General features: G+C 64.2%; 44 protein-coding genes, 2 tRNA genes and 1 pseudogene (2 of these 47 running past the window's edge). 29 read left to right on the forward strand and 18 right to left on the reverse strand.

Annotated elements, in window-relative coordinates:
* The 4 genes from P7644_RS09870 to P7644_RS09885 form a co-directional block, all read left to right on the forward strand.
* A protein-coding gene (locus P7644_RS09870; protein WP_404303098.1) for a hypothetical protein crosses the window boundary here: on the forward strand, nt 1-877 show its end. It extends 1958 nt beyond the left edge of the window; only the last 877 of its 2835 coding nucleotides appear in the window; its start codon lies beyond the left edge, outside the window; it ends in the stop codon at nt 875-877.
* Between the two features lie 135 nt (nt 878-1012).
* Entirely contained in the window at nt 1013-3787 is a 2775-nt protein-coding gene (locus P7644_RS09875; protein WP_404303099.1) for a hypothetical protein, read from the forward strand.
* Nucleotides 3784-9780: a DEAD/DEAH box helicase gene (locus P7644_RS09880; protein WP_404303101.1), complete on the forward strand. Its 5997-nt coding sequence runs from the start codon at nt 3784-3786 to the stop codon at nt 9778-9780. The genes P7644_RS09875 and P7644_RS09880 overlap by 4 nt, the downstream gene beginning before the upstream one ends.
* 66 nt (nt 9781-9846) lie before the next feature.
* Nucleotides 9847-11055: a RecB family exonuclease gene (locus tag P7644_RS09885; protein ID WP_404298683.1), complete on the forward strand. Its 1209-nt coding sequence runs from the start codon at nt 9847-9849 to the stop codon at nt 11053-11055.
* 4 nt (nt 11056-11059) lie between these two features.
* Here the strand turns inward: P7644_RS09885 and P7644_RS09890 are convergent, their stop codons facing one another.
* The 5 genes and pseudogenes from P7644_RS09890 to P7644_RS09910 all read right to left on the reverse strand — a co-directional run bounded on the left by P7644_RS09890 (nt 11060) and on the right by P7644_RS09910 (nt 15993).
* Nucleotides 11060-11794 carry an HNH endonuclease gene (locus P7644_RS09890; RefSeq protein ID WP_404298685.1) on the reverse strand — a complete coding sequence of 245 codons (735 nt, stop codon included), beginning with the start codon at nt 11792-11794 and terminating at the stop codon, nt 11060-11062.
* 252 nt (nt 11795-12046) lie between these two features.
* A pseudogene (locus tag P7644_RS09895) lies at nt 12047-12681 on the reverse strand (transposase); the annotation flags it as partial.
* A gap of 389 nt (nt 12682-13070) precedes the next feature.
* A tRNA-Ser gene (locus tag P7644_RS09900) sits at nt 13071-13160 on the reverse strand.
* Nucleotides 13161-13243: 83 nt separating this feature from the next.
* On the reverse strand, nt 13244-14926 hold the full coding sequence (locus P7644_RS09905; RefSeq protein WP_404298687.1) for a thiamine pyrophosphate-binding protein: 1683 nt from the start codon (nt 14924-14926) through the stop codon (nt 13244-13246).
* 152 nt (nt 14927-15078) lie between these two features.
* Nucleotides 15079-15993: an amino acid ABC transporter substrate-binding protein gene (locus tag P7644_RS09910; protein WP_404298689.1), complete on the reverse strand. Its 915-nt coding sequence runs from the start codon at nt 15991-15993 to the stop codon at nt 15079-15081.
* Nucleotides 15994-16212: 219 nt separating this feature from the next.
* Here P7644_RS09910 and P7644_RS09915 point away from each other — a divergent pair, with 219 nt between their 5' ends.
* Nucleotides 16213-17106, forward strand: a complete 894-nt coding sequence (locus P7644_RS09915; RefSeq protein ID WP_404298691.1) for a LysR family transcriptional regulator — start codon at nt 16213-16215, stop codon at nt 17104-17106.
* 12 nt (nt 17107-17118) lie between these two features.
* Here P7644_RS09915 and P7644_RS09920 read toward each other — a convergent pair whose 3' ends face one another.
* Together P7644_RS09920 and P7644_RS09925 are read right to left on the reverse strand one after the other, a co-directional pair.
* Nucleotides 17119-18033: an SPFH domain-containing protein gene (locus tag P7644_RS09920; protein WP_404298693.1), complete on the reverse strand. Its 915-nt coding sequence runs from the start codon at nt 18031-18033 to the stop codon at nt 17119-17121.
* 32 nt (nt 18034-18065) lie between these two features.
* Nucleotides 18066-18497: an NfeD family protein gene (locus tag P7644_RS09925; RefSeq protein ID WP_404298695.1), complete on the reverse strand. Its 432-nt coding sequence runs from the start codon at nt 18495-18497 to the stop codon at nt 18066-18068.
* A 147-nt stretch (nt 18498-18644) separates the two neighbouring features.
* Here P7644_RS09925 and P7644_RS09930 point away from each other — a divergent pair, with 147 nt between their 5' ends.
* Nucleotides 18645-21017 (forward strand): Orn/Lys/Arg decarboxylase N-terminal domain-containing protein, encoded by a 2373-nt coding sequence (locus tag P7644_RS09930; protein ID WP_404298697.1) that lies wholly within the window; start codon nt 18645-18647, stop codon nt 21015-21017.
* 56 nt (nt 21018-21073) lie between these two features.
* Here P7644_RS09930 and P7644_RS09935 read toward each other — a convergent pair whose 3' ends face one another.
* Nucleotides 21074-22009, reverse strand: coding sequence for a DNA ligase (locus P7644_RS09935; protein ID WP_404303172.1), 936 nt, complete (start codon nt 22007-22009; stop codon nt 21074-21076).
* A gap of 157 nt (nt 22010-22166) precedes the next feature.
* On the opposite strand from P7644_RS09935, the gene P7644_RS09940 reads away from it, so the two are divergent.
* Complete coding sequence (locus P7644_RS09940) at nt 22167-22391, forward strand: YdcH family protein (protein WP_404298699.1); 225 nt, start codon at nt 22167-22169, stop codon at nt 22389-22391.
* Between the two features lie 134 nt (nt 22392-22525).
* Here P7644_RS09940 and fabI read toward each other — a convergent pair whose 3' ends face one another.
* Nucleotides 22526-23326, reverse strand: a complete 801-nt coding sequence (fabI, locus tag P7644_RS09945; protein WP_404298701.1) for an enoyl-ACP reductase FabI — start codon at nt 23324-23326, stop codon at nt 22526-22528.
* 58 nt (nt 23327-23384) lie between these two features.
* Here fabI and P7644_RS09950 point away from each other — a divergent pair, with 58 nt between their 5' ends.
* From P7644_RS09950 to P7644_RS10035, 18 genes are all read left to right on the forward strand, one after another.
* Nucleotides 23385-25199, forward strand: a complete 1815-nt coding sequence (locus P7644_RS09950; RefSeq protein ID WP_404298703.1) for an extracellular solute-binding protein — start codon at nt 23385-23387, stop codon at nt 25197-25199.
* Nucleotides 25200-25244: 45 nt separating this feature from the next.
* Complete coding sequence (locus P7644_RS09955; protein WP_404298705.1) at nt 25245-25712, forward strand: methyltransferase family protein; 468 nt, start codon at nt 25245-25247, stop codon at nt 25710-25712.
* 18 nt (nt 25713-25730) lie between these two features.
* Nucleotides 25731-26768, forward strand: coding sequence for a microcin C ABC transporter permease YejB (locus P7644_RS09960; protein WP_404298707.1), 1038 nt, complete (start codon nt 25731-25733; stop codon nt 26766-26768).
* Between the two features lie 8 nt (nt 26769-26776).
* On the forward strand, nt 26777-27832 hold the full coding sequence (locus tag P7644_RS09965) for an ABC transporter permease (RefSeq protein ID WP_404298709.1): 1056 nt from the start codon (nt 26777-26779) through the stop codon (nt 27830-27832).
* A 1-nt stretch (nt 27833) separates the two neighbouring features.
* On the forward strand, nt 27834-29471 hold the full coding sequence (locus P7644_RS09970; RefSeq protein ID WP_404298711.1) for an ABC transporter ATP-binding protein: 1638 nt from the start codon (nt 27834-27836) through the stop codon (nt 29469-29471).
* A 246-nt stretch (nt 29472-29717) separates the two neighbouring features.
* Complete coding sequence (gene thrS / locus P7644_RS09975) at nt 29718-31637, forward strand: threonine--tRNA ligase (RefSeq protein ID WP_404298713.1); 1920 nt, start codon at nt 29718-29720, stop codon at nt 31635-31637.
* A 78-nt stretch (nt 31638-31715) separates the two neighbouring features.
* A complete protein-coding gene (gene infC / locus P7644_RS09980; RefSeq protein ID WP_404298715.1) occupies nt 31716-32321 on the forward strand; it encodes a translation initiation factor IF-3 in 606 nt (201 codons plus the stop codon).
* Between the two features lie 173 nt (nt 32322-32494).
* Nucleotides 32495-32698, forward strand: a complete 204-nt coding sequence (gene rpmI / locus P7644_RS09985) for a 50S ribosomal protein L35 (RefSeq protein WP_312305291.1) — start codon at nt 32495-32497, stop codon at nt 32696-32698.
* A gap of 26 nt (nt 32699-32724) precedes the next feature.
* Nucleotides 32725-33084 carry a 50S ribosomal protein L20 gene (gene rplT / locus P7644_RS09990; protein ID WP_404298717.1) on the forward strand — a complete coding sequence of 120 codons (360 nt, stop codon included), beginning with the start codon at nt 32725-32727 and terminating at the stop codon, nt 33082-33084.
* Between the two features lie 101 nt (nt 33085-33185).
* A complete protein-coding gene (gene pheS / locus P7644_RS09995) occupies nt 33186-34238 on the forward strand; it encodes a phenylalanine--tRNA ligase subunit alpha (RefSeq protein WP_404298719.1) in 1053 nt (350 codons plus the stop codon).
* Nucleotides 34239-34358: 120 nt separating this feature from the next.
* Nucleotides 34359-36803 (forward strand): phenylalanine--tRNA ligase subunit beta, encoded by a 2445-nt coding sequence (gene pheT, locus P7644_RS10000; RefSeq protein WP_404298721.1) that lies wholly within the window; start codon nt 34359-34361, stop codon nt 36801-36803.
* Nucleotides 36800-37138: an integration host factor subunit alpha gene (locus tag P7644_RS10005; RefSeq protein ID WP_404298723.1), complete on the forward strand. Its 339-nt coding sequence runs from the start codon at nt 36800-36802 to the stop codon at nt 37136-37138. Before pheT ends, P7644_RS10005 begins: the two co-directional genes overlap by 4 nt.
* A 95-nt stretch (nt 37139-37233) precedes the next feature.
* Nucleotides 37234-37665 carry a MerR family transcriptional regulator gene (locus P7644_RS10010; RefSeq protein ID WP_404298725.1) on the forward strand — a complete coding sequence of 144 codons (432 nt, stop codon included), beginning with the start codon at nt 37234-37236 and terminating at the stop codon, nt 37663-37665.
* 33 nt (nt 37666-37698) lie between these two features.
* Nucleotides 37699-37775: transfer RNA gene (locus tag P7644_RS10015), tRNA-Pro, on the forward strand.
* Between the two features lie 225 nt (nt 37776-38000).
* Nucleotides 38001-39176 (forward strand): glutamine-hydrolyzing carbamoyl-phosphate synthase small subunit, encoded by a 1176-nt coding sequence (gene carA / locus P7644_RS10020; protein ID WP_404298727.1) that lies wholly within the window; start codon nt 38001-38003, stop codon nt 39174-39176.
* Nucleotides 39176-42427 carry a carbamoyl-phosphate synthase large subunit gene (gene carB / locus P7644_RS10025; protein WP_404298729.1) on the forward strand — a complete coding sequence of 1084 codons (3252 nt, stop codon included), beginning with the start codon at nt 39176-39178 and terminating at the stop codon, nt 42425-42427. The genes carA and carB overlap by 1 nt, the downstream gene beginning before the upstream one ends.
* 124 nt (nt 42428-42551) lie before the next feature.
* Complete coding sequence (gene greA / locus P7644_RS10030; RefSeq protein WP_404298731.1) at nt 42552-43028, forward strand: transcription elongation factor GreA; 477 nt, start codon at nt 42552-42554, stop codon at nt 43026-43028.
* A gap of 13 nt (nt 43029-43041) precedes the next feature.
* Nucleotides 43042-43449 carry a DUF4149 domain-containing protein gene (locus P7644_RS10035; protein WP_404298733.1) on the forward strand — a complete coding sequence of 136 codons (408 nt, stop codon included), beginning with the start codon at nt 43042-43044 and terminating at the stop codon, nt 43447-43449.
* 10 nt (nt 43450-43459) lie between these two features.
* Here P7644_RS10035 and P7644_RS10040 read toward each other — a convergent pair whose 3' ends face one another.
* Both P7644_RS10040 and P7644_RS10045 read right to left on the reverse strand, forming a co-directional pair.
* Complete coding sequence (locus P7644_RS10040) at nt 43460-44197, reverse strand: glycosyltransferase (protein WP_404298734.1); 738 nt, start codon at nt 44195-44197, stop codon at nt 43460-43462.
* A complete protein-coding gene (locus tag P7644_RS10045; RefSeq protein WP_404298736.1) occupies nt 44197-44670 on the reverse strand; it encodes a YhbY family RNA-binding protein in 474 nt (157 codons plus the stop codon). The genes P7644_RS10040 and P7644_RS10045 overlap by 1 nt, the downstream gene beginning before the upstream one ends.
* A gap of 20 nt (nt 44671-44690) precedes the next feature.
* Here P7644_RS10045 and P7644_RS10050 point away from each other — a divergent pair, with 20 nt between their 5' ends.
* The 4 genes from P7644_RS10050 to glmM all read left to right on the forward strand — a co-directional run bounded on the left by P7644_RS10050 (nt 44691) and on the right by glmM (nt 49658).
* On the forward strand, nt 44691-45353 hold the full coding sequence (locus P7644_RS10050) for an RlmE family RNA methyltransferase (RefSeq protein WP_404298738.1): 663 nt from the start codon (nt 44691-44693) through the stop codon (nt 45351-45353).
* 137 nt (nt 45354-45490) lie between these two features.
* Entirely contained in the window at nt 45491-47413 is a 1923-nt protein-coding gene (gene ftsH, locus P7644_RS10055) for an ATP-dependent zinc metalloprotease FtsH (RefSeq protein ID WP_404298740.1), read from the forward strand.
* A gap of 61 nt (nt 47414-47474) precedes the next feature.
* Nucleotides 47475-48308: a dihydropteroate synthase gene (gene folP / locus P7644_RS10060; protein WP_404298742.1), complete on the forward strand. Its 834-nt coding sequence runs from the start codon at nt 47475-47477 to the stop codon at nt 48306-48308.
* 15 nt (nt 48309-48323) lie between these two features.
* Nucleotides 48324-49658: a phosphoglucosamine mutase gene (gene glmM, locus P7644_RS10065; protein ID WP_404298744.1), complete on the forward strand. Its 1335-nt coding sequence runs from the start codon at nt 48324-48326 to the stop codon at nt 49656-49658.
* 145 nt (nt 49659-49803) lie between these two features.
* Here glmM and P7644_RS10070 read toward each other — a convergent pair whose 3' ends face one another.
* The 7 genes from P7644_RS10070 to dapE all read right to left on the reverse strand — a co-directional run.
* Complete coding sequence (locus P7644_RS10070) at nt 49804-51738, reverse strand: ABC-F family ATP-binding cassette domain-containing protein (protein WP_404298746.1); 1935 nt, start codon at nt 51736-51738, stop codon at nt 49804-49806.
* 47 nt (nt 51739-51785) lie between these two features.
* On the reverse strand, nt 51786-52772 hold the full coding sequence (locus tag P7644_RS10075; protein WP_404298748.1) for a Bug family tripartite tricarboxylate transporter substrate binding protein: 987 nt from the start codon (nt 52770-52772) through the stop codon (nt 51786-51788).
* 46 nt (nt 52773-52818) lie between these two features.
* Nucleotides 52819-54054 (reverse strand): acyl-CoA dehydrogenase family protein, encoded by a 1236-nt coding sequence (locus P7644_RS10080; protein ID WP_404298749.1) that lies wholly within the window; start codon nt 54052-54054, stop codon nt 52819-52821.
* 1 nt (nt 54055) lies between these two features.
* The gene (locus tag P7644_RS10085) at nt 54056-55636 is read right to left on the reverse strand and encodes an AMP-binding protein (protein WP_404298751.1); all 1581 of its coding nucleotides are present in this window, start codon (nt 55634-55636) and stop codon (nt 54056-54058) included.
* Between the two features lie 106 nt (nt 55637-55742).
* Nucleotides 55743-56738: a LysR family transcriptional regulator gene (locus P7644_RS10090; RefSeq protein ID WP_404298753.1), complete on the reverse strand. Its 996-nt coding sequence runs from the start codon at nt 56736-56738 to the stop codon at nt 55743-55745.
* A 1-nt stretch (nt 56739) separates the two neighbouring features.
* Nucleotides 56740-57660 (reverse strand): 50S ribosomal protein L3 N(5)-glutamine methyltransferase, encoded by a 921-nt coding sequence (prmB, locus tag P7644_RS10095; RefSeq protein ID WP_404298755.1) that lies wholly within the window; start codon nt 57658-57660, stop codon nt 56740-56742.
* Nucleotides 57657-57671: the 3' portion of a succinyl-diaminopimelate desuccinylase gene (gene dapE / locus P7644_RS10100; protein ID WP_404298757.1), read on the reverse strand. The gene runs 1161 nt beyond the window's last position; the window shows 15 of its 1176 coding nt (coding positions 1162-1176); the start codon falls outside the window, past its right edge; it ends in the stop codon at nt 57657-57659. The genes prmB and dapE overlap by 4 nt, the downstream gene beginning before the upstream one ends.

Genomic DNA, 57671 nt, shown 5'->3' on the forward strand with positions numbered 1-57671 from the left:
GCCCTGGGTAGTCAGGCGGCTCCTACTGGCGGGGTGTTGGCTACGATCTGTTGAAAGGCGAACTTCGCCGTTTCCTACACTGACCCTCGCAGACCGGATGATTTCTTGCAGAAGCGTGAATGGGCGATCGGTCGCGCGAATATCTGGCATGTTTCAAGAGGCTGAGCTCCGCGACTTGAAGCAGGCGCTCCATCCAACGGAGAGCATCAGCAGAATTGGATCCGATGAACTACAAGCCGTAATTGGTTGCCTTGAAGTTTCTTTCGACTCCATGCATCGGGCTCGTGAGATGGCGAACCGTCATGACCTCATCTGGATCGAGCAAGAGGCTCCGTGGAACCCGATGGCTGGCATGCTATTGCCGACTAGCGAGATTGGTTTTCGCGAAGTCATGCGACCTAATCTCTTGTTGGAAGAATGGGATTGCAAAGCGCGCCTTTGGCTCGAGGCTAGGGCTGTGACGGAGGAGCCTGCGCTCGGAGCTCTATTCAAGGCACAAGGCAATCAGAGAAACACCTTTTGGATTAAATCCAAAGACGGGTTCTTTGCTACCGACAGCAGTTCATGGGCTTGGCTCGTACACACACTGGAAATCGAAGGATCGCTTGGCAGACTTTCGGTGAACGGCGACGTGTCTTGGTCTGAAAGAATCATGTCCTTGCCGAGCACCCTGTGCAGATGGTGGTTACATCTGGGAGGGGGGTGCGTCGGCATCGACTCCCAAGGAGCCTTGGTGTTCATAGGAGGGAGTGCCAAGTCCATTTGGGAGGGTGTGGCAATTCGCACACCTGATCACCCGGCGATTCTCGCAGAGGCTTATCGTTGTTTTGAGCGGAGGGCGCTGGCACTGAGAATTCGTCGAAGGCGTCCGAGCTAGGGGCGGTCGTCGCGCATAGCGTCAAGATCGCGTCCGAGTTAGAGGGTCTTCGAATCGGAGTCAGCAGAAGTCACCAAAAAACAGGGGAGTGAGATGAACGGTACGAGAGGCGTTGCAAAGCAGAGGTTGAAGCTCATGTTCACCGATGGGCCTGATGACCACGAATTGCTTCGATGCATCAATGCAGTTAAGAAGAAGCTGGTGGCAGCTGGCGCCAAGGCTGATAACCTTCCCACGAAGGCTGAGCAGATCGTTGAGTTCGTGGCAGGACTGCGCCCTAACGCGATGGACGTCGTGCGGGAGTGGTTCAGGAGAAATTCCAGTCCCGCCGACCGCGCCCAGTTGACCGATGCGCTTGCGACGATTGAGTTGGGCGTATCCGCCTCGGAAGCAGCCAGCCTAGGCAAGGAGTTCTGGCGTGCTGTCCTCCTAGAGTTCGTTAAGGCGGACGTTGCCCCAGGAGTGAAGGACTTCCTCGGTGGTAAGCAGCCGGAGGCGGTCGTCGAGGCGGAAAGTTCAGCGTCGCCAGACACTATGCCAAGACTCACGACCTCTGAGGACGCCGACGCATGCTTGGCCATCGCTTCAGGCAATCAAACCGCCTATGCCGGCCGATTCCTGCCGACGCTTGTCAGCGGCATCATTTCTGCACTTTCGGGAGATCGTGCAGAGGCCGACAAGGTAGTGACGCTCTTCGAGGGTGATGCTGATCCTGTCATCAAGAGATTCTCCAATGTCGTCTCATCCATCGGCCAAAGGCGCATTCGCCCTGCGAATCCTGGGTTCCAGATGCGTGAGCGACGCAACTTCACCGACTTGGAGCTGGACGATCCGCAGGCGTATCCAGTTTTCGGGCACGTCAAGAGCGTCCTTGCGACAGGACAAATCTTCGTCAAAGTCACCGGATTGGTCATCGACGGCGACCTAGTACTCCTGTCGCCTGAACAGGCACGCGAGCTTTTTCCGATCCATGGCGACGTGACTGGATTTTTCAGCGTGGTCGGAGGCGGATGGAAAGCCTCTAGGGAAGGCATCTGGCGAGTCGAACATCGCAGCAGTGAAAAAAGTGCTCACTATGTGATCGTGGAGGAGTTGGCGCGAGCCTACGAGGTGGTGCAAGTACCTTTCAATTCCAATGATCCAGATGCGATCCGGGGCTGGTTAACCGCTAGCTACAAAGGGCGTGATGAGGTACTTCCGGTCTTCCAAACTTTGGATCGCCTGATTTTCAAACTGCCTGGGGATGCGAGCAATCCTGCCAAGTTCAACTTCGACACGCCTCTCGACTCCTACGCGTCGCACTCAGCGGCGCGCACTGCTGATGGACGGGTCGTGTCGATCGATCCATTCCCTGCGTCTAATCAACGGTTCGACTGTGCGCCTGCGACCACCTGGATAAAGCGCCTTCTGCGGGAGGGGGCTGCAGTTGGAGGTTTTCCGGTCCTCACGAAGGCGCAGGTTGGCGCACTTGTCGACTTTGTATCCAGCAAGGCGGATCCTTCTACAACGAGCTCCTACCGCCGCGCTCAAGCCAGCCTTGAAGCTTCTTTCGATACACGAGCAGAAATCGAAGAAGCCATCGGCTTGCTGCTCGAGATTCCGCGCGTGAAAGAGGCAATAGAGCATGAGAAGAAGGCGGCAGTGGAGGCGCTTAGACAAGACAAGGAGGGATTGGCAAGTGAAGTCGAGGACCTGCGCTCCAAGAAGCGCGAGCTCCTCGGTGAGATTGAGAAACAGCGAAAGTCTCACCAGACTGAATTGGAGCGACTCAAGAAGGCGGCGCATTCGCAGGAGTTGGATCTAGAGCGACGCATGAAGGCCGTCTTCGAGCGTGCCGGCAAGGATGGTGCCGAGACGCTTGCCCAGGTGTCTCTGATCCGAGCCTTGCTGTCGCCGGGCACGCCTACGGCTGTCCAGCATCTGTCGCAGACCGCGCCGCCAGCACCTGTGATCCCTGTCAGTGTTGCCATTCCAGAGACTAATCCTCTCTCGCTGACGACCGCGAGTGAACTGAAGCGTGCCATTAACCGCACAGCGGGGGCCACAGGGCTCAGCGACATGTTGTTGTCCAGTGTGGTTTCGGCATGCATCGCGACGAGTGTTGTCGGGCTCATAGGTGGCCGGCGCGGTCGAGTCACCACTGCACTAGCGGACACGTTGGCCGGGGGAGTTACTTGCGAGGTCTCGATCACCGGGGACATGTTTGGCATCGGTGACCTAATGAAGGCTCCAGCCGTCGTGTGTGCCTTGGGTTCGACCTCCGCTCTTTCGTTGGGCGACTTCCTCGACCTTCGGAGCGCGACTGGATGTGCTTCCGTCATCGAGCTCCTGGGGGTCAATCGAGCGCCTCCCGAAACACTACTTCCGGAGTTGCTTGCGCTGGGCCAGGCCCCTAAGCCTGGCATTGGCTGGATCGACAGGAAAGGCGAAATGAGGTGCACGCACTTTGTGGGGCCCACCGTCTTCCTACTTTCCTTTGTCGATGGTAAGTCGACGTTCCCGTTGCCAGCAACTCTCGCCAGCGCCATTCCGTTGATTCAAGTTGACCATGGCTGGTTGGGCGAGGGCATCGCGACTCATGCTCCGGTGAGACCCAGCATCGTAAAGACGGCGGGTTGGTGTGGCCTACCCGAAATCGGAGAGGCCTTGGCCGGAGTTCCCGCCGATTCCGCTGCGCCAGAGGGTGGCGAAGCACGTTTCGCTGAGGCCGCTTCATGTCTAGGTGTTGAAAGAAGCGATGCAATCGCGCATGGCTTGCTGGCGTTCCGGATTGGCCGGGAAGACCGATCCACGATTGAGGCACGCCTTCCGGCTGGCTCAGCCGATTTAGATGTGTACTTGAAGGCGTTCGAGTCAATCGAAATTGCGTCACTTGCTAACCAACTCTTTGAGCCGGAAATTGCAGCATGAGAAATCCCGTAGAAACCTTCGAGTCGATTCGAGATTTCTATATCACCTACCTCGAGACTGCATTCCGCATCGGGCATCCGCTGATCCAGACCGAGCGGCGCAAGCTGCTCGAGCAAGTCGGCACGTTGTGCGCAGAGCTCTACGTCGAACCAATGCCAAGATATCTGGACTACGGTCTGGATGTGGGGGACCTTCGTGGCGACGACGGAGGGCATACGTGGCTTCCAGGCTTTAATGCTTCGCAACGTGAAGCCTTCGTTGACATTTGCCTTGGCGGCCTGCTGCCCCGGCACGATGTTGATCCCCGGAAGGGTAAGTTCAAGCTGTATACGCATCAGCTGGAAATGCTTCGCAAGGGTGTCGTATCGGGAACTCCCGGGATAGTGACGTCGGGAACCGGCTCTGGCAAAACCGAGTCCTTCCTACTGCCCATTCTTGCCCAGATTGCCCACGAGGCCTGCTCTTGGCCCAAGCTTGGCGGCGCACCAGCATGGACGCCCTGGTGGCGGGGCGCGGGCGTCGAACCAAGCTTCATGCGAGATGCCCCCTTCGAGCACCCGGCTAGACCCAAGGCAGTTCGTGCACTCATCCTCTACCCCATGAATGCCTTAGTAGAGGATCAACTCGTTCGGATGCGGAAGGCGCTCGATTCCGACGAGGCGCGAGCCGCTATGGACGCCCACCTTGGGGGAAATCGAATCTATTTTGGTCGCTACACCGGTGCAACCAAGGTGACGGGTTGGTTGAAGCATCCGCGCACCAATAAGACTAGCCAAAAGATAGATAGCCTGCGTGAATACCTCAACGGGCTCGAAGCCACCTATGAAGCTGCGGTGGCACAGGGCATCGCTACGGGTGACGAATCTCTCCCGTTCAATTTCCCTCGAACGCCGGGCGCGGAGGTTGTCACGCGCTGGGACATGCAGCGCCACCCACCTGACATTCTCATTACAAACACCAGCATGTTATCTACCATGCTGGTGCGCGAAGTAGATGAGCCAATCTTCGCGCAAACGAAGAAGTGGCTGGAGAGCGATCCCGACGCTTATTTCTTTCTGGTCCTCGACGAGCTGCACTTGCAGCGCGGATCGGCAGGGACTGAGGTTAGCTATCTACTGCGGAACCTCCTCACGCAGCTGGGACTTTCTGATCCCAAGAACAGGCACAAGCTTCGAATCCTTGCCTCCAGCGCATCGCTCCCCGTCGACGGTCCGGCCGCCCGGCAGAGCATCGAATACCTTTGGGGCATGTTCGGCGACAGCGGCATGCCGGCTGGCGGAACAGAGGTAGATTGGGCTGGAAGCATCGTTGGCGGCACGATGGCGACGCGCGCAGCCAAGCCATTCAAGGGTGACTTGGCCAAGTTGTGTGAAGCCGTTCGCTCCCTGATCGACAAAAACCAGCCGGACACTGCGGCGTGTCTCGCCACTGACGCTTGGCGTGAGCTCGCTTCAGGACTTAACTGCCTATCGGGATCGGAGGACCTCGAGACAATGGTTCTGCATGCGGTGGCTTCAGCTGCGGAACTGTTGGAGGACGGCTGCGCGGAGCCTGGCAAATCGCCCCGCGCAACTTCGATGAGTGAGATCGGGCGACGCCTCTTCGGATCGCGGCCGCAGGCGCTCGAAGGGGTCAAGGCTCTGGCATGGGTCCGCTCATGCACTGATTCGTGGTCAACGCTGTTTGGCAGGCGACTTGATCCAGCGGTTTCGCTACCTCGCTTCCGAATGCATGCATTCCTGCGAGCCATCGAAGGGTTGTTCGTTGCACCTAGGCCCGCGCCGTTGGCTCTGCCCAGAGATGAGAGAGGGCGCTTGCTGTACGGAGACCTCTCGGTGGATGCAGGCTCCCGATATGGCAGTCAAAAGCATGAGGGTAGGCCGGCAAGACAGGTTGACATGCTGTATTGCGAATGCTGCGGCACGCTCTTCTTGGGTGGAAAAAGGTCCGCTTCATCTGGCAACGGTGGTCGTGTCGAACTGCTTCCCAACGACCCGGACACGGAGAGCTTGCCAGAGCGGGCCAAGGCCAACATCGTCGAGCAGCGCACCGCTCTGGACTACTCGCTCTTCATGCCCACGGTCGAACGTTTCTGGCCGCTGGGCAGCGACGAAATCTCGGAAGACGATTCGCAGGGGCGATGGCGCGAGGCTGAGTTTGATCCATTCACTGCGACGATCACTCCAGCGGGGCTGGCTGGCGCGCTGAACGACGACAGGATCCCTGGATGGGAATATGTCGTCAACGAAGGTAACTTCAGGCCAAACGAGAAGAGGAAGCAACCAGCCATCGACTCGCCCGGCACGGCGTTGCCGTTCCAATGTCCAGCCTGTGGTACTTCCTACAAGCATGGGAAAGGAAAATCATCGCCTGTGCGGGGCTTCAGGGTCGGTTTCGCAAAGACTACGCAGCTCCTCGCAAGCACGATGATGAGCGACCTGCAGCGGTCGAGCAAAAACGAGCGTCTGGTCACGTTCTCCGACAGTCGACAGGATGCGGCCAAGGCAGCCTTTGACTTGGAAGGAGGCCATCACGACGATACCAGGCGAGAAATCGTTATCCGAGAGATCGAACGGATCTATCAGTCGAGACCATCTCCAGAAGACACTGATCGGCGTTTCCAGGAGGTCGCGGCTCGCATGCGTGAGCTGGACGAAAAAGAAGGTAGCGGCGGCCACTTAACCGACGAGGAGGTCCGCGAATACGAGGCGCTTAACGAAGAACGGAATAGGCTGCGGCAGCTGCGTAGCGGAGCGTTGGGCGACAGCATTGCTCTGAACGAGATTCTCGAGCCAGAAAGCCCGAAGGCCGGAGCGACGGTTCGAGGCCTTTTAGGTTCGCTCGTGACCGCAGGCATCCACCCGACCGACCGCTCAGGCATCCACCCCGTACCGAAGCCGACGAGCAGTGAACGGAGCTCTGTTACGTTTGCATGGCAACAACTCTTCACAAGAGGATCTCCAGGCGTTTGGCACTGGCGGACGAGCCATCCTCACGAAGAGGAGCTCAAGCGAGCTCGGTACGAGATTTCGTTGGATCTGGAGAGGCTCGCGGGGCAGACGATCTTCAGCAAGACTTATTTCGCCGTGGAAGAGGCCGGATGGGGATATCCCTGCCTTCCGATTAACTCGGGCACTACGCGTGCTGACATGGCAACTTTCGACGCCATGCTCCGCGTACTTGCCGACGCGAACCGCGTTTTGCCGTCCCAGTACGCCAGCAGCAATGATCCGTGGCAAAGCGCAGCCGATGTAGCGAAACGGAATAGGCTATGGCGTTTCGCGGCCGAACGCTGCAGTCAGCTGGGCGGAGCACCTCTCGACTTGATTGCTTCCTTCCTAGAAAGGTTGCAGGCCGCGGGCCATCAAGGGGGCTTGATTTCCATCGCGAAGCTCCATATCCGTCCAGTCAGCAAGGAGAACCCATTCTTCCGCTGCAAAAACTGTGGGCGCGTCCACCTTCACTTCGGGGCAGGACTATGCACGCGTTGCTTTGCCCCGCTCGACGAGCAGCCAAGCGGTACTGCTGCCGAGCTGAGGAGCGATAACTTCCTTGGGAAGCGAATCGAAATGTCGCCACGCGTTCGACGAATGCGTTCTGAGGAATTGACTGGCATGACCACGAACCCAGCGGCTCGGCTGCGTCGGTTCAAGGGCATCCTGATCGCAGATGAAGACGACATCCTTCCATCCGGTTTGCCTGGCCTCGAGCCAGACAAGGCCTTGGATCGGGAGGCCAGGGTCGTGGATGTTCTCTCTGTGACGACGACCATGGAGGTCGGCGTGGACATCGGGGATCTGCGTGCGGTCTTCCAAGCCAACATGCCGCCACAGCGGTTCAACTATCAGCAGCGTGTAGGTCGAGCAGGCCGTCGTGGGCAGGCCTTCGCCTTCGTACTGACCGTCTGCCGCAGCAAGAGCCACGACTTGCACTACTTCAGGCACCCCGAGCAAATCACCGGGGATGCGCCGCCGCCTCCATTCTTGACTACAGGCCTCGCAATGATTGCGCAACGTCTGGTCAGGAAGTTCTGGCTTGTGGAGGCCTTCAAGGTACTGCGCATGAAGTTCAGCAGTCCTGGGAGGAAGTGGCCACTCGACAGCCATAGTGGTAAGCCGGATAACCATGGGGAGTTTTTCAGCGTGGAATGGCTGCGCGAGCCGGCCAATCGCGCCAGCTGGCTTCCGAGAATCAGGGACGCCCTTGCCGGTACGGCGCCGGCTCGCGATTCTTTCGCGGCGTTTTGCGCACATGGTGACTTCGCAAGAGCACGGGCGATACTCGATTCTCTCGACACACCTTCACTCTTGGTCGACATCGAGAGGGTCATCGACGATCCGTCGATGCTCGAAAAGGGATTGGCCGAGGCGCTGGCCGAGCATGGCAAGTTCCCGATGTATGGCATGCCCACTCGCACCAGAACTTTACTTACAAGGCCTATCGATGCGAAGGACGTCGGCACTACGCGATTCGCCGAAATGGATCGAGATCTCGATGTCGCCATCCAGGAGTTCTCACCGGGTAGGTATTTGGTCCAAGACAAGCGGAAGTACTTCACTGCGGGGTATGCCGGTGCGCTCGTGCCAAGCTGGGACCGCACCAAGTTCAACGCGATGCCATCTGATTTGGGCGAGCGACGGGATATGGTGCAGTGTCCTGTCTGCGAGTCATGGTCTACGGTGCTCGAAGCCGCCGAGCAATGCAAAGCCTGCGACGCTGTCATCGCGCAAGCACCGGTACACAGGTGTTTCGTGCCTCGAGGGTTCATCACGACCCTTGTCGCCAAACATGCAGAAGAAGACGGGGATGAGTCCTTCTCCAAGGCTAGCCGCACGTCAATCGCGGAAGCAAAAGTGGTAGCCGCAGACAGCGTCTCCAATTCGAATCTCGGAATCGAACTTAGCCGCCAGGCATGGGTCCATCGCCTCAATCGAGGCGAATTCAAGGACTCTGGTTGGACGGGTTTCAGTGCCAAGAAAGGATCGCTGCGGGTTCCCTACAGGAGCATGGGCCAGCTCAAGACACTCTGGGCGAACGACGTTTGGATCGACGATCAGGCATTTGACCTTGACGCGGGCGAGGAGTCGATCCGGGGACGTTTCAAAGGCAACGGCGAGGCGCAACCGCCGTTCTACCTTGCCTCGCCCAAGATCACCGATTCGCTGTCCCTGCTGATCGCGCGTGTTCCCGACGCCCTTTCGTTGCTTCGGTCCCCGGAAATGGGCGGCGGCTCCATGCTGTTGTCCTCGGCGTTTAGGGCGGGAGCATTGTCCGCCTGCTTCCTCATAGTTAACTACGCATCGAGACAGCTTCTGGACATCGACCCGGAAGAAATTGAGGTATTGGAGCCTCGTGTGCAACGCTTTAGCGACGGGCGAGTTCTTCCAGTCCTGCAGATGGCCGACCAGCTCGTGAACGGCTCTGGCTTGTGCGATAGGCTTGCCCAGCCCGGCCTGTCTGGGGAACCAATCGTCCTTGAGGTTATGCGAGAGATCGTGGGCAATCGCGCTCAATCGCCCCTCGCTGAGTTGATGGAGTCGACACACCGTGAACGATGCTTCCAAGGGTGCTACAGGTGCCTTCATCGGTATGGCAACCAGCCGTACCATGGTTTGCTGGATTGGCGCCTCGGCCTTGACGTCATACAGCTGATGCTGGACCCGAGCTACGTTGCTGGACTTGGGGGAAGCTTCTCGACCCCGGGGATCGAGGATTGGCGCGAGCAAGCGCTCAAGCTGGCCAAGGAAGCCGCCTTGCTGTTTGGAACGGAAGCGAGGATGGTTGGCGACGTGCCGATCATCGGGCTTGGGGGAAACGGTGTTGCTGCTGTCTTGCATCCGTTCTGGAACAAGGACTTGGCATTAGAGCGCAATCCAGCCCTGGAAGCTCTGTATCTTGAAACAGCGAACATGTCCTGGACGACCACGTTCGAGTTGTCTCGCCGCATGGGTGAGGTAATGTTCAGACTGAGAGCTGGCAATGAACCGGAATAGGGCCTCGTGCGTTTCTCCGTGGAAGGCCTCCCTCGCAGGCCTTTCACTTTTCAATCAGTTCATGGCATGAATGAGGGCACGGCAGAAGCCGCCGCCAATAGCCTTTCGACACGGCGCACATTGATCCGTACGAAGCCGGCCTCACCGTCAGCCCTCGGGTTGCTTGAGCTGTGCCCGCTCGCCTACCTGATGCAGACCGAGGGGATGCCCCGTAAGACTATCGGCCAACATCCCGCGGCATTGCTAGGTACGGCGGTTCATGCCGTCACAAGTTCCATGATCGCGACGGGCATCCCAACTCCACAGGACGTGATCGACACCGTCAAAAAGGAGTTCTTGAAGCTCGCAGGCGATCCGGCGCGTTCGAGCCCCTTCGCTCGATGGATGCTTCAGCGCTATGGCATTGAAGGATTTGTTACGAGGCGACAGCTGGTCGAACGTTCCGCCTACGTTATAGGCTTGGCATCTCGGCTACCTCACATACCCGCGAGTCGCCGTGCAACCCGAGCCTTTGACGGCAAGGTTCCGACCGGAAGCGAGAGGTGGCTAGAGAGCGAAAAATCGGGCGCGGCTGGAAAGGTCGATTTGATCCTGAGGACGCCCCAAGGGGGCCTAAAAATTATCGACTTCAAGACAGGCAAGATCTATGAGGAAGATGGCCAGATCAAGCGAGCGTACATCCTCCAGATGGCAGGCTATGCCCGGATGGCGGAAGACCTGGAGCCTGCAGCCAATCTTGAACTGGAGCTTATTGGCAAGACAGAAACTTGGTGTAGCCCTTTCAATCAAGAGCTTCGCTCCATGGTCGACTCTGTCATCGCTAGTCTGCGATTGAAACTTCCACTCGGCCGCGAGATACATGACGAACAAACGGCAGTCCTTGGCGAGCATTGTGCCCGTTGCTCAAGCAGGCCTTCCTGCAGGGTCTACGGCACCGAGCTTTCGAGGCGGACTCTTGCGAATCGAGACACATGGAACGGTGGCTCGCTGGACGTTGCAGGTCAGGTAGCCGAAATCCGCGTCGAGGCTGGGCTTGCTACCTTGCTCTTCGAGGACGCGGGCGCTGCTCGCGCGAGGATCGTCGGGATCCCTGAGGCAATTGTCGAGGAGGCTAACCTCGGTGTTGGGCGTGAATTCCACGCATACTCTTTGGGTACTTCAGAGGCGAACCGAGACGGTAGATTCCCGAGGAACTTCTTCGTGGTTGACACGGCTTTGCCGGGAAGGAGCGCCTTCCAGGCGACCTTCGCGGCGACGGAGCGCGCCTCGACTTGATCAATCAACTCGTCGCTAGAGTTGCCAAACCAAGTTCCATTGTGATCGTTTGTTCGCGCTGCGTGATGAATTCGCTGAGTCGCTGGGCGAGAGCTTGCCGCTCGATCGAAAAATGTAAGGCGCGATGGCAGTTTGGACATACTGCGGCTACGTTCGACGCCTCATCTGGACCGTCATCTGCCAGACGGAGTATGTGATGGACTTCCAGATAAGGGACTCCACTCGCGCTCGTGAAGGGAGCAGCCCCCTTGCAACATTCGCATGTACCAGCTGCGCGGAGCAGCGCGTAGCGATGGACGGCGGCACCTCGCGCCCGGTACTCCACTACAGTCATGCGATTGGTCATCGGTTCACTACGGCTGGATACAAGTGGTCGAAGCGCCGCGAGCTCAATCCCGGAGTCGTTGACTGGCGGCTCTATCGCTGCCGGCTCTGCGCGGGAGTCCTCGGCTTCCACTAAGAAGAACCGCGCTAGCAAGTCCCCTTTCCTTGGCCCGCTGTCCGGTCTAAAGAAGTCCACGCCGGAAACGTTGAACGACCCGCGAAACGTGTACAGCTTGCCGTATCCCTGCCGCGCGATCTCCATTGAAGTCGGTTCACGCGTGGTAAACAGCAGGACTGACCGCTCGTTAGAGGCGAGCTTGGCGTTAGCGGCGTTCGTCAAGCTTTGGTCGCCCGTACTTCCCTGGCCAATGTAGATCCAAGATCCGTCAGGCTGCTGGCCGTCGTCGTAGCCCACTTTCTTGCCATGCCGTCCTCCGGACGTGCATATAACGCAGCCAGGCTCGCGATCGCCCCAAATGATGCCGGTTTGTCCTTGCCGACTCCCTACGAATGCAAGGAGCTCAGGGCGTGGATATTCTTGACCTATGCCAAAAGGGTGCATGCGACCAGCCTGTTAGTTGGGACCGACCTTCGTCGACTCGACGGTAGCTTACAGTAAGCGCGCGGCAAACCCATGTTGACCGCCGCTGGCGGTCATGGCTGGCGATCAGAGGTTGGCGGGCCGCCAGTGATGCGGAAGCAGTTCGCCGATCTGGCTGGCCTTGTGCGTGGGCAGCCAGGTCAGCACATCCTTGAGATAGGCATATGGGTCGTGCCCGTTCATGCGTGCCGACTGGATTAGGCTCATCACGGCGGCCGCCCGCGAAAGGAAGCCTTGCTGTGAAAGGGGGAACCAGTTAACCCCTTGTCAAAAGCATCCGTATCCGCCGGTAGTTGCGGGTCATCGACGAAGCGCGTGAGCGCCGTCCAGCGCTTGAGGCTGTAGTCCAGGGCCTTGGCCGTGGCCGAGTTGCCCGCCACCTGCTGGCGTTGCAGCGCCATCCATTCGTGCAAGGCATCGAGCACGGGCCTGCTCTGGCACTGGCGAACCTCCTGGCGTTGCAGTGCGGGCAGGTCTTTGACTTCCCGTTCGATCTCATAGACCCGGGCGAACTGGTTCAGAGCGAGTTCAGCGATCCGGCTCTTACCCGCCGCGTGCAGCTCGAAGAACTTGCGCCGGGCGTGTGCCAGGCAACCGGCCTCCGTCACGCCTTGAGCGAAGCTGGCCTTGTAGCCGGCGTAGTCGTCGCAAATCAGGCTGCCGCGCCACTCATCGAGGAAGGCGCGAGCGTGCTCAGCCGCATCGACGAGCTGCTGCCGCATCGCTTGACACCCCCAGCCTGACACCATAGTCCTTGGGGACGGCCGTCGAGGTGTGTTCGCTGTTCGCTTACTCAGGGACAGATGAGCGCTGTTGAGCGAACGCTTTAGCAGTGAATGATGAGATTGAGAATCATTCTCAATTAAAGCGCACGCACAAGTACTTACTGCCGCAACTCGGTTATCGACTCGCCGCTGTAGAGCAGCCCATGAGGCTGGGCGTATTTCGACCGTCAGCAGACCAGACGGGCGGATATCAGCGCATCAAACGGCCTGCGGAAATAAAAACCAACCCTGCCCACGTTTATTGGGGGTTTTTATGTGGGTCAGAATGGAAAATCAACGCTAAGTCGTTGATTTATAAGAAATTCTGGCGGAGAGGGCGGGATTCGAACCCGCGGTGGGGATTAGCCCACACACGCTTTCCAGGCGTGCGACTTAAACCGCTCATCCACCTCTCCGAAGCCCACGATTATAGCCATGGTTGGAGGCAATTTTTGCCGGGTGCTTGGTTGGGGTAAAAAAACCAGCCGCCGTCCGTGCTTTAGCCCTGCGCCAGTGCCGCACTGCGGATGCCTTGCAGGGTGCCGGTGGGCGTGATGGCCTCGGGGTCGATAAGGCAGTGCAACAGGGCGGGCAGGCCGCTGGCGCGGGCCCGGGCCAGGGCGGGGGCGAAGTCCTCGGTGTGCTCGACGCGCTCGCCGTGGCCGCCGAAGGCCTGGGCGTAGGCCTTGAAGTCGGGGTTCTTGAGCGCGGTGGCGCTGATGCGGCCGGGGTATTCGCGCTCCTGGTGCATGCGGATGGTGCCGTACATGGCGTTGTCCAGCAGCACCACGATGAGCGGCAGGCCGTATTGCACGGCGGTGGCGAACTCCTGGCCGTGCATGAGGAAGTCGCCGTCGCCGGCGAAGACCACGACCTCGCGCCCCGGCCACAGGCGCTTGGCGCCCACGCCGGCCGGCAGGCCGTAGCCCATGGAACCGCTGGTGGGCGCGAGCTGGCTGGCGTAGTGGGTGAAGGGCCAGAAGCGGTGCACCCAGGTGGCGAAGTTGCCAGCGCCGTTGCAGAAGATGGTGTCGGCCGGCAGCACGCTTCTGAGATGCTGCATGACCTCGCCCATCTGCAGGCTGCCGGGGATGCGGATGGGCGCCGGGTCGCTCCAGGCCAGGTATTCGGCGCGCGCGGCCTGGGTGTGGGCGGACCAGCGCGGCGCAACATCGGGACGCAGGCCGGCCAGCGCCGCGGCCATGGCCTGGGGCGTGGCGTGGATCGCCTGCGCGGGGCGGTACAGGCTGCCGAGCTCATCGGCATCGGCATGCACATGCACCATGGGCTGCGCCGGATTGGGGATGGCGAACAGCTCGTAGCCCTGCGAGGGGATTTCCGACAGGCGCCCGCCCAGCACCAGCACCAGGTCGCTGGCGCGGATGCGCGCCAGCAGCTTGGGGTTCACGCCCAGGCCCAGGTCGCCGGCGTAGCTGGCGTGATTTGCCGGGAACAGCATCTGGCGGCGGAACGAGCAGTACACGGGCAGCTGCCAGGCCTGGGCGAAGGCGGTCACGTCGCGCACGGCCTGCTCGGACCAGCGGCTGCCGCCCAGGATGAGCACCGGCCGCTCGGCTGCCTGCAGGCGCTTTTGCAAGTCTTGCAGCGCGGGGGCGCCGGGGTGGGTCTCAAGCACCTGGTAGGGCAGGGCGTCGGCCACGCTGGCGCTGGCCGTCAGCATGTCCTCGGGCAGGGCCACGACCACCGGGCCGGGGCGGCCCGAGGTAGCGACGTGGAAGGCGCGCGAGATGAGCTCGGGCAGGCGCGCCGGGTCGTCGATGTCCACCACCCACTTGGCCATGGTGCCGAATACGGCGCGGTAGTCCAGTTCCTGGAAGGCCTCGCGCCCCTTGGCGCCGCGCGCCACCTGGCCTACGAACAGGATCATGGGCGTGGAGTCCTGGTGCGCGATGTGCACGCCGGCCGAGGCGTTGGTGGCGCCAGGCCCGCGCGTCACGAAGCAGATGCCTGGCTGGCCCGTGAGCTTGCCCTGGGCCTCGGCCATCATCGCCGCGCCGCCCTCCTGGCGGCAGACGGTGACGGCGATGTCGGCGTCGTGCAGCGCGTCGAGCACGGCCAGGTAGCTCTCGCCCGGCACGCAGAACAGCTGCTTGACGCCGTGGGTGAGCAGTTGTTGCACCAGGATCTGGCCGCCGGTGCGTGCGGTGGGGGCGGGGGTCATGTCGGGCTTTCAGAGGGTTATTGACCCGGCAACAAAGGGTTGACCGTCATCCCGGCGAAAGCCGGGATCCAGTGCGCTCGCACGGCACGAAGGCCATGGATTCCGGCTTTCGCCGGAATGACGGGGAATTTGCAACCGTTGATTGCCGGAAATTATTGCTGGTAGCTTTCCAGCGGCTTGTCGTTGGGTTGGGCGAACAGCTGGCGCAGTGCATTGCCCAGTGGCAGGTTCAGGCTCACGTTCTTGGGCGGAATGGGATTGACGAACCATTTGGTGTAGATCTTTTCCGCCTCGCCCGACTGCATCAGGCGCGTGAGGGCACCGTCAACTGCGGCCTTGAAGCCAGGGTCGTCCTTGCGGAACAGCAGGGCGATGGGTTCTGCGCCCAGCGGCTCGCCCACGATGCGGTAGGCGCTGGGCTCCTTGGAGTTGGCGAGCAGGCCGGCCAATATGTTGTCGTCAAGCACGAAGGCGTCTACCCGGCCCGATTCGAGCAGCATGAAGCTTTCGTGGTGATCCTTGCCCAGCACGGTTTTGATGGGCGCGCCCACCACGCGTTCCTGCTTGCGCAGCAGCTGCACGGCCGTGGTGCCTGTGGAGGCAGCCACCGTGCGCCCGCCCAGCTGGCTGATGGATTTCAGGTCCGAGTCCTTGCGCACGGCCATGCGCACCTCGCTCACATAGGTGGTCATGGCAAAGGCCACCTGCTGCTGGCGCGCCAGGTTGTTGGTGGTGGGGCCGCAGCCGATGTCCACCGTGCCGTTGCTCACCAGGGGCATGGTGCTCTGTGCGGTGATGGCCATGTATTCGAGCTTGGCAGCGGGCGTTATTTCTTTCAGCACGCGCTCGCACAGCTCGACGTGGTAGCCGGCGTATTTTTCGTTGGCACCCAGCGCGTAGGCCATGGGCGGAGAGGATTCGCGCACGCCCAGTACCACCTTGCCGGATGCCTTGATCTTGTCCAATGTGGCCGATGGGGTCTGGGCCTGGGCAGTGGTCAGGCTTGCGCACCACAGCGCCAGGGTGGCGCTTGCGAGCGCGGCCAGTTTTTTGCGTGAGCGTGCCATGGCTTGTCTCCTTGAAAAATTGTTCTGACTTCGAGGCAAAGACTATCCATGCTGTAAGGCGGCGTGGATAGCAATAAATTGGAACTACTTGTTGTAAATTTGGAATGATGTAGTTCGGGGTTTCTCTAGTTGTGGCGGGCTATTTTGGCTTCAATAAAGCGCTAGCGCCTTGTTGTCCATGATGGTTCTCCACGGGCATCATTCCTCAATGGCATGACCATGTTGCGCAAGACTTTCTTACCGCCGATTGCCGATCTGCTGGCCTTCGAGGCCGCGGCGCGGCACGGCAGCATCTCGCGCGCCGCGCAGGAGCTGCACCTGACGCAAAGCGCCGTGTCGCGCCAGATAAGGCAGCTGGAAGAGCAGCTGGGCATGGCACTGTTTCACCGCGTGCGCCAGCGCATCGTGCTCACCGACGCCGGCCGTGTCTATGCCGCCGACGTGCGTGCCGCGCTGCAGCAGCTGTCGGCCAGCACGCAAAAGGCCATGGCGCTTTCGCATGCGGGCGGGCTGCTGAACCTGGCCGTGCTGCCCACGCTGGGCACGCGCTGGCTGATACCGCGCCTGGGGGGCTTCACCGCGCAGCACCCCGATGTGACGGTGAACTTTGCGGCACGCACCGAGCCCTTCGACTTCGCCGGCACGCCGTTCGATGCCGCCATCCACTTCGGCCGCCCTACCTGGGCCGGGGCCGTGTGCGAATTCCTGATGCGCGAGGAGGTCGTGCCCGTGGCCAGCCCGGCGTTTCGCGACCGGCACGGCATACGCAGGCCGCAGGACCTGACGCGCGTGGTGCTGTTGCAGCAAAGCACGCGGCCTACGCAATGGGCCGAGTGGTTCGAGCAGGTGGGTTCGCCCACCACCGTGGCCCTGCGCGGCCCGCGGCTGGAGCATTTCGCCATGATTGCCCAGGCAGCGGTATGTGGCCAGGGCACGGCGCTGCTGCCGCGGTTTTTGATAACGCAGGAGTTGGCCGGCGGCGGCCTGGTGCAATTGTTCGACGATGCCCTGGTCAGCGCCGACGCCTATTACCTCGTCTACCCCGAGGCGCGCGCGCAGACGCCGCTGGTGCAGGCCTTGCGGGACTGGCTGCTGGCGGAGTGCGCCGGTTAGCCTGGGGTTGGCTTAGCCACGCTGCTGGGTCTGGATCATCTTCATGGCCGAGCCCAGCAGCGCGGCGACTTCGGTCATGTTGCTGGGCACGATGAGGGTGGTGGTGGCGTCTGCGGCCACCTTGCCGTAGGCTTCCACGGCTTTTTCCGCCACCTTGAGCTGCACGGCCTGCTCGCCGCCTGGCTGGCGGATGGCGGCCGCCACGCGCTCGATGGCCTGGCCAGTGGCCTCGGCCACGGTCAGGAGGGCGGCGGCCTCGCCCTGGGCGTTGTTGATGGCGGCCTGCTTCTCGCCTTCGGAGCGGGCGATGAAGGCCTCGCGTTCGCCGGTGGCGATGTTGATCTGCTCCTGGCGCCGGCCCTCGGACGCGGCGATGAGTGCGCGTTTTTCACGCTCGGCCGTGATCTGCGCCTGCATGGCGCGCAGGATCTCGGCCGGCGGTGTCAGGTCCTTGATCTCGTAGCGCAGCACCTTCACGCCCCAGTTCAGGGCCGCCTCGTCGATGGCGGCGACCACCTGGGCGTTGATCATGTCGCGCTCTTCAAACGTCTTGTCGAGCTCCAGCCTGCCGATCACCGAGCGCAGCGAGGTCTGCGCCAGCTGCGTCACGGCGCTGATGTAGTTGGACGAGCCATAGCTGGCGCGCATGGGGTCGGTGACCTGGAAGTACAGGATGCCGTCCACCTGCAGCTGGGTGTTGTCCTTGGTGATGCAGACCTGGCTGGGCACGTCCAGCGGTATCTCCTTCAGGCTGTGCTTGTAGGCGATGCGGTCGACGAAGGGGATGATGAACTTCGGGCCGGGCGAGAGGGTGCCGGCGTACTTGCCCAGGCGCTCCTTCACCCAGGCGTGTTGCTGGGGGACGATCTTGACGGCGCGCGCGATGAAGATCACGGCGATGACGAAGAGGACGATGGCGACTTCCATGGGGCTGTCTTTCTGTGCTCTGAAGGGTTGATTTACAAGGGGTCGACGAGCAGGCGGTTGCCCACCAGCTCGGCTACGCGATGGGCGCCGGCCGCAGGCGTGACACCGGGGCGGTGGATGGCGGTCCACTGGGCGCCGCGGTATTTGACCTGGGCCGTGCCGTCGGGCTGCCAGGCGTCGATGTAGACGGTCTCGCCCACGTCCAGGTTCACGCTGCGCTCGGCGCGTGCGCTGGGCTCGCCCGGGCGCGTCCTGCGCTTGAAATACGCGATCAGCACGGTGCTGGCGCCGACCACGGCGCACACCAGGATCTGCATCGTCAGGCCCAGGCCCATATGGGCCGCCACGGCTCCGGCGGCCATGCCCATGGCCAGCATCAACAGGTAGAAGGTGCCGCTTAAAAGCTCGATGGCTACGGTGACACCTGCCATGAGCCACCAAAGGGTGGCGGGATCGAGGTTCATGGGGGTCCTCCTCTGCTTGAATTGTGGTTTTTTGTTTCCAGACCGTTGGATTCTGGGCGAATTACATGCGTGCTCATAGGGTGCAGGCGCATTTTTCTTACACTGCGCGCCTGTTTTGTTTTTTGACCCGGTTGCCGGAGGCAGCGCATGAAATTTCGCTTTCCCATCGTCATCATCGACGAGGACTATCGTTCCGAGAACACCTCCGGCCTAGGAATTCGGGCTTTGGCCCAGGCCATAGAGGCCGAGGGCTTCGAGGTGCTGGGCGTGACCAGCTATGGCGACCTGTCGCAGTTTGCCCAGCAGCAAAGCCGGGCCAGCGCCTTTATTCTCTCGATCGACGATGAGGAGTTCACCCTGGGCGCGGGGCAGGACCCGATCATCCACAGCCTGCGCAGCTTCATCACCGAAGTACGGCGCAAGAACGCCGATGTGCCGATCTACGTGCACGGCGAGACCAAGACCGCGCGCCACCTGCCCAACGACATCCTGCGCGAGCTGCATGGCTTCATCCACATGTTCGAGGACACGCCCGAGTTCGTGGCCAAGCACATCATCCGCGAGGCCAAGAGCTACCTGGAGGGCGTGCAGCCGCCGTTCTTCAAGGCGCTGCTGGACTATGCGGAAGACGGCTCGTATTCATGGCATTGCCCCGGCCACTCGGGCGGCGTGGCGTTCCTGAAGAGCCCGGTGGGCCAGATGTACCACCAGTTCTACGGCGAGAACATGCTGCGCGCCGACGTGTGCAACGCCGTGGAGGAGCTGGGCCAGCTGCTGGACCACAACGGCGCCATCGGCGAGTCGGAGCGCAACGCGGCGCGCATCTTCAATGCCGACCACTGCTTCTTCGTCACCAACGGCACCAGCACCAGCAACAAGATGGTCTGGCACCACACGGTGGCGCCGGGCGACGTGGTGGTGGTGGACCGCAACTGCCACAAATCCATCCTGCACAGCATCATCATGACCGGGGCCATCCCCGTGTTTCTGAAGCCCACGCGCAACCATTTCGGCATCATCGGCCCGATCCCGCAGAGCGAATTCGAGCCCGCCACTATCCAGGCCAAGATCCGCGCCAACCCGCTGCTCAAGGGCGTGGATGCCGAAACCGTCAAGCCGCGCGTGCTGACGCTCACGCAATCGACCTATGACGGCGTGCTCTACAACACCGAAACCATCAAGGGCATGCTCGACGGCTACGTGGACAACCTGCACTTCGACGAGGCCTGGCTGCCGCACGCCGCCTTCCACCCGTTCTATGGCAGCTTCCACGCCATGGGCAAGAAGCGCGCGCGCCCCCGGCATTCGGTGGTCTATGCCACACAGTCCATCCACAAGCTGCTGGCCGGCATCAGCCAGGCATCGCATGTGCTGGTGCAGGACTCGCAGACCACCAAGCTCGACAGGCACCTCTTCAACGAGGCCTACCTGATGCACACCAGTACCAGCCCGCAGTACAGCATCATTGCCAGCTGCGACGTGGCCGCCGCGATGATGGAGCCGCCCGGCGGCACGGCGCTGGTGGAGGAAAGCCTGGTCGAGGCGCTGGACTTTCGCCGCGCCATGCGCAAGGTGGAGGAAGAGTTTGGCAAGGACGACTGGTGGTTCAAGGTCTGGGGCCCCAACGAACTCGTCGAGGACGGCCTGGGCACGGCCGAGAACTGGGTCTTGCGCAACAAGGGCAAGAAGAAGAACGGCGCCGCCAAATGGCATGGCTTTGGCGACCTGGCCGACGGCTTCAACATGCTGGACCCGATCAAGTCGACCATCGTCACGCCGGGCCTGAACCTGGACGGCAAGTTCGACGCCACGGGCATACCGGCAAGCATCGTCACCAAGTACCTGGCCGAGCATGGCGTGGTGGTGGAGAAGACGGGCCTGTACAGCTTCTTCATCATGTTCACCATCGGCATCACCAAGGGCCGCTGGAACACGCTGCTGGCCGCGCTGCAGCAGTTCAAGGACGATTACGAGAAGAACCAGCCCATGTGGCGCATCCTTCCCGAGTTCTGCCAGCAGCACAAGCGCTACGAGAAGATGGGCCTGCGCGACCTGTGCCAGCATGTGCACCAGCTTTATGCCAAGTACGACATCGCGCGCCTGACGACCGAGATGTACCTCTCGGACCTGACGCCGGCCATGAAGCCCAGCGACGCTTACGCCCACATCGCCCAGCGCAAGACCGAGCGCGTGGCTATCGATGAGCTGGAGGGCCGCATTACCACCAGCCTGATCACGCCCTACCCGCCGGGCATCCCGCTCTTGATCCCGGGCGAGGTGTTCAACAAGAAGATCGTCGACTACCTCAAGTTCGCGCGTGAATTTGCCAAGCTCTGCCCGGGCTTCGAGACCGACATCCACGGCCTGGTGGAGATGGAGGACGACGATGGCCATGTGCGCTACTACGCCGATTGCGTGGCGCAGGTGGGGGCAGCCGCAGCGCCGCGCAAGACCCGAGCATCGGCCAAGGACAAGCTGGTGCAGGTGGGCAGCGACGGCCCGTTCGGTCGCACCCTTTAAAGGACGGCCACTCTTGTATTAATAGCTGCTGGCGCTTGTTTGGCGGGCGCTGCGTGCTATTTTTGCGGTATTTCGGGTGCGGCTGGCGGCGCGTCGGCCCGCACGCGCCAAAAGCGTGCAAAGCGCGGCAGGCCGCCGGCATGCGTGCCGTTGAAGCGGTAAGTCACCACCGTCCCCACGGGCGGCGGCTGGCGGCGCAGCGCATCGGGCAGGCCGCTGCCCAGGCGCAGGCGCCGGCCGTCAGGCAGTTCCACCAGCAACGCGCCGGTCTGGCCCGCGTACTTGCCCCGGCCCGGCACATGGCCGACGACCCGGCCTTCCGCGTCGTCGAAGGACTTGAGCTTGAGCAGGTCCTCGCTGCGCCCGCCGCGGTAGGGCGCGTCATCGCTGCGCAACATCAGGCCCTCGGCGCCGGCCTTGTCGTGCGCGCGCAGCTGCGCCATCAGCGCGCCATGGCTGCTCACGCGCCACTGCGGCGCGGCCTGCACCCAGGGCTGGTCCAGCGCGGCTACCGTGCGCTGCAGGGCGGGCAGGCGCGCGCCAAAGCCGCCGGGCGCGCCCGGCAGATCGAACACCATGTAGCGCAACTGGCGCCACTGCGCATCGTCGGGCGTGGCCCCCGCCACGGCCGCCTGCGCGGCGGCGAACCGGCCGCGCCCGGCCCAGAGCTCGCCATCCAGCGGCTCGGCGGGCCAGCCGGCGGTGAACCAGGCGGGTGCGCGTATCGGCAGGCCCTGGCGGCTCAGCAACTCGCCGCCCGTCCAGATGGCACGCACGCCGTCGTACTTTTCGCTGACCCAGTAGGCGGTAACGTCGACTCCGGGGTGATAGCGCTGCGCAAGCGTGGGGGAGGGCGGCGTGGCATGTGCCGCCGACCAGCCAAGAACTATTAAAAACAATAGCTTCCAGCACAGTGAATATAGGCGTTTCAAGCCAAAAACACTCCATGGAGCATGAGGATTCTTAAGGGAGGCTGCGCGATCGGGATGCATAGTCTCTTTCAAGCGTGAGAGCGGCAGGTGCTGTGCGGCGCCAAGCCCGGCATGCATGGCGCGCTGCTTGCCCTGGGTCATGGGGCATGCAACTGCCTTGGCGAGGACAGGGGGAACCCTTAAACTGAAGGCGTCATTCACCCCCCAAGGAGCACCGATGTTTCCCGAGTATCGTGACCTGATTACCAAGATCAAAGGCCAGGACAGCTACTTCACTCGGCTGTTTGACAAACACAACGAGCTGGATCAGCTGATCAAGAACATGGAGGCCCGCATCGTGTCGGCCACGGTCCATGAGATTGAGAAGCTGAAGAAAGAGAAACTGTTGCTCAAGGATCAGATCTACGCCCACCTGCGCCGCCTGGAGGGCGCTCAGGCCTGATCAGGCTGCTGGCCCGCTCACGGCAAAAACCCCGCCTGCATTGCCGCTAGCGGGGTTTTTTTGTGCCTTGTTGGGCGCAAAAAAAGCCCTGCAGGCCGTACCGGCCGCAGGGCTTGTGTGTCGGCGCGAGGGGCTTACACCTGATCCGCGCTCAACCCCGCCGTCTGGCTGAAGCCCCCGTCCACGTAGGTGATCTCGGCCGTCACGCCGCTGGCCAGGTCGCTCAGCAAAAAGGCAGCCACATTGCCCACGTCCTCGATGGTCACGTTGCGGCGCAGCGGGGCGGCGTCGGCCACGCGGCCGAGCAGCTTGCCGAAGTCCTTGATGCCGCTGGCGGCCAGGGTCTTGATGGGGCCGGCGCTGATGCCGTTGGCGCGGATGGCCCGGCCGTCCGCGGTGCGGCCCACGGCCTCGGCCAGGTAGCGCACGCTGGCCTCAAGGCTGGCCTTGGCCAGGCCCATGGTGTTGTAGTTGGGGATGGAGCGCAGCGCGCCCAGGTACGACAGCGTCAGCAGCGAGGACTTGTCGTTCAGGTAGGGCAGGGCGGCCTTGGCCATGGCCGGGAAGCTGTAGGCGCTGATATCGTGCGCAACCTTGAAGGCTTCGCGCGACAGGCCTTCGAGGAAGTTGCCGGCGATGGCCTCGCGCGGGGCGAAGCCGATGCTGTGCACGAAGCCGTCGAACTTGCCCCAGGCGGCGCCCAGGTCGGCGAACAGCTTGTCGATCTGCGCGTCATCGGCCACGTCGCAGTCGAACACCAGCTTGGAATCGAACTCGGCGGCAAATTCGGTGATGCGCTCCTTGAAGCGCTCGCCCACGTAGCTGAAGGCCAGCTCGGCGCCCTGCTGGTGGCAGGCGCGGGCAATGCCGTAGGCGATGGAGCGGTTGGACAGCACGCCCGTGATGAGCAGCTTTTTGCCGGCGAGGAAACCCATTGTTGTTCTCCAGAGGAATGAGGGAATGCGCGGGCTGCGCGTGGGGCAGAATTGTCGCATGCAGTTCTGGCGCCTTTGTTTGCTCCCACTCCTGGGCCTGTGGGCCCCTGCCATCTGGGCCGCGCATGCCTATGCCATGTGGGGCGAGCCGGCGCTGCCGGCCGGCTTTGCGCACCTGCCCTATGTGAACCCGGCCGCGCCCAAGGGCGGCGAGCTGCGCCTGGTGAGCAACCTGCGCGCCTCCACCTTCGACAAGTACAACCCCTTCACCATCCGCGGCAACGCGCCGGCCTACCTATCGGCGCTGATGTTCGACACGCTGCTGTCCGGCTCGATGGCCGAGACCGCCACCGGCTACGGCCTGCTGGCCGAGGACGTGGCGGTGGCGGCCGACGGCCTGTCGGCCACCTTTCGCCTGCGGCCCGAGGCGCGCTTTCACAACGGCAAGCCGGTCACGGCGCAGGATGTAAAGCACAGCTACGACACGCTGGTGGGGCAGTACACCTCGCCCGCCTACAAGACCATGCTCATCGAGGTGGCCGGCGTGGACGTGCTGGACGAGCGCACGGTGCGCTACCGCTTCCACAAGCCCAACCGCGAGCTGCCGCTGACCGTGGGCGGCCTGCCGGTGTTCAGCCGCGACTGGGGCCTGGGCGAGGACGGCCGCCCCAAGCCCTTCGACCAGGTGGTGATGGACATGCCGATAGGCAGCGGGCCGTACCGCATCGGCCCGGTGAACTTCGGCAAGGACATCACCTATGTGCGCGACCCGAACTACTGGGCGCGCGACCTGCCCGTGCGCCGTGGCACGGCCAACTTCGACCGCGTGCTGATCAAGATCTACAAGGACAACACGGCGCGGCTGGAAGCGCTGAAGGCCGGAGAGTTCGACCTGATGCGGTTTTTCAGCGCCGGCGACTGGGCGCGGCGCGTGAACGGCAAGAAATTTGACACCGGCGAGCTGGTCAAGGCCGAGTTCCCGCACAAGCTGCCCACGGGTTTCCAGAGCTATGTGCTGAACACGCGCCGCCCGCTGCTCGCTGACCGGCGCGTGCGCGAGGCCCTGGGCCTGGCCTTCGACTTCGAATGGATGAGCCGCCAGCTGTTCTACGGCGCCTACCAGCGCGTGCAAGGCATCTTCGGCAACACCCTGTGCGAGACGCAGGGCAGCCCCACGCCCGCCGAGCTGGACCTGCTCGCCCCCTGGCGCAAGCAGTTGCCGCCCGAGGTGTTCGGCCCGATGTTCCAGCCGCCCGTCACCCAGGACGCGATGGCGCTGCGCGAGCACCTGCGCCGCGCCCTGGTGCTTTTGAGGGACGCGGGCTGGGAGGTGCGTGATGGCGCGCTGCGCAACGCCCAGGGCGAGCCCTTCGTGCTGGAGTACATGGACAGCAACGAGGGCGGCGTGCGCACGCTCTCGTCCTGGCAGCGCAACCTGCAAAAGCTGGGCATCACGCTCAAGTTCCGCTCGGTGGACTTTGCGCTCTATCAGCAGCGGCTGCAGAAGTTCGACTTCGACATCACCACCATCGCCTACCAGGGCACGAACAACCCGGGCCAGGAATTCGCCGATCTGTTCGGCAGCCAGGCGGCGGACCAGGAAGACTCGGGCAACTTCCCCGGTGTGAAGAACCCGGCCGTGGACGCCGTGATCCGCGCCATGGTGTCGGCCAAGACGCTGGAGCAGATGCTGCCCGCCTGCCACGCGCTGGATCGCATCATTGCCCACGAGCATTACCTGATACCCCAATGGTCCGCGCCCACTCACCGCATGGTCTACGACGCCTGGCGCCTGGCGCGCCCGCAGGTGGTGCCGCCGTACTCGCCGGGCGAGATGTGGGTCATCGATACCTGGTGGTCAAAAAATCCATAGCGGGCAACGCTTTATTGGCAAGGATTTCAACCATTTTTCACCAAAATGTTCAATCTAGAGCACAAGATCCCGCCGCCGGTCGTCGGCCTGGCCTGCGCCGGTCTGGCATGGTGGCTGGCACACATGGCACCGACGTTCGCGCTACAGCTGCCGGGGCGGCTGGCCCTGGCTGTGGCCCTGGTGCTGGCATCGGCGGGTTTGGCGTTCGAGCTGTGGGGGCTGTGGGTCTTTCGCCGCCACCGCACCACGCCCAACCCGCTGACCCCGGAGCGCGCGCGCACCGTGGTGCAGACCGGGCCCTACCGCTACACGCGCAACCCCATGTACCTGGGGGTGGCGCTGCAGCTGCTGGCCTGGTGCGGCTACCTGGGCAACCCGCTGTCGCTGCTGGCGCTGGCGGTGTTCGTGGCCTACATCACGCGCTTTCAGATCCTGCCCGAGGAGCGGGCGCTGGCGCAGCGCTTTGGCGAGCCCTACCTGCAGTACCTGCGCAGCGTGCGGCGCTGGATCTAAACCCATAATTCAAGCGCCATGTTCGCCTACATCCTGAAGCGCATCCTGCTCATGCTGCCCACCCTGCTGGGCGTGCTGCTGCTGACCTTCGTGGTCATCCAGTTCGTGCCCGGCGGCCCGGTGGAGCAGTACCTGGCCGAGGCCAAGGCCGGCGCCACCGGTGCGGGCGGCGGCGGCGAGGGCGGCGGCATGGCCTACCGCGGTGCGCAGGGGGTGGACCCCAAGCGCCTGGAGCAGATCAAGCAGCTTTACGGCTTCGACAAGCCCGCACACGAACGATTCATCCAGATGCTGGGCCAGTTCGCGCGCTTTGATCTGGGGCGCAGCTTCTTCCAGAACAAGGACGTGTGGCAACTCGTCAAGGAAAAGCTGCCCGTGTCCATCAGCCTGGGGCTGTGGACCTTTTTCATCAGCTACCTGGTGGCCGTGCCGCTGGGCGTGGCCAAGGCGGTGCGCGCGGGCTCGCGCTTTGACCTGGTGACCACGCTGATCATCCTCGTGGGCTACGCGATCCCGGGCTTCGTGCTGGGCGTGGCGCTGCTGGTGGTGTTTGGCGGGCAGCTGCAGTGGTTTCCGCTGCGCGGGTTGACCTCGGCCAACTGGGACGAGCTATCCCTCATGGGCAAGGTCACGGACTACCTCTGGCACATCACCCTGCCCATCACCGCCATGGTGGCCGGCAGCTTCGCCGTGACGGCCATGCTGACCAAGAACGCCTTCCTGGAGGAGATCCGCAAGCAATACGTGCTCACCGCGCGCGCCAAGGGGCTGAGCGAGCGCCAGGTGCTGTACCGGCATGTGTTTCGCAACGCGCTGATCCCCATCATCACCGGCTTTCCCTCGGCCTTCATAGGCGCGTTCTTCGCCGGTTCGCTGCTCATCGAGACACTGTTCTCGCTCGACGGCCTGGGCCTGCTTTCCTACGAGAGCGTGATCCGGCGTGACTACCCCGTGGTGCTGGGCACGCTGTACCTGTTCACGCTGATCGGGCTGGTGACCAAGCTGATCTCCGACCTGTGCTACGTGTGGGTGGATCCGCGCGTGAAGTTCGATTGACCATGCACATGTCCGTTTCCATCCCCGTCACCGCTCCCGCGTCCCTGTCCCCCGGCCGCCGCGCCTGGCGGCGCTTCCGTGCCAACCGCCTGGGCTTCTGGAGCCTGGTGCTGTTCTGCACCCTGGTCGTAATCAGCCTCGCGGCCGAGCTGGTCAGCAACGACCGGCCGCTCGTCGTGCGCTACGAGGGGCAGACCTACTTCCCCATGCTCAAGGACTATCCCGAGACCACCTTCGGCGGCGACTTCCAGACGCCCGCCGACTATCTCGACCCTTACGTGCGCCAGCGCATCACACAGGGTGGCAACTGGGCGCTGTACACGCTCAACCCCTACGGGCCGCAGACGCTGAACTACTTCGCCAAGGCGCCCAACCCCTCGGGCCCCTCGCGCGACAACTGGCTGGGCACGGACGACCGCGGGCGCGACCTGCTGGCGCAGCTGATCTACGGCTTTCGCGTCAGCGTGCTGTTCGGCCTGGCGCTCACGGTGGTGGGCGTGGCGCTGGGCGTGGCGGCGGGGGCCATCCAGGGCTTCTTCGGCGGCAGGACGGATCTGGCCTTCCAGCGCTTCATAGAGATCTGGGGCTCCATGCCCGAGCTGTACCTGCTCATCATCTTCAGCGCCGTGTTCGCGCCCAGCATCGTGCTGCTCCTGGTACTGCTGTCGCTGTTTGGCTGGATGGGGCTGTCGGACTATGTGCGCGCCGAGTTCCTGCGCAACCGCCAGCTCGACTACGTGAAGGCCGCGCGCGCCCTGGGCGTGAAGAGCGGCCAGATCATCTGGCGCCACATCCTGCCCAACAGCATGACGCCGGTGGTCACCTTTCTGCCATTTCGCATGGGTGCAGCGATCCTGGCGCTGACCTCGCTCGACTTCCTGGGCCTGGGCGTGCCGCCGGGCACGCCCAGCCTGGGCGAGCTGCTCAGCCAGGGCAAGAACAATATCGACGCCTGGTGGATCTCCATCTTCACCTTCGCGGTGCTGGTCAGCACGCTGCTGCTGCTGACCTTCATGGGCGACGCGCTGCGCGATGCGCTCGACCCGCGCAAGGCGGAGCATTGACATGCGTGCCACCCCGCCCATGAATCCCCAGACACCGCCGCTCTTGCAGGTGCAGGACCTGCGCGTGCGCTTTGGCGCCAAGGAGGTGGTGCATGGCGTGAGCTTCGACATCGCGCCCGGCGAAAAGCTGGCCCTGGTGGGCGAGTCGGGCTCGGGCAAGACCGTGACGGCGCTGGCGCTGCTGCGCCTGGCCGGCGATGCGCGGCTCGAAGGCCGCGCGCTGATGCAGGGGCGCGACCTGTTGCAGCTGCCCGAGCGCGAGCTGCGCGGCGTGCGCGGCGGCGACATCGCCATGGTGTTCCAGGAGCCCATGACGGCGCTCAATCCTCTGATGCCCGTGGGCGAGCAGGTGGCCGAGATTTTGATGCTGAAACAGGCTCTAACCAAGTCACAGAGCGCGCAATCAGCTATCGAGTTGCTAGCGAGTACGGGCATCCCCGAACCCGCGCGCCGCGCCGCCAGCTTCCCGCACCAGCTCTCGGGCGGGCAGCGCCAGCGCGCCATGATCGCCATGGCCCTGGCCAGCCGCCCCAAACTGCTGCTGGCCGACGAGCCGACCACGGCGCTCGATGTGACGCTGCGCGGCCAGATCCTTGAACTGCTTTCCGACCTGCAGCGCCAGACCGGCATGGCCGTGCTGCTCATCACGCACGACCTGCTGCTGGTGCGCCGCTTTGCCGACCGCGTGGCCGTGATGGAGCAGGGCGTGCTGGTGGAGCAGGGCAGCGTGGCCCAGGTCTTCGGCGCGCCCCGGCATGACTACACGCGCCGCCTGATCGGCAGCACGCCGCGGCGCGACGTGGTCGAGGCCGCGCCGGCCGAGGGCGCCACGCCCGCCGCCCAGGCCGGTGCCGTAAGCGTGGCCTACCCCGTACCGCTGCCGGGCTTTCGCGGCTGGTTTGCCAAGGGCGAGTTCGTGGCCGTGAAGGGCGTGGACTTGTGCATCCAGCGCGCGCGCACGCTGGGCGTGGTGGGCGAATCAGGCTCGGGCAAATCCACCCTGGCCCAAGCCCTGCTGGGCCTGCTGCCCGCGCGTGGCGAGCTGCAGGTGGCTGGCCAGCATTGGCAGCAGCCCGCGCAGCACAACAGCGCGCACAACCAGTTGCTGCGCCAGCAGGTGCAGGTGGTGTTCCAGGACCCGTTCTCATCGCTGTCGCCGCGCATGACCGTCGAAGAAATAGTGGGCGAGGGCCTGCACGTGCATGAGCCCCGGCTGCCCGCGCCCGAGCGCCGTGCGCGCGTGGCCGCCATGCTGGCCGAGGTGGGCCTGACCGAATCGCAGTTCCCCGGCCTGCTGGCGCGCTACCCGCATGAATTCTCGGGTGGCCAGCGCCAGCGCCTGGCGATCGCGCGCGCGCTGATCCTGGAGCCGCAGCTGTTGGTGCTGGACGAGCCTACCAGTGCCCTCGACGTGACCATCCAGCAGCAGGTGCTGTCCCTGCTGCAGCGCCTGCAGAAGGAGCGTGCGCTGTCCTATCTGCTTATCACCCACGACGTGGCCGTGGTGCGCGCCATGGCGCACGAGGTCATTGTCATGAAGGACGGCGAGGTGGTCGAATCCGGCCACGTGCAGCAGGTGCTGGATGCGCCGCGCCACCCCTATACGCAGCGCCTGGTGGAGGCGGCGCGTGCGCCATAACCGAGAGCTTGTTGCCGCGCAGGCTAAAATGCGCGCATTCACCAATGCAACAAGGGCGAGAAAGGCAATGTCGGTTATGACACCGCGAACTACGACGGAGACCCCCACCAGCCGCTAAGGCTGGCCGTTCGCGCCTGCTCGAGATTTCTCTCACCCTTTCTTCAAGCGCGGACTGTGTTCCGCGCTTTTTGCTTTTGGGACCGGAAGCGCGCCATGACTCTTACAGCTGAACAAGGATTTGCACACATGCTTCAAATTACGCTTCCCGATGGCTCGCAACGCGAATTCCCCGGCCCGGTGACGGTGGCCGAGGTGGCCGCCTCGATCGGCACCGGCCTGGCCAAGACGGCGCTCGCCGGCAAGATTGGTGACAGGGTGGTCGATACCAGCTACCAGATCGCCGAAAGCAGCCCGCTGTCCATCATCACCGCCAAGGACGCAGAAGGGCTGGAGGTGATCCGCCATTCCACCGCCCACCTGCTGGCCTACGCCGTCAAGGAACTGTTTCCCGACGCCCAGGTGACCATCGGCCCGGTGATAGAGAACGGCTTCTATTACGACTTTTCCTACAAGCGCCCATTCACGCCCGAAGACCTGGCGGCCATCGAAAAGCGCATGGCAGAGCTGGCCGCGAAGGACGAGCCCGTGGTGCGCCGCGTGCTGCCGCGCGACGAGGCTGTTGACTACTTCAAGGGCCTGGGCGAGCACTACAAGGCCGAGATCATCGCCAGCATCCCGACGAACGAGGATGTGAGCCTGTACCGCGAGGGTGCCTTCGAGGACCTGTGCCGCGGCCCGCATGTGCCGTCGACCGGCAAGCTCAAGCATTTCAAGCTGATGAAGGTGGCCGGCGCTTACTGGCGCGGCGATCACCGCAATGAGATGCTGCAGCGCGTCTATGGCACGGCCTGGACGAGCAAGGACGAGCTGCAGCAGTATCTGCGCATGCTCGAAGAGGCCGAAAAGCGCGACCACCGCAAGCTCGGGCGCGAGCTGGACCTGTTTCACATCGACGAGCATTCGCCCGGCACGGTGTTCTGGCACCCCAAGGGCTGGACGCTGTGGCAGGAGGTTGAGCAGTACATGCGCCGCGTCTATCGCGACAACGGCTACCAGGAGGTCAAGGGCCCGCAGATCCTGGATAAGACCCTCTGGGAGAAGACCGGCCACTGGGACAAGTACCGCGAGAACATGTTCATAACCGAGAGCGAAAAGCGCGACTATGCGCTCAAGCCGATGAATTGCCCCGGCCATCTGCTGATCTTCAAGCAGGGCATCAAGAGCTACCGCGACCTGCCGCTGCGCTACGGCGAGTTCGGCCAATGCCATCGCAACGAGCCCACCGGAGGCCTGCACGGCATCATGCGCGTGCGTGGCTTCACGCAGGACGACGGCCATATTTTCTGCACCGAAGAGCAGATTCAGCCCGAGGTGCTGGCCTTTACGCAGTTGCTGCAAAAGGTCTACCAAGACTTTGGTTACACCGACATCATCTACAAGGTCGCCACGCGCCCCGAGGCGCGCATAGGCTCCGACGAAAGCTGGGACAAGGCCGAGGCGGCCCTGATCCATAGCCTGGAGGCCTCGGGCTGCGCGTTTGAAATCTCGCCCGGCGAAGGGGCCTTCTACGGCCCTAAGATCGAGTACACGCTCAAGGACGCGATCGGACGCCACTGGCAGTGCGGCACCATCCAGGTGGATTTCTCCATGCCAGAGCGCCTGGACGCCGAATACGTGGGCGAGGACGGTGGCCGCCACCGCCCGGTGATGCTGCACCGAGCCATCGTCGGCAGCCTCGAACGTTTCCTCGGCATCCTGATCGAGCAGCACGCGGGCGCGCTGCCCGTGTGGCTGGCGCCGGTGCAGGTGGCGGTGCTGAACATCACCGACGCGCAGGGTGATTACTGTCGCGAAATTGCCGCAAAGCTGCAAAAAGCACTGCCGCATCAAGACCTTAGGGTGGTGACCGACCTGCGTAACGAGAAGATTACGTATAAAATACGCGAGCATGCGCTGCAAAAGCTGCCTTACATCCTGGTCGCGGGCGATAAGGAAAGGGCCGCTGGAGCCGTCGCAGTGCGCGCCCGGGGCAATAAAGACCTGGGTGTGATGTCCCTCGACGCCTTTGTCGAACTGATCGCACGGGACATCGCCTCCAAAGCCTGATTGTTGAGAGTCAAGCATCGCTTTGAAGCGCATGGGTGCGTGAGCAGCTACGCTTTTCGTAGCTTTTTTTGATTGAAGGTGAGAGCCATCGCTACTGAATTCCGTGACCGTCGCCAGCGCGAAGAGCGCAAGCACCGTCTGAACCGAGAAATCTCGGCGCCCGAAGTGCGCCTGTCTGGTCCTGAAAACGAGCCCATTGGCATCGTCAGCCTGCAGGAAGCCCTGCGCATGGCCGGTGACCTGGATGTGGACTTGGTGGAAATTGCCGCCACGGCGAACCCGCCCGTCTGTCGTCTGATGGACTACGGCAAGTTCAAGTACCAGGAACAGAAGAAGGCGGCCGAGGCCAAGGCCAAGCAGACGGTTATCGACATCAAGGAAGTCAAGTTCCGTCCCGGTACGGACGATGGCGACTACAACATCAAGCTGCGCAACATCCGCCGCTTTCTGGCCGATGGTGACAAGTGCAAGATCACGCTGCGTTTTCGCGGCCGCGAGATCACGCACCAGGAACTGGGTCTGGCGCTGCTCAACCGGCTGCGCGACGATCTGGCTGACACCATCCTGGTCGAGCAGTTTCCCAAGCTGGAAGGCCGCCAGATGATCATGATGATCGCGCCGGCGCGCAAGAAGCCTGGGGCCAAGCCGGCGGCCGAAGGCGCAGCGGGCGCAAGCGCTGCATAGGCAACAAGAATTTGACCGGCACATGCCGCAAGGCGGTGCCGGCCGATAGGTGGTGCGAAGGCACTGCCGCACGGCGGACTGAAAAGCCTGCCGTTTAAAAAGTGGCTCGGGGCCAACAAGCTTGCACAGCGGTGTGCAAACGCCTCACGAGCACAAGCAACAGGAGCATTCACATGCCCAAAATGAAGACCAAGAGCAGCGCGAAGAAGCGTTTTCGCGTTCGTCCGGGTGGTACCGTCAAGCGCGGTCAAGCCTTCAAGCGTCACATCCTGACCAAGAAGACCACGAAGAACAAGCGCCACCTGCGTGGCATTGTCAACGTGCATGAAGGCGATATGGGCTCCATCGCCAAGATGTTGCCCATGGCCGGCCTGTAATTCACTGACGAACAAGGAGAAAACACATGCCTCGCGTCAAACGTGGTGTAACGGCACGCGCCCGTCACAAAAAGGTTCTCGCCCTCGCCAAGGGTTTCCGTGGCCGTCGTGGCAACGTCTTCCGCGTCGCCAAGCAGGCGGTGATGAAGGCGGGCCAGTACGCCTACCGTGATCGTCGCAACAAGAAACGCGTGTTCCGCCGTCTGTGGATCACCCGTATCAATGCCGCTGCCCGTGAACTGGGCCTGACCTACAGCCAGTTCACCAACGGCCTGAAGAAGGCTGCCATCGAGATCGACCGCAAGATGCTGGCCGACCTCGCGGTGCACGACAAGGCTGCCTTCGGCAGCATCGTGGAGCAAGTCAAGGCCAAGCTGGCTGCTTGAGGACACGATAGGTAGCTATTGTTTAAATAGCTCCCAGCGCACTAACAGCAAGGGCTAGGGCTTTTAAAGGCGCTAGCCCTTGTTTTATTTCAAGAGTCGATATGAACGAGTTGGATTCTCTGGTGTCTGGTGCGAGCGAAGCCTTCGCGCGCGCCGCAACCCCGGCCGAGCTGGAAAACGCCAAGGCGCAGTTCCTGGGCAAATCGGGCCGCCTGACGGAGTTGATGAAGGGCATGGCGCAGTTGTCGCCCGAGGACAAGAAGACGCGCGGCGCGGCCATCAACGTCGCCAAGCAGGCGGTTGAGGCGGCCCTGAACGCACGTCGCCAGGCCCTGGCGGATGCGGAGCTGGAGCGCCAACTCAAGGCCGAGGCGCTGGACGTGACGCTGCCCGGCCGCAGGCAGGGGCGCGGCGGGCTGCACCCGGTGTCGCTGACGCTTGAGCGCATCGAGGGCATTTTTGGCTCCATGGGCTTCGACGTGGCCGACGGTCCCGAGATCGAGACCGACTGGTTCAACTTCACGGCGCTGAACACGCCCGAGGACCATCCGGCGCGCTCCATGCACGACACCTTCTACGTCGAGGGCGGTACGCCCGAGGCGCCGCACCTGCTGCGCACGCACACCAGCCCGATGCAGGTGCGCTACGCGGTGCAGCACGTCAAGAAATACCGCCACCTGATCGACGCGGGTCAGGCCATGCCCGAGATCCGCGTCATCGCGCCGGGCCGCACCTACCGCGTGGACAGCGACGCCACGCACTCGCCCATGTTCCACCAGTGCGAGGGCCTGTGGATCGGCGAGAACGTGAGCTTCAAGGACCTGAAGGTGGTGTTCACGGCCTTCTGCAAGACCTTCTTTGAGAGCGACGACCTGGTGCTGCGCTTTCGCCCGAGCTTCTTCCCCTTCACCGAGCCCAGCGCCGAGATCGATATTCAGTTCCAGAGCGGCCCGCTGGCCGGACGCTGGCTGGAGGTCGCGGGCAGCGGCCAGGTGCATCCCAACGTGGTGCGCAACATGGGGCTGGACCCCGAGCGCTTCATCGGCTTCGCCTTCGGCATGGGGCCGGATCGCCTGACCATGCTGCGCTATGGCGTGAACGACTTGCGCCTGTTCTTCGACGGCGACATACGCTTCCTGTCGCAGTTCCAGTAACGCAAAAAAGTGAGCTGACAGCGCTTGTATTCAAATGGGTTCAGTCTATTTTTTGACTGAAATATAGATATAGCAAGCGTTAACCGCTCTCTTATAAAGAGCACGCCAAAGAGTCTGACTATGCAATTTCCCGAATCCTGGTTGCGCGAGTTCTGCAACCCGCCCCTCACGACCCAAGAGCTGGCCGACACCCTGACGATGGCCGGCCTGGAGGTCGAAGAGCTCGCGCCCGTGGCCCCGCCGTTCACGAAGATCGTCGTCGGCGAGATCAAGCAGGCCCAGCAACACCCCGACGCCGACCGCCTGCGCGTGTGCCAGGTCGATGTGGGGCAGGGCGCCTTGCTGAACATCGTCTGCGGCGCGCCTAATGCCCGCGTGGGTATCAAGGTGCCATGCGCCCTGGTGGGCGCCGAGCTGCCGCCGGGCGAGGACGGCAAGCCCTTCCTCATCAAGGTCGGCAAGCTGCGCGGCGTGGAGAGCTTTGGCATGCTGTGCTCGGCGCGCGAACTCAAGCTGTCGGAGGACCATGGCGGCCTGCTGGAGCTGCCTGCCGATGCGCCGCTGGGCCAGGACATACGCGATTACCTGAAGCTCGACGATACGCTGTTCACGCTGAAATTGACGCCCAACCTGGCGCATTGCCTGAGCGTCTACGGCATCGCGCGCGAGCTGTCCGCGCTCACCGGCGCGCCGCTGGTGCAGCCGCAGTTCCCGCAATCGGCCACGAGCATTGATGACCGGTTGCCGGTGACCATCAGCGCCCCCGACCTGTGCGGGCGCTTCTCGGGCCGCGTGATTCGCAACGTCAACCCGCGTGCCGCCATACCGCAGTGGATGGTGGATCGCCTGGCGCGCTGCGGCCAGCGCAGCGTGGCGCCGCTGGTGGACATCTCCAACTACGTGATGTTCGAGTTCGGCCGCCCCTCGCACATCTTCGACCTGGACAAGATCCACGGCGGCCTTCAAGTCCGCTGGGGCAGGGCGGGCGAACAGCTCAAGCTGCTCAATGGCAACACTGTCGCCGTCGATGAGAAGGTGGGCGTGATCGCCGATGAGCGCGAGGTGGAATCTCTCGCCGGCATCATGGGCGGGGACGCCACGGCCGTGTCCGACGACACGCGCCACATCTATGTCGAGGCCGCCTTCTGGTGGCCCGAGGCCGTGGCCGGACGCTCGCGCCGCTACAACTTCTCCACCGACGCCGGCCACCGCTTCGAGCGCGGCGTGGACCCGCAGCTCACCGTGGAGCACATCGAGCGCATCACCCAGCTCATCGTCGAGATCTGCGGCACGCCCGAGACCGCTTGCGCCCCCATCGACGACCAGCAGGTAAGCCTGCCCGTGCCGAGCCCGGTGCGCATGCGCGTGGCGCGCGCGGCCAAGGTCATCGGCATGCCGCTGACGCAGGCGCAATGCGTGGATGCCTTGAAGCGCCTGGGCCTGCCGCTGGAGGAGGGCGATGGCGTCGTCACCGTGCTGCCGCCGTCCTTCCGCTTCGACCTGCGCCTGGAGGAGGATCTGATCGAGGAGGTGGCGCGTGTGGTGGGTTACAACAACCTGCCCACGACGCCGCCGCTGGCGCCCATCACGCCCAAGCTGCGCCCTGAGTCGCGCCGCAGCAGCTTTGCCGTGCGCCGCGAGCTGGCGGCCCTGGGCTACCAGGAGACCATCAACTTCAGTTTTGTCGAGGAACATTGGGAGAAGGAGCTTGCCGGGAATGAGACGCCGATCAAGCTGCTCAATCCCATCGCCAGCCAGCTGAGCGTGATGCGCTCGTCGCTGCTGGGCTCACTGCTGCAGGTGCTGAAGTTCAACCTGGACCGCAAGGCCGGCCGCGTGCGCGTATTCGAGCTCGGCCGTGTGTTCCTGCGCGATGCCGGCGTGCAGGGCGACGACAGCAGCGTGCAGGGCTACGCCCAACCCATGCGCGTGGCGGCCCTGGCCCATGGCGCGCAGGATGCGCTGCAGTGGGGCCGCAAGGACAAGACAGTGGACTTCTACGACGCCAAGGGCGATGTCGAGGCGCTGCTGGCGCCGCTGCGCCCCACGTTCGAGCCGGCCACGCACCCGGCGCTGCACCCGGGCCGCTGCGCCCGCGTGCTGCTTGACGGCCAGGTCATAGGTTTCGTTGGCGAGCTGCACCCGCAGTGGCGCCAGTCCTGGGATCTGCCCGCGGCGCCGGTGCTGTTCGAGCTGGAGCTCGACGCCGTGCTGCAGCGCCAGGTGCCGGCGTTCCGCGCCGTCGCCAAACGCCAGCCGGTGGAGCGCGACATTGCCGTGGTGGTCGCCGAGCGCGTTACGCACGATGAGGTGATGCGCGCGATTGGCGGCGCGCTGTCGGACGGGCTGCTGCGTTCGGCCGTGCTGTTCGACGTGTTCCGTCCCCAGCCGCAGCGCGCGGCCGAGGCCGCTGCGGTTGGCGCTTTGGCCCAGGGCGAGAAGAGCCTGGCCATTCGCCTGACCCTGGGCAGCGACACCGAGGCGCTGACCGATGTGCAGATCGAGGCGGCCGTGCAGGCCGTGCTGCAGGCCTTGACGCACCACACGGGAGCGAGGCTGCGATGACAATCGGTACGGAGCCTGTGGTGATGGAGTTCGCCGTGGACAGTCTGGAGTCGCCCGCGCTGACCAAGGCGCAGCTGGCCGACCTGCTGTTTGAGCACATCGGCTTGAACAAGCGCGAGTCCAAGGATATGGTGGATGCGTTTTTTGACCTGATTTCGCAAAGCCTGGTCGATGGCAAGGACGTGAAACTGTCGGGCTTCGGCAATTTCCAGATCCGTACCAAGGCACCGCGGCCCGGGCGCAATCCGCGCACGGGCGAGGCCATTCCCATCCAGGCGCGGCGCGTGGTGACCTTTCACGCCAGCAGCAAGCTCAAGGAGCAGATCCAGGGTTGAAATGACACAGCTTTGCGTTTGCCGCTCCCTGAGTCCTGGCGGGCCCAGCGCGGCGGCAATACGCTGGAAGGTTTCCCTGCCCGAATGCTATTTTCATGAGTACCGTGCTGCCCCCCATCCCGGCCAAACGCTACTTCACGATTGGTGAGGTGGCGCAGCTGTGCGGCGTCAAACCGCATGTCCTGCGCTATTGGGAGCAGGAATTCTCGCAGCTGCGCCCCGTCAAGCGCCGTGGCAATCGCCGCTATTACCAGCACCACGAAGTGCTGATGATCCGCCGCATCCGCGACCTGCTGTACGACCAGGGTTTCACCATCGTGGGGGCGCGCAACAGGCTCCAGGAACTGGCGCATGCGAACAAGGGCGTGGTCGATGCCGTGGTGCATCTAAGTGACGGACAGGACGAGCCGCAATCATGGGACGCGCTTGACGCCCGGCCCCTGGAGAGCGCTGCGACCATCGCCATGCCCTTGGATGCGGCCCTGCTGAGAAAAGAATTGCAAGAAATTCGCGCGCTTCTTTTGTAGGGCCGTTTTTTCGCTATAGAATACGAGTCTTGTCGGCGTGTAGCGCAGCCTGGTAGCGCACTTGCATGGGGTGCAAGGGGTCGCGAGTTCGAATCCCGCCACGCCGACCATTTATTCCCAATGGGGGTCATCGATAACACGGTGACCCCTTTTGCTTTGTGCTGGCGCTTGCGTAAAATCCTCATGCGCGAGCAGGGCGGTCTCTCACGCTACAATAAGAGGCTTTCCCGCAAAAACGTCGCCCGGCCGCATTCAAAGCAAATCCCCCACAAACAGCAGTCCGCAAGATACGTTTTTGCGGATTCCGGGCGACCCGACTCATTTCGGAGAACCCAGTGCTTTCGTCTCTCAAGGCAGCTTTCCCGCCAGCCATTCTGGCGCTCGCAGACGGCACGGTCTTTATTGGCAATTCCATCGGTAGCGTCGGCACCACCGTCGGCGAAGTGGTGTTCAACACCGCCATCACCGGCTACCAGGAAATCCTCACAGACCCCAGCTACTGCCAGCAAATCGTCACCCTGACCTATCCCCACATTGGCAACTACGGTGTCAATGACGAGGACATGGAGTCCGCCAAGGTGCAGGCCGCCGGCCTGGTCATTCGCGACCTGCCGCTCATCGCCAGTAATTTCCGTTCGCAGCAGACCCTGTCCGCGTTCCTGAACGCCCAGGCTACGGTGGCCATTGCCAATATCGACACGCGCAAACTCACGCGCCTGCTGCGCGAAAAGGGCTCGCAAAACGGCGCCATCGTCGGCCTGGCCGCCGGTGAAGAGGTGACGCCTGAGCGCATTGCCGCCGCCGTGGCTGCAGCCAAGAATGCCCCCAGCATGAGCGGGCTGGACCTGGCCAAGGTCGTCAGCACGCCGCAGTCCTATGTCTGGGAGCAGACCGAGTGGACGCTGGGCCAGGGCTTTGGCAAGGTGGATGCGCCGCGCTTTCATGTCGTGGCCTACGACTTTGGCGTCAAGCGCAACATCCTGCGCATGCTGGCCGAGCGCGGCTGCAGGCTCACCGTGGTGCCCGCGCAGACCACGGCCGAGGAGGCGCTGGCGCTCAAGCCCGATGGCATCTTCCTGTCCAACGGCCCCGGCGACCCGCAGCCTTGCACCTATGCCATCGAGGCCACGCGTGCCTTCCTCGCGGTCGGCATGCCCCTCTTCGGCATCTGCCTGGGCCACCAGATCATGGCCCTGGCCCTGGGCGCCAAGACCTTCAAGATGCCCCATGGCCACCATGGCGGCAACCACCCGGTGAAGACCCTGGCCGGCGGCCATGTGTGCATCACCAGCCAGAACCATGGCTTTGCCGTCGAGACGGCCACGCTGCCGGCCAACGTGCGTGCCACCCATGTCAGCCTGTTCGACGGCACGCTGCAAGGCCTGGAGTGCATCGACAAGCCCGCCTTCAGCTTCCAGGGCCATCCCGAGGCCGCCCCCGGCCCCAATGACATAGGCCACCTGTTCGACCGCTTCATGGCGTCCATGGCAGCAGTCCAGGAGAAGAAATAATGCCCAAGCGCACAGACATTCAAAGCATTCTCATCATCGGCGCCGGCCCCATCATCATCGGCCAGGCCTGCGAATTCGATTACTCCGGCGTGCAGGCCTGCAAGGCGCTGCGCGAGGAGGGCTACCGCGTCATCCTGATCAACAGCAACCCGGCGACGATCATGACCGACCCGGCCACGGCCGACGTGACCTACATCGAGCCCATTACCTGGCAGACGGTCGAGAAGATCATCGCCAAGGAGCGCCCCGACGCCATCCTGCCCACCATGGGCGGGCAGACGGCGCTCAACTGCGCGCTGGACCTGTGGCGCAACGGGGTGCTGAACAAATACCGCGTCGAGCTCATCGGCGCCAAGCCCGAGGCCATCGACAAGGCCGAGGACCGCCTGAAGTTCAAGGACGCGATGACGCGCATCGGCCTGGCGTCGGCGCGTTCGGGCATCGCCCACAGCATGGACGAGGCCTGGGCCGTGCAGAAGAACGTGGGCTTCCCCACCGTGATCCGTCCCAGCTTCACGCTGGGCGGCACGGGTGGCGGCATCGCTTACAACCCCGAGGAATTCGAGACCATCTGCAAGCGCGGTCTGGAGGCCTCTCCCACCAACGAGCTGCTCATCGAAGAGTCGCTGCTGGGCTGGAAAGAGTACGAGATGGAGGTAGTGCGCGACAAGGCGGACAACTGCATCATCGTCTGCTCCATCGAGAACCTCGACCCCATGGGCGTGCACACGGGCGACTCCATCACCGTGGCCCCGGCGCAGACGCTGACCGACCGCGAGTACCAGATCCTGCGCGATGCCAGCATTGCCGTGCTGCGCGAGATCGGGGTGGACACGGGCGGCTCCAACGTGCAGTTCTCGGTGAACCCCAAGGACGGGCGCATGATCGTGATCGAGATGAACCCGCGCGTCTCGCGTTCCTCGGCGCTGGCGTCCAAGGCCACGGGCTTCCCCATCGCCAAGGTGGCGGCCAAGCTGGCCGTGGGCTACACGCTGGACGAGCTGCGCAACGACATCACGGGCGGCGCCACGCCGGCCTCGTTCGAGCCCTCGATCGACTACGTGGTCACCAAGATCCCGCGCTTTGCGTTCGAGAAGTTCCCCACTGCCGACTCGCGCCTGACCACGCAGATGAAGAGCGTGGGCGAGGTCATGGCCATGGGCCGGACCTTCCAGGAGTCCTTCCAGAAGGCCCTGCGCGGCCTGGAAGTGGGCGTGGACGGCATGAACGAAAAGACCCAGGACCGCGAGGTGCTGGAGAAGGAACTCGGCGAGCCCGGCCCCGAGCGCATCTGGTACGTGGGCGATGCCTTCGCCATGGGCCTGTCGGTGGACGAGGTGTTCGAGCTCACGAAGATCGACCGCTGGTTCCTGGTGCAGATCGAGCAGATCGTGAAGATCGAACTCGACCTGGACCAGCTCTACGCCGATAAGGGCGACGCAGCGCTGGCCGCGCTCGATGCCGCCACGCTGCGCACGCTCAAGCAAAAGGGTTTCTCGGACCGCCGTCTGGCCAAGCTGCTGCACACCAGCGAGAAGGCCGTGCGCGAGGCGCGCCGCGCCCTCAACGTGCGCCCGGTCTACAAGCGCGTGGATACCTGCGCGGCCGAATTCCCGACCAACACCGCCTACCTGTATTCCAGCTACGACGAGGAATGCGAGGCGCAGCCCACCAACAAGAAAAAGATCATGGTGCTGGGCGGCGGCCCGAACCGCATCGGCCAGGGCATTGAGTTCGACTACTGCTGCGTGCACGCCGCGCTTGCCATGCGCGAGGACGGCTACGAGACCATCATGGTCAACTGCAACCCCGAGACGGTGTCCACCGACTACGACACCTCGGACCGCCTGTATTTCGAGCCGGTCACGCTGGAAGACGTGCTGGAGATCGTGGACAAGGAAAAGCCCGAGGGCGTGATCGTGCAGTACGGCGGCCAGACGCCGCTGAAGCTGGCCCTGGGCCTGGAAGAAGAGGGCGTGCCCATCATCGGCACCACGCCCGACATGATCGACGCCGCCGAGGATCGCGAGCGTTTCCAGAAGCTGCTCAATGACCTCAAACTGCGCCAGCCGCCCAACGCCACGGCCCGCACCGAGGCCGAGGCCCTGGAAAAGGCCGCCGCGCTGGGCTATCCGCTGGTGGTGCGCCCCAGCTATGTGCTGGGCGGCCGCGCCATGGAGATCGTGCATGAGCAGCGCGATCTGGAGCGCTACATGCGCGAGGCCGTGAAGGTCAGCAACGACTCGCCCGTACTGCTCGACCGTTTCCTCTCCAACGCCATCGAGTGCGACGTGGACTGCGTGCGCGATGCCACGGGCGCCGTGTTCATCGGCGGCGTGATGGAGCACATCGAGCAGGCCGGCGTGCACTCGGGCGACAGCGCCTGCTCGCTGCCGCCGTACTACCTCAAGGCCGAGACGGTGGCCGAGATCAAGCGCCAGACCACGGCCATGGCCCATGGCCTGAACGTGGTCGGCCTGATGAACGTGCAGTTCGCGATCCAGGAAACCGATGCCGGCGACGTGATCTACGTGCTGGAAGTGAATCCGCGCGCCAGCCGCACCGTGCCCTTCGTCTCCAAAGCTACGGGCATCCAGCTGGCCAAGGTGGCGGCACGCTGCATGGCCGGCCAGTCCTTGGCGCAGCAGGGCATCACCAAGGAAGTCACGCCGCCGTACTTCAGCGTGAAGGAGGCCGTGTTCCCGTTCGTGAAGTTCCCCGGCGTGGACACCATCCTCGGCCCCGAGATGAAGTCCACCGGCGAGGTCATGGGCGTGGGCGCGACCTTTGGCGAGGCCTTCGTGAAGAGCCAGCTCGGCGCCGGCACGCGCCTTCCGCGCTCGGGCAAGGTGTTCCTGACGGTGAAGAATGCCGACAAGCAACGCGCCGTGGCGGTTGCGCGCGACCTGGCGGCCATGGGCTTCGAGCTGCTGGCCACCAAGGGCACGGCAGCGGCGATCGCCGAGGCCGGCGTGGCCGTGCAGGTGGTCAACAAGGTCACCGAGGGCCGTCCTCACATCGTGGACATGATCAAGAACGACGAGATCGCCATGGTCATCAATACGGTGGAAGAGCGCCGCAATGCCATCGCCGACTCGCGCGCCATCCGCACCAGCTCGCTGCAGGCGCGCGTGACCACATTCACCACCATCTTCGGTGCCGAGGCGGCCGTGGAGGGCATGAAGCACCTGGATAAGCTCGACGTGTATTCGGTGCAGGAGCTGCATGCGCGGCTGGCCGTGGCTGCCTGAGCCTCATGTCAGGTTGAAACGGCTGACTGCCGCGGCAAACGCGGCATAATCCAGCCTTGAAATGACCGCCGCCCGGCAACGCGCGGCGGTTTGCTTTTTGCTTTTGGAATCCGGAGACTGACCCATGGCCACCATTCCCATCACCAAGCGCGGCGCAGAGCAACTGAAGGCAGAGTTGCACCGCCTCAAGACCATAGAGCGCCCTGCCGTGATCAATGCCATCGCCGAGGCGCGTGCCCAGGGCGACTTGAGCGAGAACGCCGAGTACGAGGCCGCCAAGGACCGCCAGGGCTTCATCGAGGGCCGCATCCTGGAAGTAGAAGGCAAGCTTTCGGCTGCGCAGGTCATCGACCCGTCCGCGTTGGACGCGGGAGGTCGCGTGGTGTTTGGCGCCACCGTGGAGCTTGAAGACGAGGACAGCGGTGACACCGTCAAGTACCAGATCGTGGGCGAGGACGAGGCCGACCTGAAGCACGGCCTGATCAACGTCTCCAGCCCCATCGCCCGCGCCCTGATCGGCAAGGAAGAGGGCGACACGGCAGAGGTGCAGGCTCCGGGCGGCGTGCGCCGCTACGAGGTGGTCACCGTCAGCTACATCTGACGTTTCGCAGGCCATGCGCGAACGCCTGCCCGTGTTTGCCGCCGCGCTGTGGTGGGGCGGCCTGTCTGCCATCGGCTTCGTGGCCGTGCCGCTGCTGTTTGCGCACCTGCCGACGCCAGCCATGGCAGGGAATATGGCGGCGCGGCTGTTCGAAGCCCAGACCTATATTTCTATAGCGTGTTGCGCTCTATTACTGGTCATTTCAAAGAAAAAACATGGTGAACACCAGGAACCATGGGCGCAAGCAGCTATTGTTTTTGTGATCGCCGGCTTGCTGCTGGCCCTGCTGGTGCAGTACGGCGTGGCGCCGCGCATCATCGCGCGCCAGAATCTGCGCCTGTGGCACGGCGCGGGCAGCGCCATGTATCTGCTGCAGTGGCTGTGCGCGCTGCGCGTGCTGTGGTGCACGACACACAGATAGGCGCGTCGGGTTATTCGCGCCAGTGCTCGGCCACCCAGGTGGCGGGCTGGATATGGCGAAAACGCCGATTGCGTCGACCGGCCAGGGCGTCGGGCGGGTTGCATTCGCCGTGGAAGATCACAATGCGCGCGCCTGGCGGCACGAAGGGCGCCTTCCAGTAATTGGTCGGCCAGCGCGGAATGCCGTGGTACTTGAAGCTTGGGCACCAGTCGCTGGGCCAGTATTGCAGCTTGCCCTGTTTGTGCAAAAAGTCCGACAGATACGCCTGCTCGTTGCGGAACTGGCGCCTTATCTCTTCGAAATGGCCGCGGAAATATTCCAGCACGTCCGGGTGCGCGCCCAGCTCGAAGCGGTACACGGACGAGTTGCCGGTGATGCGCCAGGGGCGCTTGTAGTCATGGATGATGAGGAACTCGCCCGGCTGGGTGAAAAACCCATCGAGCGACCCCACCACCACCACGTCCACGTCCAGGAACAGGGCCGTGCCCTTGAGGCCATGCAGATCGGCGGCAAATGTCGCCAGCTTGTTCCAGCCGCGCTCCGGAATGCCCGCGGGCAGGTCCAGCGGCGGAATCGGCAGGCATTGCACTTCCGGGCGAATGCCCTTGGCGTCGTCCGTCAGGCAGACGAGGTTGAAGTCGCCAGTCAGGTGGCGACGCACCATGGCGTAGAGCCGGTTGACGTACTCGGGGCCGTATTTCGTGCCCCATTTCATGCAGATCACATGGCGCTGGTGCGGCACGCTCATCACTGGCCCTGGCTTTTCTTGACGGATTTTGGCTTGGGCTTCTTGGCGCGCTTGATCTGGCCGCCTGCCGTCAGGCGCTGGTTGCCGAGCACGCGCAGCTGCTTGATCTCGGGGCGCTGGCCGGGCCTGCCGAACTTGAGCACCTTCACATCGCGCGGGCCGGGCATGCGCTCCTCGTCGACTGTTTTTTCTTTGGCTGGAATGGGACGCCACAGCACCAGCAACTTGCCGATATGCTGGATGGGGGCGGCGTTCAAATCATCGGCCAACTGCTGGTACATCTGCTCGCGCGCGGTGCGGTCGTCGCCGAACACGCGCACCTTGATCAGGCCGTGGGCGTTCAGTGCCGCGTCGATTTCCTTTTGTACCGCCGCTGTGAGGCCGTCGGCTCCTATCATGACCACGGGGTCGAGATGGTGGGCGCTGGCGCGGTGTTCCCGGCGCTGGGCCGGAGTCAGTTGAATTTGGGGCATAGGCCGTATTATCTCAAGGCATGAAAGTTCAGACCAAAAGCAAGAAGGTCAACAAGGCGTGGCTCAACGACCATGTCAACGACCCCTACGTGAAGCTTGCACAAAAAGAGGGCTACCGTGCCCGCGCTGCCTACAAGCTCAAGGAAATCGACGAGCAGTTCGGGCTCATCCAGCCCGGCCATACGGTGGTCGATCTGGGCTCGTCGCCCGGCGCGTGGAGCCAGTATGTGCGCCGCCGCCTGTCGCCGGGCGGAGCGGCCGTGGGGCAGCTGGCGGGCACCATTATTTCGCTCGACCTCTTGCCCATGGAGCCCATCGAGGGCGTGGTGTTCCTGCAGGGCGACTTCCGCGATGATGAGGTGCTCGCACGCCTGCAGCAGGCCGTGCAGGGTCGCCCTGTGGACGTGGTGGTGTCGGACATGGCGCCCAACCTCTCGGGCGTGGAGTCCGTGGACGCCGTGCGCATCGCCCATCTGATCGAACTGGCCGTCGACTTTGCCGTGCACCACTTGAAGCCCGAGGGGGTGCTGGTCGTGAAGCTGTTTCATGGCAGCGGCTATACGCAGTTGGTGCAACTGTTCAAGGACACGTTCCGCGTCGTCAAGCCCGTCAAGCCCAAGGCGTCGCGCGACAGGTCGTCGGAGACTTTTTTGGTCGGGATTGGGCTCAAGCAGGCCGCCTGAGCCTTGACCATGGGCCATGCCGGGGTTAATCGAGCGCTGCCCCCTGATTGAAACGCCTAAAATGACCCCCAAATGCGCCAGGACGTCCACATGACGCCGTCTTGGCCGTTCACCTTTTTCTGAATCTGGAGCCCCGCTTGAACAATCAGTGGTTTTCAAAAGTCGCAGTCTGGCTGGTCATCGCCATGGTGCTCTTTACGGTGTTCAAACAGTTTGACACCCGCACGGGCGTTGGCTCGGGGGCTGTGGGCTATTCGGAGTTCCTGGAGGATGTGCGCAGCCATCGCATCAAGAGTGCCACCATCCAGGAAGGGCCTGGTGGCAGCACCGAAATCGTGGCCATCACCAATGACGATCGCCGCATTCGCACCACGGCCACCTATCTGGACCGTGGCCTGGTGGGCGACCTGATCAACAACAACGTCAAGTTCGACGTCAGGCCTCGCGAAGAGGGCTCGCTGCTCATGACGCTGCTGGTCAGCTGGGGACCCATGCTGCTGCTGATTGGCGTGTGGGTCTACTTCATGCGCCAGATGCAGGGCGGCGGCAAGGGCGGGGCATTCAGCTTCGGCAAGTCCAAGGCTCGCATGCTCGACGAGAACAACAACACCGTCACCTTTGCCGACGTGGCCGGCTGCGACGAGGCCAAGGAAGAGGTCAAGGAGGTGGTGGACTTCCTGAAGGATCCGCAGAAGTTCCAGAAGCTCGGCGGCCGCATTCCGCGCGGCCTGCTGCTGGTGGGGCCCCCTGGCACCGGCAAGACGCTGCTGGCCAAGTCCATCGCCGGCGAGGCCAAGGTGCCGTTCTTCAGCATCTCGGGCTCCGACTTCGTGGAAATGTTCGTTGGCGTGGGCGCCGCGCGCGTGCGCGACATGTTCGAAAACGCCAAGAAGAATGCCCCCTGCATCATCTTCATCGACGAAATCGACGCCGTCGGCCGCCAGCGTGGCGCTGGCCTGGGTGGCGGCAACGACGAGCGTGAGCAGACGCTGAACCAGATGCTGGTCGAGATGGATGGTTTCGAGACCAATCTGGGCGTGATCGTGGTCGCCGCCACGAACCGTCCCGACATCCTGGACGCCGCGTTGCTGCGCCCGGGTCGCTTCGACCGCCAGGTCTATGTCACGCTGCCCGATATCCGTGGCCGCGAGCAGATCCTGGGCGTGCATATGCGCAAGATTCCCGCCGGCCAGGATGTGAACCCCGCCATCATCGCGCGCGGCACCCCTGGCATGAGTGGTGCCGACCTGGCCAACCTGTGCAACGAGGCCGCTCTGATGGCAGCACGCCGCAATGCCCGCGTGGTCGAGATGCAGGACTTCGAGAAGGCCAAGGACAAGATCATCATGGGCCCTGAACGCAAGTCCATGGTCATGCCCGAGGAGGAGCGCCGCAACACCGCCTACCACGAAGCCGGCCACGCCCTGATCGGCAAGCTGCTGCCCAAGTGCGACCCCGTGCACAAGGTCACCATCATCCCGCGCGGCCGCGCCCTGGGCGTGACCATGAGCCTGCCCGAGAAGGACCGCTACTCCTACGACAAGGAGTACATGCTGAACCAGATTGCCATGCTGTTCGGCGGCCGCATCGCCGAAGAAGTGTTCATGCACCAGATGACCACCGGCGCCAGCAACGACTTCGAGCGCGCCACGCACATCGCGCGCGACATGGTCATGCGCTATGGCATGAGCGAGGCGCTCGGCCCCATGGTCTATGCCGAAAATGAAGGCGAGGTGTTCCTTGGCCGCTCGGTCACCAAGACCACCAACATTTCGGAAGAGACCATGCAGAAGGTGGACGCCGAGGTGCGACGCATCATTGACGAGCAGTACGCACTGGCGCGCCATCTGATCGAGGACAACCAGGACAAGATGCACGCCATGGCCACGGCCATGCTCGAGTGGGAAACCATAGACGCCGAGCAACTCGACGACATCATGGCCGGCAAGCCGCCCCGTCCCCCGAAGGACTGGACACCGCGCACGCCGCCCTCGGGTGGTGACGGCGCGGGTGGCGGCACCCCGGCCGTGAAGCCCGATCCCACTCCCACTGCGGCTTGAGTGAGGCCGCTATACGTCGATCGACGGGGCCTTGTGCCCCGTTTTTCCGTCCTTTTGCTCCATGCTTTGGCAAACCTCCCGCTTTGACCTGGACCTGACGCGCCCAAGGGTCATGGGCATCGTCAACGTCACCCCGGACTCTTTTTCCGATGGCGGTCGGCATGCCAGCACCGCCATGGCGCTGCGTCACTGTGAGCAGCTGCTCAGGGATGGGGCCGACATTCTCGACATCGGCGGCGAATCCACCCGCCCCGGCAGCCCGCCCGTGGCACTGGCCGATGAGCTTGAGCGCGTGCTGCCCCTGGTGCGCGAGGCCGTGCGCCTGGGCGTGCCTGTTTCCGTGGATACCTATAAACCGGAGGTGATGCAGGCCGTGCTCGATCTGGGCGCCGACATCATCAACGACATCTGGGCCTTGCGCCGAAATGGTGCCGCGCAGGTGCTGGCGCGCCACCCGCGCTGCGGTGTGTGTCTGATGCATATGCACGGCGACCCGCAGACCATGCAAAGGACACCCATGCAAGGCGATGTGGTTTCGCAGGTACTCTTGTTTTTAGAGCATTGTGCGCAGTCTCTGCAAGCGCTGGGCGTGGAAAAGCATCGCATCGCTATCGACCCGGGCATCGGCTTTGGCAAGACCGTGGAGCAAAACTTCGCCTTGCTGGCGCGCCAACAGGAACTGCTTGCCCTGGGCTATCCGCTGTTGGCCGGCTGGTCGCGCAAGTCCTCGCTGGGCGCCGTGACAGGCCTGCCGGTCGAGCATCGTCTGGGCGCCAGTGTGGCGGCTGCATTGCTGGCCGTGCAGCGGGGCGCGCGTATCGTGCGTGTGCATGATGTGCGCGACACCGTGGCGGCGCTTGCCGTATCGCGTGCCATGCAAGAACAAAACCCTTGAGAGAGGAAGCACCACATGACCCGTCAATATTTTGGTACCGATGGCATACGCGGCACGGTAGGCCAGCCGCCCATCACGCCCGATTTCGTGCTGCGCCTGGCGCATGCCGTGGGGCGTGTGTTGCGCCGTACCGAGGAACGCCCCACGGTGCTGATTGGCAAGGACACGCGCATCTCGGGCTACATGCTGGAAGCGGCCCTGGAATCGGGCTTCAACTCCGCAGGGGTGGATGTGGTGTTGCTTGGGCCGCTGCCCACGCCCGGCGTGGCCTATCTGACGCGCGCGCAGCGCGCCAGCCTCGGGGTGGTCATCAGCGCCAGCCACAACCCGTACCCGGATAACGGCATCAAGTTTTTCAGCGCCCAGGGCACCAAGCTGCCCGATGAATGGGAACTGGAAGTGGAGGCGGCCCTGGAGCAGCCGCCCGTGTGGGCCGATTCCGCCAGCCTGGGCAAGACGCGCCGCCTGGACGATGCGGCAGGCCGCTACATCGAGTTCTGCAAAAGCACCTTTGCACACGATCTCACGCTGCGCGGCGTGAAGATCGTGGTCGATGCCGCCCATGGTGCTGCGTACCACATCGCGCCCAAGGTATTCCATGAACTGGGGGCCGATGTCATCGCCATAGGCTGCGCCCCCGATGGCCTGAACATCAACGACGAGGTGGGCGCCACCCATCCGGACGCCCTGGTGCGTGCCGTGCGTGCGAATTTCGCCGACTTCGGCATTGCGCTGGACGGCGATGCCGACCGCCTGCAGATGGTGGATGCCAACGGGCGTCTGTACAACGGCGACGAACTGCTGTACCTGCTGGCAGCAGACCGCCTGGCACGCGACGAGCATGTGCCCGGCGTGGTCGGCACGCTGATGACCAACATGGCCGTGGAACAAGCCTTGCTGCGCCGCGGCGTGAAATTTGCGCGCGCCAAGGTGGGCGACCGCTATGTGCTCGAGGAACTGCAGCGCCAGCGCTGGCTGCTGGGTGGCGAAGGCTCGGGCCATCTGCTGGCGCTGGATTGCCACACCACGGGCGATGGCCTGATCAGCGCCCTGCAGGTGCTGCAGGCCTGCGTGCGCAGTGAGAAAAGCCTGGAGCAGCTGCTGGCTGAAGTGCCGCTGTTTCCGCAAGTGCTGCTCAATGTGCGGCTCAATGCCGGACAGGACTGGAAGGCCAATGCGGTGTTGGCCGATGCCACCCGAGAGGTCCAGACAGAGCTGGGCAGCAACGGCCGCGTGCTGGTGCGCGCCAGTGGCACCGAACCCCTGTTGCGCGTGATGGTGGAGGCGCGCGATGCCGACCAGGCCAACCGCTATGCCCAGCGCCTTGCGGATGCGGCGCGCGTGGGGTGATGCGCAGCCGCGCTGCATCATGGCCGTCTTGGGGGCGGGCATGAGCTGCCGGCTGGAAGGCGAAAACCGAGGGCGCCTCAGGCTGGCATGGATCGCATCGGCATCTGTTGCACCAGCGCGCCAATGCGCATCCGGAATGGCGCAGCTACCGGTTTAACTCTTCAAGTGCGGTGGAAACATCCAGCCACTTTTCTTCAAGCTCTTCGAGCTCGTCGTTGCAGGTCTTCAGGCGTCGGCCGCAGTCGGCGATCTCCGCCGCGGGTAGGGGCTGCATCAGGCGCTCCTCGAACTGAGCCTTTTCCTGCCCCAGGGCTGCCAGGCGCTGGTCGATCTTTTCCAGCTCCTGTTTCAAGGGGCGGGTCTTCGCCGCCAGCTGCTGGCGCGCCTGGGCGTCCAGGCGGCGCTGCTCGCGTGCGTCGGGGGCGGGCGCGGCCACGGGCGCTGGGGCCTCGTTGGCCGTGCGGGCCTGCTCGCGCAGGCGCTTGGATTCGTCGAGCAGGTAGCGCTGGTAGTCGTCCAGGTCGCCGTCAAACGGGCCGACCTGGCCGCGGCCCACAAGCCAGAACTCGTCGCACACGGAGCGCAGCAGGGCGCGGTCGTGGCTCACCAGCATCACCGTGCCCTCGAACTCGTTGAGCGCCATAGCCAGGGCCTCGCGCGTCGCCAGGTCCAGGTGGTTGGTGGGCTCGTCCAGCAGCAGCAGGTTGGGGCGCTGCCAGACGATCATGGCCAGCACCAGGCGCGCCTTTTCGCCGCCGCTCATGCTGCCCACGCTCTGCAGCACCATGTCGCCGCTGAAGTTGAAGCTGCCCAGGAAGTTGCGCAGGTCCTGCTCGCGCGCGTCCTGCTGCAGCTCGCGCGCCAGGCGCACCATGTGCGCCAGCGGGTGCTCGTCCGGGCGCAGCACGTCCAGTTCCTGCTGGGCGAAGTAGCCGATGGCCAGCCCCTTGCCCTCGGTGACCTTGCCGCCCAGAGGGGACATGGTGCGGGCGATGGTCTTGACCAGGGTGGACTTGCCCTGGCCGTTGGCGCCCAGGATGCCGATGCGCTGGCCCGCCAGCACGGTGCGGCTGACGCCGCGCAGGATGGTTTTTTCGCTGCCGTCCTCGGCGCGGTAGCCAAAGGCCGCATCGGTCAGCGCCAGCATGGGGTTGGGCAGGTTGGCGGGCTCCTGGAATTCGAAGGTGAATTCGGCGCTGGCCAGAACGGGGGCGATTTTTTCCATGCGCTCCAGGGCCTTGACGCGGCTTTGCGCCTGGCGCGCCTTGGTGGCCTGGGCCTTGAAGCGGTCGATGAACTTCTGCAGGTGGGCGATTTTTGCCGACTGGCGCTCGAAAGCGGCCTGCTGCAGCACGATCTGCTGGGCGCGCAGCTCCTCGAACTGGCTGTAGTTGCCGCCGTAGCGCGTGAGCTGGCCGTTGTCGATGTGCAGCGTGGCCTGGGTCACGGCGTCAAGGAACTCGCGGTCGTGGCTGATGACGATGAGCGTGCCCTCGTAGCGCTTGAGCCAGGCCTCGAGCCAGACCAGCGCGTCCAGGTCCAGGTGGTTGGTGGGCTCGTCCAGCAGCAGCAGCTCGGACGGGCACATGAGCGCGCGCGCCAGCTGCAGGCGCATGCGCCAGCCACCGGAAAAGCTGTTCACCGGCCTGTCGAGCTCGGCCACCTGAAAGCCCAGGCCCAGGATCAGCGCCTGGGCGCGCGCCGGCGCGTCATGGGCGCCGGCATCGGTGAGGTCGGCATGCGCCTGGGCAATGGCCATGCCGTCGTTGGCTTGCTCTGCCTTTTGTAGCTGCTCGTGCAGATGAGACAAGCGCGTATCGCCATCAAGTACAAAATCCGTGGCCGGCTGGGCGGTCTCGGGCATATGCTGCGCGACCTGCGCCATGCGCCACTGCGGGGGCATGAAGAAGTCGCCGCCGTCCTCGTGCAGCGTGCCGTTGAGGAGCGCGAACAAAGTGGACTTGCCAGCGCCGTTGCGCCCCACGAGACCGATTTTTTCGCCGGGATTGATGGAGACGGAGATGTTGTCCAGCAGCACGCGCGTGCCGCGGCGCAGGGTCAGGTTACGGAGGCTGATCATGAGGTCGCAGATTATCCCCGCGAAAGCCTCCGGCCGGCCCTGGGGTGTCAGACCGGCTGCAGCCCCAGCTGCTTCATCATGCTTCCGGTGATCTCCATTTCGTGCTGAATGCTTTGCACGAAGGCCGCGCCATCGCGGACATCCACCAGCCCCCCGTTTTTTTGCAGCGACACAACCACTTCGGGCTGTTTGAGCGCTTCCGAAAAGGCCTTGTAGATGGTCTGCACCACCGCGTCCGGCGTCCCCGCAGGGGCGGAGAGGCCGCCAAACGAGGTCAGTTCCACGCCCGTAACGCCGAGTTCGGCGAGCGTGGGAACCTGGGGGGCGACGGGGTTGCGTTTGGCGCCGGCAATCGCCAGGGCGCGCAGCTTGCCAGCCTTGATCATGGGATTGGCGGCCGAGAAAATCGGCATGCCGAAGGTGACCTGGTGTCCCAGGATGGCATTCACCAGGTCGGAGGCACCCTTGTAGGGCACATGCATGGCCTTGGTGTGTGTGACGCTCAGAAAGAGTTCCATACCCAGGTGCGAGGGCGTGCCGATACCGCCCGAGGCATAGTTCACCTGGCCCGGCTGCTCCCTGAGCTTGGCCAGCAAATCGTCCAGCGTGCGGATGTCGGAATCTGCGTTCACCACCAGACCGACGGAGGAGCTGCTCAGGCGCATGATGTGCCGGAAATCCTTGAGCGCGTCATACCCGGGGTTCTTGTAGATGTGCATGTTGGCGGCCAGCGGCGAGCCCGTGTAGAGCAGGGTGTAGCCATCGGCCGGCGACTTGGCCACGATGCGCGTGCCAATGTTGCCCGCGGCGCCCGGGCGGTTCTCGATGATGATGGGCTGGCCGAGGAAGGGGGCCACGGCTTCGGCCAGGATGCGCGCCACCATGTCCGGCCCCGTGGCCGGCAGGTAGGGCACCAGCCATTTGACGGGGCGGCTGGGGTAGCGGCCCTGGGCCCGGGCTGGCATGCCCGCCAGGGGCAGCAGGGCCGTGCCAAGCGCATGGGTCAGGATCTGGCGGCGTGACATGGTGGTCATACTTGTCTCCTAGTTGGGAATCTATGGCAGTGCGAAGGCCGCTGCCTCATGCCGCCAGGCTACCCGGCGTGGCCAGCAGCTCCTTGGCGATGGTGTTGCGCTGGATCTCGCTGGTGCCGGTCAGCACGCGGTACATGCGCAGCATGCGGAACAGGAGCTCCACGCGCCGGCCCTGGACGATGCCCTCGCCGCCGTGGATCTGCACCGCGCGGTCGGCGATGCCGAAGGCGGCCTCGGAGCAGAACAGCTTGCTCATGGCCGCCTGGGCGCGCGCGTCGATACCGGCGTCGATGGCGCGCGCCGTCTGCAGCATCAGGGCGCGGGCCGCGGCCCACTGCGTGGCCATGTCGGCCAGCATGTGCTGTATGGCCTGGAACTGGGCGATGCTGCGGCCGAACTGCCGGCGCTCCAGCGCATAGTCGCGTGCGTCGCGCAGCGCCACCTGGGCCAGGCCTAGCATGGCCGGGCAGTGCAACAGCCGGTTGACGGTGATGCGCCCCAGCGCCAGCGCCAGGCCACGGCCGGGCTCGCCGATCAACTGGGCGGTGGGGACGCGGGCCTTGCTGAGCACGATGTCGCCGGTGTGCGACTGGCCGGCCATGGTCTTGTAGCCGCTGACCACCTCCACGCCCGGCGCGTGCAGGTCCACGAAGAAGGCGCTGATCTCGCGCTCGGCCGCGCCCTCGGGGGCGGTGGAGGCCATGAGCACGGCGAAGTCGGCAAACGGCGAGCCCGAGATGAAACGCTTGCGGCCGTTCAGCACATAGTGCTCGCCGTCCAGCGTGGCGTGGGTCTGCAGGGCGCCGGCGTCCGAACCTGCGGAGGCTTCGGTCAGCGCAAAGCAGATGGCCTTCTCGGCGCGCGCCACCGGGGTGATGAACTGCTGCATCTGCCACGGCGTGGCCTTGCGCACCAGGGCGCCGATGCGCGGCGGGCCGCTCAGCTCGCCCAGCACATGGGGCGCAAAGGACGAGCCGGTGGCGTAGATGGCCTCCTTGATCAGCACCTGGTCGAGCACCGACAGCTTGCGCCCGCCCATGGCCTCGGGCAGGGTCATGCCGTAGAAGCCGAGCGCGTGCGAGCGTTGCCAGACCCGGCGCAGCAGGACCTTGTCGGGCGCATGCTCGTGGTCTATGCCGTGGCGGCGGGCCAGCTCGGCCAGCTCGCCGAGCAGGAAGTCCTGCAGCGCTGCGATCAGCTCGGCCGCCTGGGGCGAGCCTTCGAAGGGCATCTCGATCAGCGCTGGAATGGCGCCGGCCAGCGTGGTGGCGGGTGCGTTCATGTCAGTTCACCTTGCGGCTGAGGTTGCTCCAATACGGTGCCTGCACGGTCTTGCGCATCACCTTGCCATTGGGGTTCTTGGGTAGTTGCTCGACGAACTCGATGTGGCGCGGGCGCTTGAAGCCGCCCAGGTGCTCGGCGCAGAACTGGTCGATCGCCCCGGTATCAGGCTGCACGCCCGGCTTGAGCACGATGTGCGCCGCCACGGCCTCGCCCCATTTGTCGTCGGGGATGGCGAAGACGCAGGCGTCCTGCACCGCCTGGTGGCGGTAGAGCACGGCCTCGACCTCGGACGGGTAGACGTTGAAGCCGCCGCTGATGACCATGTCCTTCTTGCGGTCCACGATGTAGACGAAGCCCTCCTCGTCCACGCGCGCCAGGTCGCCGGTGTGGTAGCGGCCGTTCTTCAGCACCTCGGCCGTGAGGTCGGGGGCGCGCCAGTAGCCGGCGAACACATCGGGGCCGCTGACGACGATCTCGCCCACCTCGCCCTGGGGCAGCGGGTTGCCGTCGTCATCGACCACCTCGACGATGGACTCCAGGAACGGACGCCCGCAGGATGCCAGCCGCTCGGGCCGCCCGGCGCGTGCCTGCAGGTGGTCCAGCGCCGACAGGCCACACACGCCCGAGGTGGTCTCGCCCGCGCCATAGCCCTGGCTGAGGATGGGGCCGAACACGTCCATGGCCTGCAGGATGCGCGCCGGCGCCATCGGGGCCGCGCCATAGCCCAGGCGCAGCAGGTCGGGCAGCGGGCGGTAGCGGCCCTGCACCTCGGCCAGCAGCATGTTGATCATGGTCGGCACCATGAAGGTGTGGGTCACGCGCCGCTGCTGCATCTCGGCGATGAAGCGGGCGGGCTCGAACTGGGCAAACAGGTGGGTGCTGGCCCCGGTGCACAGCGCCGGCACCAGTTGCATGCCCGAGGCATGGGTGATGGGGCCGACCAGGCCCAGCACATGGCCCGCCTGCATGCCTTCGCCGCGCATCAGGAACTTGCGCAGCTGGGCCAGGCGGTTGCCGAAGGTCTGCATCGCCGCCTTGAGCACTCCCGACGAGCCCGAGGTGTAGTGCAGCACGGCGAGCTCATGCGCGTGCACGGCCACCGGCTCGAATTGCGCGCCGGCCTGGGCCAGGCGGCTTTCGTAGTCGCTGCCCGCGGGGCCGTCGAGTAGCAGCAGCTGTACGTCCGGGTCGGCCAGGTGGGGGCGGAAGGCCTCGGCGCGCGCGGCCGTGGTGACGATGAGCCGCGCCTCGCTGTTGGCCGCAATCTCGCCCACCTCGCGCGGCGACAGGCGGGCGTTGAACGGCGCCTTGACCAGGCCGGCCTTGTAGCAGGCGATCTCGATCTCGACGATCTCGACGCAGTTGGGCAGGTAGATGCCCACGCGGTCGCCGCGCGTGAGGCCGCTGGCCAGCAGCGTATTGGCCAGGCGGTTGGAGCGCTGCTCCAGCTCGCTATAGCTGATGCTGCGCGCCGCGCTGGTGACGGCAGGCAGGCGGGCATGGGTCTGGCAGCTGCGCGCCACCAAGGCGCCCACGTTGGGGATCAGGAAGCCCGGCGGGGGCGTGGAAATGCTGGTCATGGCGGTCCTCTTGCGAAGCGCTGCGCGGCTTGCGCGGCGGTGCAGGGACTGTCTCAGAACCGGCGGGGTTAGAGGAAATACTGTTTATTGATCCGATGCCATCAAATTAATTGATGGCCTGATCCATGAGCCAGCGCGCCTGCCATTGGCCACCGGCTATCAGGCTGCGCGCGTGGGCCAGCAGGCATTGGCGCACCACGGCGGTGGCGGCATCGTCCGCGCGGCTGGCCTGGGTGGTCAGGTGGTAGCGCCGCTGCAATGCCGGATCGACGATGCGGGCGACGATCCATTGCCCTGGGGCAGCGGCCTGCTGGCGCTGGGCTGGCAGCCCCTCGGCCAGGGTGCAGGCGGGCGAGAAGGTGAAGCCGGCGCCGCAGTAGTAGAGCGAGCGGATGACGCGCACCGAGTCATGCTCGTGCACGATGTTCAGGCGCAGGCCGTGCTGCTCGGCCGCCGCCTCCACGCTCTGGCGGATGGCAAAGCGGCGCGACTGCAGCACCAGCGGCAGCCGGCAGGCGTGCCCAAAGGCCAGGCTGGGCAGGCCGCCGCCCGCGGCGGCCTGCAGCAGCGGCGCCACCGCGGCGTCACGGTCCAGGCCCGTGAGGAAGATGTCTTCCTGTGCCATGGGCTGGCAGGCGAGGCCGGGCAGCGATGGCGTGTCGACGAGGATGCCGATGTCGGCACGGCGCTCCAGCACGGCCTTTTGCACCGCCAGGCTCAGACCGTCGAGCACGAAGATGCGGATGCGCGGGTGCGTCTGTGCCAGCTCGGCGATCACCGGCCCGAGCAGCAGCGTGGTCAGCAGAAAGGGCACGGCAATCGTGACCGAGCCCTCCGGCCCCTGAGGCAGGCGCCGGATGCGCTCGCCCATGGCCTCGGCGTCGCTGAGCAGGCGGCGCGCGTCCTGGTACAGCTGGGTGCCGGCCGGTGTCGGCGCCACGCCGGCGTGGCTGCGCTCGAGCAGCTGGGCGCCCAGCTCCGCCTCCAGTTTCTTGATCTGGGCCGTCAGCGCCGGCTGGGCCACGTAGAGCGAATGCGCGGCGCGCGAGAGGCTGCCGACCTCGACCACGGCGATGAAGTAGCGCAGCGCCCGCAGGTCCATGTTAGCCGCTTGCCGCGGCCCAGGCCTGCAGCGCGGCGCGCGTGATCAGCAGCACCTGGTCCTCGCCGGCGCTGGTCTCAAGCCAGAACACGGGCAGCTGGGCAAAGGCGGCCTCGAAATGCGCGCGCTCGTTGCCGATCTCCAGCACCAGCACGGCGTCTTCGCTCATGCAGGCCGGGGCATCCGCCAGCAGCTGGCGGATGAAGTCCATGCCGTCGCTGCCGCCGGCAAGTGCCAGCTCGGGTTCGGCGCGGTATTCAAGGGGCAGCTCGGACATGCTGTGCGCGTTCACGTAGGGCGGGTTGCACAGGATCAGGTCCCAGGGGCCGGGGACTTGGGCCAGGCCATCGGATTGCACCAGGCGCACGCGCTGCTGCAGGCCGTGCTTCTCGACGTTGATGCGCGCCACGGCCAGGGCGTCGGGCGAGAGGTCGGCGCCCGTGACCCGCACCTCGGGCCAGGCCATGGCCGCCAGCACCGCCAGGCTGCCGTTGCCGGTGCACAGGTCGAGCACGCTGCGCGTCTGGTCGCTGAGCCAGTCGTCGATGCTGCCGTCGGCCAGCAGCTCGGCGATGAAGCTGCGCGGCACGATGGCGCGCTCGTCCACATAGAAGGGCACACCGACCAGCCAGGCCTCGTGCGTGAGGTAGGCGGCGGGCTTGCGCGTGGCGATGCGTTCCTCGAAAAGCGTAGCTACCAGCGCTTGGTTGTCGGGCGTTACAAGCCGATTTGATACTGAATCCGGAGCGTCCTCGTCAAGCACACTATCCAGCGGCAGGCCCAGGCGCCATAGCACCAGCCAAGCGGCCTCGTCGCGCGCATTGGCTGTGCCGTGGCCGAAGGCCACGCCGGCCCCGGCCAGGCGCGCCGCGCCGCTTTCGATCAGCGCGCCCACGGTGGCGCCGTGTACGGCCTGCGTCATGCCGCGGCCCG

This window comes from Alicycliphilus denitrificans, from assembly GCF_044792555.1.
Taxonomy (GTDB): domain Bacteria; phylum Pseudomonadota; class Gammaproteobacteria; order Burkholderiales; family Burkholderiaceae_C; genus Alicycliphilus; species Alicycliphilus denitrificans_A.

Excerpts from the sequence above, each read along its gene's own strand:
- P7644_RS09875 (WP_404303099.1), top strand. The coding sequence starts at position 1,013 with ATGTTCACCGATGGGCCTGATGACCACGAATTGCTTCGATGCATCAAT.
- P7644_RS09880 (WP_404303101.1), top strand. The coding sequence starts at position 3,784 with ATGAGAAATCCCGTAGAAACCTTCGAGTCGATTCGAGATTTCTATATC.
- P7644_RS09885 (WP_404298683.1), top strand. The coding sequence starts at position 9,847 with ATGAATGAGGGCACGGCAGAAGCCGCCGCCAATAGCCTTTCGACACGG.
- P7644_RS09905 (WP_404298687.1), bottom strand. The coding sequence starts at position 14,926 with ATGACCCCCGCCCCCACCGCACGCACCGGCGGCCAGATCCTGGTGCAA.
- P7644_RS09910 (WP_404298689.1), bottom strand. The coding sequence starts at position 15,993 with ATGGCACGCTCACGCAAAAAACTGGCCGCGCTCGCAAGCGCCACCCTG.
- P7644_RS09915 (WP_404298691.1), top strand. The coding sequence starts at position 16,213 with ATGTTGCGCAAGACTTTCTTACCGCCGATTGCCGATCTGCTGGCCTTC.
- P7644_RS09920 (WP_404298693.1), bottom strand. The coding sequence starts at position 18,033 with ATGGAAGTCGCCATCGTCCTCTTCGTCATCGCCGTGATCTTCATCGCG.
- P7644_RS09925 (WP_404298695.1), bottom strand. The coding sequence starts at position 18,497 with ATGAACCTCGATCCCGCCACCCTTTGGTGGCTCATGGCAGGTGTCACC.
- P7644_RS09930 (WP_404298697.1), top strand. The coding sequence starts at position 18,645 with ATGAAATTTCGCTTTCCCATCGTCATCATCGACGAGGACTATCGTTCC.
- P7644_RS09935 (WP_404303172.1), bottom strand. The coding sequence starts at position 22,009 with ATGCATCCCGATCGCGCAGCCTCCCTTAAGAATCCTCATGCTCCATGG.
- P7644_RS09940 (WP_404298699.1), top strand. The coding sequence starts at position 22,167 with ATGTTTCCCGAGTATCGTGACCTGATTACCAAGATCAAAGGCCAGGAC.
- fabI (WP_404298701.1), bottom strand. The coding sequence starts at position 23,326 with ATGGGTTTCCTCGCCGGCAAAAAGCTGCTCATCACGGGCGTGCTGTCC.
- P7644_RS09950 (WP_404298703.1), top strand. The coding sequence starts at position 23,385 with ATGCAGTTCTGGCGCCTTTGTTTGCTCCCACTCCTGGGCCTGTGGGCC.
- P7644_RS09955 (WP_404298705.1), top strand. The coding sequence starts at position 25,245 with ATGTTCAATCTAGAGCACAAGATCCCGCCGCCGGTCGTCGGCCTGGCC.
- P7644_RS09960 (WP_404298707.1), top strand. The coding sequence starts at position 25,731 with ATGTTCGCCTACATCCTGAAGCGCATCCTGCTCATGCTGCCCACCCTG.
- P7644_RS09965 (WP_404298709.1), top strand. The coding sequence starts at position 26,777 with ATGTCCGTTTCCATCCCCGTCACCGCTCCCGCGTCCCTGTCCCCCGGC.
- P7644_RS09970 (WP_404298711.1), top strand. The coding sequence starts at position 27,834 with ATGCGTGCCACCCCGCCCATGAATCCCCAGACACCGCCGCTCTTGCAG.
- thrS (WP_404298713.1), top strand. The coding sequence starts at position 29,718 with ATGCTTCAAATTACGCTTCCCGATGGCTCGCAACGCGAATTCCCCGGC.
- rpmI (WP_312305291.1), top strand. The coding sequence starts at position 32,495 with ATGCCCAAAATGAAGACCAAGAGCAGCGCGAAGAAGCGTTTTCGCGTT.
- rplT (WP_404298717.1), top strand. The coding sequence starts at position 32,725 with ATGCCTCGCGTCAAACGTGGTGTAACGGCACGCGCCCGTCACAAAAAG.
- pheS (WP_404298719.1), top strand. The coding sequence starts at position 33,186 with ATGAACGAGTTGGATTCTCTGGTGTCTGGTGCGAGCGAAGCCTTCGCG.
- pheT (WP_404298721.1), top strand. The coding sequence starts at position 34,359 with ATGCAATTTCCCGAATCCTGGTTGCGCGAGTTCTGCAACCCGCCCCTC.
- P7644_RS10005 (WP_404298723.1), top strand. The coding sequence starts at position 36,800 with ATGACAATCGGTACGGAGCCTGTGGTGATGGAGTTCGCCGTGGACAGT.
- P7644_RS10010 (WP_404298725.1), top strand. The coding sequence starts at position 37,234 with ATGAGTACCGTGCTGCCCCCCATCCCGGCCAAACGCTACTTCACGATT.
- carB (WP_404298729.1), top strand. The coding sequence starts at position 39,176 with ATGCCCAAGCGCACAGACATTCAAAGCATTCTCATCATCGGCGCCGGC.
- greA (WP_404298731.1), top strand. The coding sequence starts at position 42,552 with ATGGCCACCATTCCCATCACCAAGCGCGGCGCAGAGCAACTGAAGGCA.
- P7644_RS10035 (WP_404298733.1), top strand. The coding sequence starts at position 43,042 with ATGCGCGAACGCCTGCCCGTGTTTGCCGCCGCGCTGTGGTGGGGCGGC.
- P7644_RS10040 (WP_404298734.1), bottom strand. The coding sequence starts at position 44,197 with ATGAGCGTGCCGCACCAGCGCCATGTGATCTGCATGAAATGGGGCACG.
- P7644_RS10045 (WP_404298736.1), bottom strand. The coding sequence starts at position 44,670 with ATGCCCCAAATTCAACTGACTCCGGCCCAGCGCCGGGAACACCGCGCC.
- P7644_RS10050 (WP_404298738.1), top strand. The coding sequence starts at position 44,691 with ATGAAAGTTCAGACCAAAAGCAAGAAGGTCAACAAGGCGTGGCTCAAC.
- folP (WP_404298742.1), top strand. The coding sequence starts at position 47,475 with ATGCTTTGGCAAACCTCCCGCTTTGACCTGGACCTGACGCGCCCAAGG.
- glmM (WP_404298744.1), top strand. The coding sequence starts at position 48,324 with ATGACCCGTCAATATTTTGGTACCGATGGCATACGCGGCACGGTAGGC.
- P7644_RS10070 (WP_404298746.1), bottom strand. The coding sequence starts at position 51,738 with ATGATCAGCCTCCGTAACCTGACCCTGCGCCGCGGCACGCGCGTGCTG.
- P7644_RS10075 (WP_404298748.1), bottom strand. The coding sequence starts at position 52,772 with ATGACCACCATGTCACGCCGCCAGATCCTGACCCATGCGCTTGGCACG.
- P7644_RS10080 (WP_404298749.1), bottom strand. The coding sequence starts at position 54,054 with ATGAACGCACCCGCCACCACGCTGGCCGGCGCCATTCCAGCGCTGATC.
- P7644_RS10085 (WP_404298751.1), bottom strand. The coding sequence starts at position 55,636 with ATGACCAGCATTTCCACGCCCCCGCCGGGCTTCCTGATCCCCAACGTG.
- P7644_RS10090 (WP_404298753.1), bottom strand. The coding sequence starts at position 56,738 with ATGGACCTGCGGGCGCTGCGCTACTTCATCGCCGTGGTCGAGGTCGGC.
- prmB (WP_404298755.1), bottom strand. The coding sequence starts at position 57,660 with ATGACGCAGGCCGTACACGGCGCCACCGTGGGCGCGCTGATCGAAAGC.